The 57,671-nt window shown below is 32.2% G+C and carries 59 protein-coding genes and 1 other RNA gene (2 of these 60 only partly in view); 55 read left to right on the plus strand and 5 right to left on the minus strand.

Annotated features, from left to right (window positions below; all coding sequences use genetic code 11):
- The 22 genes from M1D64_RS06590 to M1D64_RS06695 all read left to right on the plus strand — a co-directional run.
- Positions 1-687, plus strand: the 3' portion of a protein-coding gene (locus M1D64_RS06590; protein ID WP_002483247.1) for an NAD(P)H-dependent glycerol-3-phosphate dehydrogenase. The gene continues 312 nt to the left of window position 1, outside the view; only the last 687 of its 999 coding nucleotides appear in the window; its start codon lies off the left edge, out of view; the stop codon is at positions 685-687.
- A 168-nt stretch (positions 688-855) separates the two neighbouring features.
- On the plus strand, positions 856-1,128 hold the full coding sequence (locus M1D64_RS06595) for an HU family DNA-binding protein (protein WP_002483248.1): 273 nt from the start codon (positions 856-858) through the stop codon (positions 1,126-1,128).
- A 453-nt stretch (positions 1,129-1,581) separates the two neighbouring features.
- On the plus strand, positions 1,582-2,154 hold the full coding sequence (locus M1D64_RS06600) for a hypothetical protein (RefSeq protein WP_002483249.1): 573 nt from the start codon (positions 1,582-1,584) through the stop codon (positions 2,152-2,154).
- Position 2,155: 1 nt separating this feature from the next.
- Positions 2,156-2,857 carry a demethylmenaquinone methyltransferase gene (locus M1D64_RS06605; protein ID WP_002483250.1) on the plus strand — a complete coding sequence of 234 codons (702 nt, stop codon included), beginning with the start codon at positions 2,156-2,158 and terminating at the stop codon, positions 2,855-2,857.
- Positions 2,858-2,883: 26 nt separating this feature from the next.
- Positions 2,884-3,837 (plus strand): polyprenyl synthetase family protein, encoded by a 954-nt coding sequence (locus tag M1D64_RS06610; protein ID WP_011303068.1) that lies wholly within the window; start codon positions 2,884-2,886, stop codon positions 3,835-3,837.
- Between the two features lie 146 nt (positions 3,838-3,983).
- Positions 3,984-4,433, plus strand: coding sequence for a nucleoside-diphosphate kinase (gene ndk / locus M1D64_RS06615; protein ID WP_002483252.1), 450 nt, complete (start codon positions 3,984-3,986; stop codon positions 4,431-4,433).
- A gap of 292 nt (positions 4,434-4,725) precedes the next feature.
- Positions 4,726-5,892 carry a chorismate synthase gene (gene aroC / locus M1D64_RS06620; RefSeq protein ID WP_002483253.1) on the plus strand — a complete coding sequence of 389 codons (1,167 nt, stop codon included), beginning with the start codon at positions 4,726-4,728 and terminating at the stop codon, positions 5,890-5,892.
- A gap of 39 nt (positions 5,893-5,931) precedes the next feature.
- Complete coding sequence (aroB, locus tag M1D64_RS06625) at positions 5,932-6,999, plus strand: 3-dehydroquinate synthase (protein WP_002483254.1); 1,068 nt, start codon at positions 5,932-5,934, stop codon at positions 6,997-6,999.
- Between the two features lie 11 nt (positions 7,000-7,010).
- A complete protein-coding gene (gene aroA, locus M1D64_RS06630; protein ID WP_002483255.1) occupies positions 7,011-8,309 on the plus strand; it encodes a 3-phosphoshikimate 1-carboxyvinyltransferase in 1,299 nt (432 codons plus the stop codon).
- A gap of 4 nt (positions 8,310-8,313) precedes the next feature.
- Positions 8,314-9,561: a tetratricopeptide repeat protein gene (locus M1D64_RS06635; protein ID WP_002483256.1), complete on the plus strand. Its 1,248-nt coding sequence runs from the start codon at positions 8,314-8,316 to the stop codon at positions 9,559-9,561.
- 20 nt (positions 9,562-9,581) lie between these two features.
- Positions 9,582-10,142, plus strand: coding sequence for a YpiB family protein (locus tag M1D64_RS06640; protein WP_011303072.1), 561 nt, complete (start codon positions 9,582-9,584; stop codon positions 10,140-10,142).
- A gap of 4 nt (positions 10,143-10,146) precedes the next feature.
- Positions 10,147-10,746, plus strand: a complete 600-nt coding sequence (locus tag M1D64_RS06645; protein ID WP_041080663.1) for a DUF1405 domain-containing protein — start codon at positions 10,147-10,149, stop codon at positions 10,744-10,746.
- Positions 10,747-10,785: 39 nt separating this feature from the next.
- Complete coding sequence (locus M1D64_RS06650; protein WP_011303074.1) at positions 10,786-11,481, plus strand: zinc metallopeptidase; 696 nt, start codon at positions 10,786-10,788, stop codon at positions 11,479-11,481.
- A gap of 273 nt (positions 11,482-11,754) precedes the next feature.
- A complete protein-coding gene (locus M1D64_RS06655) occupies positions 11,755-12,072 on the plus strand; it encodes a nucleotide pyrophosphohydrolase (protein ID WP_037538413.1) in 318 nt (105 codons plus the stop codon).
- 32 nt (positions 12,073-12,104) lie between these two features.
- A complete protein-coding gene (gene bshA / locus M1D64_RS06660) occupies positions 12,105-13,253 on the plus strand; it encodes an N-acetyl-alpha-D-glucosaminyl L-malate synthase BshA (protein WP_069821997.1) in 1,149 nt (382 codons plus the stop codon).
- The gene (locus tag M1D64_RS06665) at positions 13,246-14,445 is read left to right on the plus strand and encodes a CCA tRNA nucleotidyltransferase (RefSeq protein WP_002483262.1); all 1,200 of its coding nucleotides are present in this window, start codon (positions 13,246-13,248) and stop codon (positions 14,443-14,445) included. Before bshA ends, M1D64_RS06665 begins: the two co-directional genes overlap by 8 nt.
- Positions 14,438-15,409, plus strand: coding sequence for a biotin--[acetyl-CoA-carboxylase] ligase (locus M1D64_RS06670; protein WP_037538417.1), 972 nt, complete (start codon positions 14,438-14,440; stop codon positions 15,407-15,409). Before M1D64_RS06665 ends, M1D64_RS06670 begins: the two co-directional genes overlap by 8 nt.
- Before the next feature lie 26 nt (positions 15,410-15,435).
- A complete protein-coding gene (locus tag M1D64_RS06675) occupies positions 15,436-18,138 on the plus strand; it encodes a helicase C-terminal domain-containing protein (RefSeq protein ID WP_041080666.1) in 2,703 nt (900 codons plus the stop codon).
- A 91-nt stretch (positions 18,139-18,229) separates the two neighbouring features.
- On the plus strand, positions 18,230-19,522 hold the full coding sequence (asnS, locus tag M1D64_RS06680) for an asparagine--tRNA ligase (protein WP_002483265.1): 1,293 nt from the start codon (positions 18,230-18,232) through the stop codon (positions 19,520-19,522).
- A 92-nt stretch (positions 19,523-19,614) separates the two neighbouring features.
- The gene (locus M1D64_RS06685; protein WP_002483266.1) at positions 19,615-20,301 is read left to right on the plus strand and encodes a DnaD domain-containing protein; all 687 of its coding nucleotides are present in this window, start codon (positions 19,615-19,617) and stop codon (positions 20,299-20,301) included.
- Entirely contained in the window at positions 20,291-20,950 is a 660-nt protein-coding gene (nth, locus tag M1D64_RS06690) for an endonuclease III (RefSeq protein WP_011303081.1), read from the plus strand. Before M1D64_RS06685 ends, nth begins: the two co-directional genes overlap by 11 nt.
- A gap of 4 nt (positions 20,951-20,954) precedes the next feature.
- Positions 20,955-21,287, plus strand: coding sequence for a YpoC family protein (locus M1D64_RS06695; protein ID WP_002483268.1), 333 nt, complete (start codon positions 20,955-20,957; stop codon positions 21,285-21,287).
- A 446-nt stretch (positions 21,288-21,733) separates the two neighbouring features.
- On the opposite strand, the gene M1D64_RS06700 is transcribed toward M1D64_RS06695, so the two are convergent.
- Both M1D64_RS06700 and recU read right to left on the minus strand, forming a co-directional pair.
- On the minus strand, positions 21,734-23,908 hold the full coding sequence (locus M1D64_RS06700) for a transglycosylase domain-containing protein (RefSeq protein ID WP_041080668.1): 2,175 nt from the start codon (positions 23,906-23,908) through the stop codon (positions 21,734-21,736).
- On the minus strand, positions 23,905-24,531 hold the full coding sequence (gene recU / locus M1D64_RS06705; RefSeq protein ID WP_002483270.1) for a Holliday junction resolvase RecU: 627 nt from the start codon (positions 24,529-24,531) through the stop codon (positions 23,905-23,907). Before recU ends, M1D64_RS06700 begins: the two co-directional genes overlap by 4 nt.
- A gap of 248 nt (positions 24,532-24,779) precedes the next feature.
- Here recU and M1D64_RS06710 point away from each other — a divergent pair, with 248 nt between their 5' ends.
- The 10 genes from M1D64_RS06710 to M1D64_RS06755 all read left to right on the plus strand — a co-directional run bounded on the left by M1D64_RS06710 (position 24,780) and on the right by M1D64_RS06755 (position 35,533).
- Positions 24,780-25,118, plus strand: coding sequence for a DUF1798 family protein (locus M1D64_RS06710; RefSeq protein WP_002483271.1), 339 nt, complete (start codon positions 24,780-24,782; stop codon positions 25,116-25,118).
- The gene (locus M1D64_RS06715) at positions 25,115-25,681 is read left to right on the plus strand and encodes an SLOG family protein (RefSeq protein WP_002483272.1); all 567 of its coding nucleotides are present in this window, start codon (positions 25,115-25,117) and stop codon (positions 25,679-25,681) included. The genes M1D64_RS06710 and M1D64_RS06715 overlap by 4 nt, the downstream gene beginning before the upstream one ends.
- 11 nt (positions 25,682-25,692) lie before the next feature.
- Entirely contained in the window at positions 25,693-26,046 is a 354-nt protein-coding gene (gene gpsB, locus M1D64_RS06720) for a cell division regulator GpsB (protein WP_002483273.1), read from the plus strand.
- Positions 26,047-26,187: 141 nt separating this feature from the next.
- Positions 26,188-26,562, plus strand: an RNA gene (rnpB, locus tag M1D64_RS06725) — RNase P RNA component class B.
- Positions 26,563-26,724: 162 nt separating this feature from the next.
- Positions 26,725-27,858, plus strand: coding sequence for a THUMP domain-containing class I SAM-dependent RNA methyltransferase (locus tag M1D64_RS06730; protein WP_011303086.1), 1,134 nt, complete (start codon positions 26,725-26,727; stop codon positions 27,856-27,858).
- Positions 27,859-27,897: 39 nt separating this feature from the next.
- On the plus strand, positions 27,898-28,803 hold the full coding sequence (gene rarD, locus M1D64_RS06735; protein ID WP_048787387.1) for an EamA family transporter RarD: 906 nt from the start codon (positions 27,898-27,900) through the stop codon (positions 28,801-28,803).
- A 265-nt stretch (positions 28,804-29,068) separates the two neighbouring features.
- Positions 29,069-29,704 carry an SDR family oxidoreductase gene (locus M1D64_RS06740; protein WP_041080669.1) on the plus strand — a complete coding sequence of 212 codons (636 nt, stop codon included), beginning with the start codon at positions 29,069-29,071 and terminating at the stop codon, positions 29,702-29,704.
- A 393-nt stretch (positions 29,705-30,097) separates the two neighbouring features.
- Positions 30,098-30,742, plus strand: coding sequence for a peptidoglycan recognition protein family protein (locus M1D64_RS06745; RefSeq protein WP_037538424.1), 645 nt, complete (start codon positions 30,098-30,100; stop codon positions 30,740-30,742).
- Between the two features lie 448 nt (positions 30,743-31,190).
- Positions 31,191-34,631, plus strand: a complete 3,441-nt coding sequence (locus M1D64_RS06750) for a dynamin family protein (protein ID WP_002483278.1) — start codon at positions 31,191-31,193, stop codon at positions 34,629-34,631.
- A 20-nt stretch (positions 34,632-34,651) separates the two neighbouring features.
- A complete protein-coding gene (locus M1D64_RS06755) occupies positions 34,652-35,533 on the plus strand; it encodes a 5'-3' exonuclease (protein ID WP_480977429.1) in 882 nt (293 codons plus the stop codon).
- 274 nt (positions 35,534-35,807) lie between these two features.
- On the opposite strand, the gene M1D64_RS06760 is transcribed toward M1D64_RS06755, so the two are convergent.
- Positions 35,808-36,215 (minus strand): ribonuclease HI family protein, encoded by a 408-nt coding sequence (locus M1D64_RS06760; protein ID WP_002483280.1) that lies wholly within the window; start codon positions 36,213-36,215, stop codon positions 35,808-35,810.
- A 162-nt stretch (positions 36,216-36,377) separates the two neighbouring features.
- Between M1D64_RS06760 and M1D64_RS06765 the strand changes: the two genes are divergently transcribed.
- Positions 36,378-36,959: an RBBP9/YdeN family alpha/beta hydrolase gene (locus M1D64_RS06765; RefSeq protein ID WP_037538426.1), complete on the plus strand. Its 582-nt coding sequence runs from the start codon at positions 36,378-36,380 to the stop codon at positions 36,957-36,959.
- 15 nt (positions 36,960-36,974) lie between these two features.
- On the opposite strand, the gene M1D64_RS06770 is transcribed toward M1D64_RS06765, so the two are convergent.
- Complete coding sequence (locus tag M1D64_RS06770) at positions 36,975-37,679, minus strand: queuosine precursor transporter (RefSeq protein ID WP_002483282.1); 705 nt, start codon at positions 37,677-37,679, stop codon at positions 36,975-36,977.
- Between the two features lie 251 nt (positions 37,680-37,930).
- Between M1D64_RS06770 and M1D64_RS06775 the strand changes: the two genes are divergently transcribed.
- The 20 genes from M1D64_RS06775 to M1D64_RS06870 all read left to right on the plus strand — a co-directional run bounded on the left by M1D64_RS06775 (position 37,931) and on the right by M1D64_RS06870 (position 55,619).
- A complete protein-coding gene (locus M1D64_RS06775; RefSeq protein ID WP_011303093.1) occupies positions 37,931-38,125 on the plus strand; it encodes a zinc-finger domain-containing protein in 195 nt (64 codons plus the stop codon).
- A gap of 17 nt (positions 38,126-38,142) precedes the next feature.
- Positions 38,143-38,400: a NifU N-terminal domain-containing protein gene (locus M1D64_RS06780; RefSeq protein WP_002483283.1), complete on the plus strand. Its 258-nt coding sequence runs from the start codon at positions 38,143-38,145 to the stop codon at positions 38,398-38,400.
- Positions 38,401-38,415: 15 nt separating this feature from the next.
- On the plus strand, positions 38,416-39,534 hold the full coding sequence (locus M1D64_RS06785) for a conserved virulence factor C family protein (RefSeq protein WP_002483284.1): 1,119 nt from the start codon (positions 38,416-38,418) through the stop codon (positions 39,532-39,534).
- 37 nt (positions 39,535-39,571) lie between these two features.
- Entirely contained in the window at positions 39,572-40,006 is a 435-nt protein-coding gene (brxA, locus tag M1D64_RS06790; protein ID WP_002483285.1) for a bacilliredoxin BrxA, read from the plus strand.
- A gap of 291 nt (positions 40,007-40,297) precedes the next feature.
- Positions 40,298-41,254, plus strand: a complete 957-nt coding sequence (locus M1D64_RS06795) for a thymidylate synthase (RefSeq protein ID WP_011303096.1) — start codon at positions 40,298-40,300, stop codon at positions 41,252-41,254.
- A 94-nt stretch (positions 41,255-41,348) separates the two neighbouring features.
- Positions 41,349-41,834, plus strand: a complete 486-nt coding sequence (locus tag M1D64_RS06800) for a dihydrofolate reductase (protein WP_002483287.1) — start codon at positions 41,349-41,351, stop codon at positions 41,832-41,834.
- A gap of 10 nt (positions 41,835-41,844) precedes the next feature.
- Positions 41,845-42,684 (plus strand): DegV family protein, encoded by an 840-nt coding sequence (locus M1D64_RS06805; RefSeq protein WP_002483288.1) that lies wholly within the window; start codon positions 41,845-41,847, stop codon positions 42,682-42,684.
- A 130-nt stretch (positions 42,685-42,814) separates the two neighbouring features.
- Entirely contained in the window at positions 42,815-43,342 is a 528-nt protein-coding gene (msrA, locus tag M1D64_RS06810; RefSeq protein ID WP_041080673.1) for a peptide-methionine (S)-S-oxide reductase MsrA, read from the plus strand.
- On the plus strand, positions 43,335-43,763 hold the full coding sequence (msrB, locus tag M1D64_RS06815; RefSeq protein WP_002483290.1) for a peptide-methionine (R)-S-oxide reductase MsrB: 429 nt from the start codon (positions 43,335-43,337) through the stop codon (positions 43,761-43,763). The genes msrA and msrB overlap by 8 nt, the downstream gene beginning before the upstream one ends.
- Before the next feature lie 14 nt (positions 43,764-43,777).
- Entirely contained in the window at positions 43,778-44,278 is a 501-nt protein-coding gene (locus M1D64_RS06820) for a PTS sugar transporter subunit IIA (RefSeq protein ID WP_002483291.1), read from the plus strand.
- Positions 44,278-44,499 (plus strand): YozE family protein, encoded by a 222-nt coding sequence (locus M1D64_RS06825; RefSeq protein WP_002483292.1) that lies wholly within the window; start codon positions 44,278-44,280, stop codon positions 44,497-44,499. The genes M1D64_RS06820 and M1D64_RS06825 overlap by 1 nt, the downstream gene beginning before the upstream one ends.
- A 155-nt stretch (positions 44,500-44,654) precedes the next feature.
- Entirely contained in the window at positions 44,655-46,130 is a 1,476-nt protein-coding gene (locus tag M1D64_RS06830; protein ID WP_480977430.1) for a S41 family peptidase, read from the plus strand.
- A gap of 21 nt (positions 46,131-46,151) precedes the next feature.
- Positions 46,152-46,661, plus strand: a complete 510-nt coding sequence (locus tag M1D64_RS06835; protein WP_002483294.1) for a GNAT family N-acetyltransferase — start codon at positions 46,152-46,154, stop codon at positions 46,659-46,661.
- Positions 46,662-46,671: 10 nt separating this feature from the next.
- Complete coding sequence (locus M1D64_RS06840) at positions 46,672-47,748, plus strand: undecaprenyldiphospho-muramoylpentapeptide beta-N-acetylglucosaminyltransferase (protein WP_041080674.1); 1,077 nt, start codon at positions 46,672-46,674, stop codon at positions 47,746-47,748.
- Positions 47,749-47,760: 12 nt separating this feature from the next.
- Entirely contained in the window at positions 47,761-48,375 is a 615-nt protein-coding gene (locus M1D64_RS06845) for a phosphatase PAP2 family protein (protein ID WP_002483296.1), read from the plus strand.
- A 484-nt stretch (positions 48,376-48,859) separates the two neighbouring features.
- On the plus strand, positions 48,860-49,522 hold the full coding sequence (locus tag M1D64_RS06850) for a response regulator transcription factor (protein WP_041080676.1): 663 nt from the start codon (positions 48,860-48,862) through the stop codon (positions 49,520-49,522).
- A gap of 26 nt (positions 49,523-49,548) precedes the next feature.
- On the plus strand, positions 49,549-50,874 hold the full coding sequence (locus tag M1D64_RS06855) for a HAMP domain-containing sensor histidine kinase (RefSeq protein WP_370874425.1): 1,326 nt from the start codon (positions 49,549-49,551) through the stop codon (positions 50,872-50,874).
- Between the two features lie 199 nt (positions 50,875-51,073).
- Positions 51,074-53,875 (plus strand): 2-oxoglutarate dehydrogenase E1 component, encoded by a 2,802-nt coding sequence (locus M1D64_RS06860; protein WP_041080678.1) that lies wholly within the window; start codon positions 51,074-51,076, stop codon positions 53,873-53,875.
- A gap of 13 nt (positions 53,876-53,888) precedes the next feature.
- The gene (gene sucB, locus M1D64_RS06865; protein WP_326005800.1) at positions 53,889-55,163 is read left to right on the plus strand and encodes a dihydrolipoyllysine-residue succinyltransferase; all 1,275 of its coding nucleotides are present in this window, start codon (positions 53,889-53,891) and stop codon (positions 55,161-55,163) included.
- Between the two features lie 294 nt (positions 55,164-55,457).
- Positions 55,458-55,619 carry a hypothetical protein gene (locus M1D64_RS06870; RefSeq protein ID WP_228480997.1) on the plus strand — a complete coding sequence of 54 codons (162 nt, stop codon included), beginning with the start codon at positions 55,458-55,460 and terminating at the stop codon, positions 55,617-55,619.
- Between the two features lie 336 nt (positions 55,620-55,955).
- On the opposite strand, the gene M1D64_RS06875 is transcribed toward M1D64_RS06870, so the two are convergent.
- Positions 55,956-56,504 carry a helix-turn-helix domain-containing protein gene (locus M1D64_RS06875; protein ID WP_480977431.1) on the minus strand — a complete coding sequence of 183 codons (549 nt, stop codon included), beginning with the start codon at positions 56,502-56,504 and terminating at the stop codon, positions 55,956-55,958.
- A 111-nt stretch (positions 56,505-56,615) separates the two neighbouring features.
- On the opposite strand from M1D64_RS06875, the gene M1D64_RS06880 reads away from it, so the two are divergent.
- The gene (locus M1D64_RS06880; protein ID WP_228160924.1) at positions 56,616-57,203 is read left to right on the plus strand and encodes a LysE family translocator; all 588 of its coding nucleotides are present in this window, start codon (positions 56,616-56,618) and stop codon (positions 57,201-57,203) included.
- Between the two features lie 238 nt (positions 57,204-57,441).
- Positions 57,442-57,671 carry the 5' portion of a Gfo/Idh/MocA family oxidoreductase gene (locus tag M1D64_RS06885; protein ID WP_480977432.1) on the plus strand. Its footprint extends 226 nt past the window's final position, so the window shows 230 of its 456 coding nt (coding positions 1-230); its start codon is at positions 57,442-57,444; the stop codon falls past the right edge of the window.

Consider the following 57,671-nt stretch of genomic DNA (forward strand, 5'->3'; position numbering starts at 1 on the left):
GCTAAAGGTATTGAAAATGATACTTATAAACGCGTATCTGAAATGTTAGAAGATTCTATTTCACCTAAACATAATGCAGGAATTGGCGTACTATCAGGACCAAGTCATGCCGAAGAGGTAGTCATTAAACAACCTACAACAGTAGCAGCTTCTTCAAAATCAGAATCTGTACGGCAACTAACACAAGATTTATTTATGAATGATTATTTACGTGTTTACACAAATGAAGATCTCGTAGGTGTTGAACTCGGAGGCGCTCTAAAAAATATCATCGCTGTTGCAAGCGGTGTAATTTCAGGAATGGGCTTCGGAGATAATGCTAAAGCGGCATTGATGACTAGAGGTTTGGCTGAAATTAGTCGTTTAGGCGAAAAATTAGGTGCAGATCCTATTACTTTTCTTGGTTTAGGTGGTATTGGCGATTTAATTGTGACATGTACTTCAACACATTCCAGAAACTATACATTAGGCTATAAATTAGGTGAAGGAAAATCACTTGATACTGCTTTAAATGAAATGAATATGGTTGTGGAAGGTGTATATACAACAAAATCAGTTTACCATTTATCAAAAGAAGTCAATGTTGATATGCCAATAACAACCGCTCTATACAAAGTATTATTCGAAAATAGACCCGTAGATGAAAGCGTTAAAGATTTGATGGGACGAGGAAAGAAAGCAGAATAAAAGAGTATAATTACACTTTTTATAAAATATATAACAATTTGCTATCAAAATCCTATTATTTCAACGTTTTTTGCACATAAATCATTGCAGTAGCAGTAATCGTTGTGTTAAAGTCATACCATAATGATATTAAGTATCATTATAAACCCTAGGGGAGGTGAATTCATAATGAACAAGACAGATTTAATCAATGCTGTAGCAGAGCAAGCTGATTTAACTAAAAAAGAAGCTGGTTTAGCTGTAGATGCAGTATTCGAATCAATTCAATCATCACTTTCTAAAGGTGAAAAAGTACAATTAATTGGATTCGGTAACTTTGAAGTACGCGAACGCGCTGCTCGTAAAGGCCGTAACCCTCAAACTGGTAAAGAAATTGATATCCCTGCAAGCAAAGTTCCAGCATTCAAAGCTGGTAAAGCTTTAAAAGACGCAGTAAAATAATTCTTTACTAAAAGTGAAGCCCTTTTTAAGGGGCTTTTTCTTTTTTTATTAAGCTTTTAATTAAATACTTATCAATATAAACAAAAACTTTATGATATCATTTGTGTTAACTACAAACTATATATTCACAATGATTTAAGATACAATGAAACTAAAATTAATACATACGATGAAATAAATCACAGTTCAGACTAAGACAAGTACATTCGTTTTAGTCTGAATTATAATGTGAACAACTGGTGATTGAATTAAAACAGCTTTAAATCAGTCATTTCAAGCACTAGCCATTCTTTCCAAATTGAGAAGACGAAACTTTTTTAGCAAAATGATATAAGTAGTTCTTACGCTTTTTTTATATATAATGCACGATTATTGTTAACTATGGTTTTCGTTGATTTTATTTTTCTCTATATAATGTTAATATGTATATGGATAATAACGTGAGGTGTGAACATGGAAACGACATTAAACATATTAGAAACACAAATTACACAGCGACTTCGCGGTGTAAATCATTATGAATCAATCTATATAAATAAAACGTTGGCACAAATTCTTGATTCTTATGATATACCACAAGAAGCTAAATTAGCTTGCCTCACAATAGATACAGCAATGCGTCACTTAGACGAAGTTTCTACAACTTTATCGTCTAAAAAATCTATTTTAATAGGTGACTTGTTAAGTGCACATTTTTATACATTATTAGCAAATTTAAATGATCCAACTTATCAAAAAGAAATTAGTACAGCCATTGTAGAAGTAAATGAAATGAAATCTTCTATTCACCACGAAGCAATAGATATTAACGCTATTGGAGCATATATATTAAAAATAGAAAATACATTTCCACTAATTACAATAAAACGATTTATTCCAAATGCTGATACTTCTTTTATCAATGATAAATTAATAGCAAATTTAAGTGAAAATCACCCTTCATATTTAAGTAATTATTCTAAAGAAACGCTAGAATCATTTTTAGACCAACTAAAAACTGAAATTCATCCAAAAAGAGGTAATTAATATGGCAGATAATAAAGCAAAAAAAGAACAAGTACATGATGTTTTCCAAAATATTTCTGGTAAATACGATCGGCTGAATAACATCATAAGTTTCGAGCAACATAAAACATGGAGAAAGCGCGTAATGAAAGAAATGAATGTGAAGTCTGGATCTAAAGCATTAGATGTTTGTTGTGGAACAGCAGATTGGACAATCTCTTTAAGTAAAGCTGTAGGTCACACTGGAGAGGTCATCGGTGTAGATTTCAGTGAAAACATGTTAGAAGTTGGAAAACGCAAGACCAAAGATATGCATAATATTCAACTTGTTCATGGTGATGCAATGAATTTGCCATTTGAAGATAACGAATTTGATTATGTAACAATCGGTTTTGGTTTAAGAAATGTGCCTGATTATTTAGCAACATTGAAAGAATTAAATCGTGTACTTAAACCAGGTGGTATGATTGTTTGTCTTGAAACAAGTCAACCTACAACGCCAGTATTTAAACAATGTTACAAACTTTATTTTAAATTTGTGATGCCAATTTTTGGTAAAATTTTTGCAAAATCTAAAGATGAATATGAATGGTTACAACAATCAACATTTGATTTTCCAGATAAAGAAAAACTGAAAAGACTATTTAATCAAGCAGGTTTTAGTAATGTTAAAGTCCGTAGCTTTACAGGTGGCGTTGCAGCAATGCACCTTGGCTATAAATAAAAATGAATCAACCAAAGGTGATTAGCGTGTCAAAGTTAAATATAAATAGTGAAATAAAAAAAATAGAAAAACGATTAGAACAGTCAATTAAAAGTCACGATAAAGTACTCGAGGCTGCTTCACATCATTTATTTTCTTCTGGTGGTAAACGCGTTAGACCAGCTTTTGTAATTTTAAGTAGCCAATTCGGCAAAGAAATGAATGAAGATGTTTATCGTGTCGCAGTTACGCTTGAATTAATTCACATGGCTACTTTAGTCCATGATGATGTTATAGATAAAAGCGACAAACGTAGAGGCAGTTTGACGATTTCAAAAAAATGGGATCAAAACACAGCCATACTCACTGGTAATTTCTTACTCGCTCGTGGACTTGAACATATATCGAATATTGAAGCTAATCGTGTACACGCTGTTATTTCTCGCGCCATTGTAGAAGTATGCATGGGAGAACTATATCAGTTTCAGGATCAATTCAATGGACATCAGACAATAACAAACTACTTACGTCGAATTAATCGTAAAACAGCATTGCTCATTCAATTGTCTACAGAAGTAGGTGCAATCACCTCTGGAGCTGACGCAAAAACTGTACATAATCTAAAAATGATTGGCCACTATATAGGTATGAGTTTCCAAATTGTAGATGATATATTAGATTTTACTAGTACTGAGAAAAAACTAGGCAAACCAGTTGGAAGTGACTTGATGAATGGTCATTTAACTTTGCCTGTGCTTTTCGAAATGAGAAAAAATGAAACATTTAAACAACAAATCCAGCAATTAAATTCAGAAACGGATCATGAAACATTCGTTAAACTAATTGATCAAATTAGAAACTCTGATGTCATTGCGCAATCTCAAGCTGTAAGCGACAAATATCTTAATAAGGCTTTACATTTAATTGATGAATTAGATAACGAAGATTCAAAATCATTATTTAAAAAGTTAATTAAAAAAGTTGGTAAAAGAAATGTGTAACTTATGTGAAAAATATTGAAAGCGCTCTAATAACCTGTTAATATATGAATGTGATTCAAAACATATTTTTATTTTTAATACATATTTGTGTACATTAATTTATTAATCGTACACTGATACATAACAAACAGGGGGAAGCACACACAATGGAAAGAACATTTTTAATGATTAAACCAGATGCAGTACAAAGAAATTTGATAGGGGAAATTATTTCTCGCATTGAAAGGAAAGGTCTCAAATTAGTTGGTGGTAAATTTATGACTGTACCACAATCACTAGCTGAAGAGCATTATGCTGAACATACTGACAAACCGTTCTATAAACATTTAATTAGTTTTATAACATCTGCACCAGTATTTGCGATGGTTGTTGAAGGTGAAGATGCAGTACATGTAGCTCGTCATATTATAGGTAAAACAAACCCATCAGAAGCTACGCCAGGTACAATTAGAGGAGACCTTGGTTTAACAGTAGGAAGAAATATTATACATGGCTCAGATTCAGTTGAGTCAGCAAATAAAGAGATTAATCTTTGGTTTAAGGCTGATGAATTAAGTGAGTACTCAGAGTCTAGAGAATCTTGGTTATACGAATAATCATTAAAAATTGTAAATACCAATAATTAAACTGATTAGATCATTGTATCTAATCAGTTTTTTATATGTACAAAACAAATTTTCCACTCGTTTTACATGACTATAGTAATCAAGTACAGGATTTAATATAATTTAAATAACTCAAGTGTTACACTTGTAAAATAATAATATTAGAAGTCATTTTTATGAATATTCAGCAATTATTAATTTTCCTATTAATTTGAACTATTGAATATGATAAGATATAGAACATATATTAATTTAAAGTACTAAAGAACGGAGTGGGTAAAGTATGAGATATTTAACTTCTGGTGAGTCACATGGACCTCAACTAACGGTGATTATTGAAGGTGTGCCAGCTAATTTAGAAATTAATGTAGCTGATATAAATGAAGAAATGTTTAAAAGACAAGGTGGATATGGTCGTGGTCGCCGTATGCAAATTGAAAAAGATGCTGTTGAGATTGTTTCAGGTGTGAGAAATGGTTATACACTTGGAAGCCCAATTACACTGATTGTTACAAATGATGACTTCACACATTGGAAAAAAATAATGGGCGCAGACCCAATTAGCGAGGAAGATCAAGATAATATGAAACGTGTTATCACTAAACCTCGTCCTGGTCATGCAGATTTAATCGGTGGGATGAAATACAATCACAGAGATTTAAGAAATGTATTAGAACGCTCATCTGCACGTGAAACAGCAGCACGTGTTGCTGTAGGCGCCGTTTCAAAAATACTTTTGAAACAATTAGATATTAACTTTTATAGTAGAGTAGTAGAAATTGGTGGAGTTAAAGATGATTTAGAATATGACTTAGATACAATCAAATCAAATATCGATAAAAATGATGTGCGTGTCGTTAATGATGAAATCGCGCAAACGATGCGAGATAAAATCGATGCTGCTAAAAAAGCTGGTGATACAATCGGTGGCGTTGTACAAACAATCATTGAAGGTGTACCGATTGGAATTGGTAGCTATGTACATTATGATCGTAAACTAGACGGTCGAATTGCACAGGGTGTTGTAAGCATCAATGCGTTTAAAGGCGTTAGTTTTGGTGAAGGGTTTAAAGCAGCTGAAAAACCTGGAAGTGAAATTCAAGATGAGATATTATACGATACAACAAATGGGTATTATAGAGGCTCAAACCATTTAGGCGGCTTTGAAGGCGGCATGTCTAATGGAATGCCAATCGTTGTTAATGGTGTAATGAAACCTATTCCGACACTATACAAACCATTAAATTCAGTAGATATTAATACTAAAGAATCATTTAAAGCATCTATTGAGCGTTCTGATAGTTGTGCTGTACCTGCAGCCAGTGTTGTTGTTGAAAACGTAGTCGCATTTGAATTAGCAAAAGCATTGCTCGAAGAATTTCAATGTAATCATATTGAACAGCTTCAATCACAAATCAAAGAACGTCGTTTATTAAATATAGAATACTAAAATGTAACTAAAAAATTCACAGATTATTGAGGTGATTACATGAAACTAGAAACAACTTATAAATCTAATAATTATCCTATCATTGTAGAACACCAAGCAATAGACCATTTACATCAGTTTATCAAAGACTATGAAGATGTCGTACTTGTGGTCGATGAACATGTAAACCATGATTGGCACGAGTTGTTAGATTTTATCACTTCTGAAAATAATGCACATAAATTGATCATTCCTTCAGGAGAAACGACAAAAACCTTATCATTTTATGAAAAAACCATCGAATCATTATTAGCTAAACAATTAACGCGTGATACATGTCTCATTGCGATCGGTGGTGGTGCTACTGGTGATTTCACAGGTTTTCTTGCTGCGACTTTATTAAGAGGTGTTGATTTCATTCAAGTTCCAACAACTATTTTGGCACATGATTCAAGTGTGGGTGGCAAGGTAGGGATTAATTCTAAACATGGTAAAAATCTAATAGGCGCTTTTTATAGACCTAAAGCTGTTATTTATGACCTGAATTTTTTAGAAACATTACCTTACACTGAGATATTAAGTGGTTATGCAGAAGTTTATAAACATGCCTTACTAAACGATATAACGTCTGTAAATAATATTGAAGCACAGTATCCAAATGAACAAGCACTTGCTTCGTTAAAGGATATTGAATATTTTCTATATAAAGGTATAGAAACAAAGCTAAATATTATTGTTCAAGATGAAAAAGAATCTAATGTACGTAAATATCTAAATTTGGGGCATACTTTTGGACATGCTGTTGAATATCAATTTAAAATCCCACATGGTCACGCCGTCATGATAGGTATAATTTATCAATTTATAGTTTCTAATATCATATTAAATACACATTATGATATTTCACATTATATTCAGTATTTAAAATCACTAAACTATCCGTTAGAAGTCATTCAATCATTTGAATTTAATTCATTGTATGGATTAATGTTAAAAGATAAAAAAAATGATCAACAAGGTGTGCAAATGGTGCTTTTAAATGCTATTGGGGATCCTCAAGTCAAACACGTAGATAAAGCCACACTTTCACAAGCTTTTGAAATATTCACAACACATTTTGAAAAGTAGGTGCCTAAAAATTGTCAAATAGTAAATTAGTAGAAATTAACGGACCACTTGTTGGGGAAATCGAAGTACCTGGCGATAAATCAATGACACATAGAGCGATTATGTTAGGTTCGCTTGCAACTGGAAAATCAACCATTTATAAGCCGCTTCTAGGTGAAGATTGTCTTCGTACAGTCGAAATATTTAAACTTCTAGGCGTTCAAATTGAAGTCAATGAAGATAAAATCGAAATTGATTCACCTGGCTATAAGTATTTCAAAACACCACACCAAGTGTTATATACTGGGAATTCTGGTACAACGACGCGTTTAGTCGCCGGATTATTATGCGGACTCGGCATAGAAACAGTCTTATCTGGGGACGAATCTATTGGTAAACGCCCAATGGATAGAATTATGAAACCATTAAGATACATGAATGCAAATATTACTGGAATTAATGATAATTATACGCCACTGATTATTAAACCTGCTTCTATCAGCGGTATTACTTATGAAATGGAAGTAGCCAGCGCACAAGTTAAAAGTGCAATTCTTTTTGCAAGTCTTTTTGCTAATGAACCAACGAAAATTAAAGAATTTGATACAACACGAAATCATACAGAAACGATGTTTGAACATTTCAATATACCTATTGCTGTAAATAATGACATTATTGAAATGCCAAGTCTTGGTATCGAACATATTAAACCTGCTGATTTTCACGTACCAGGTGACATATCGTCCGCAGCATACTTTATTGTTGCTGGCTTGATTACGCCGGGCAGTGATATTACAATTCACAATGTTGGCATTAACCCTACACGTTCAGGTATCATAGAAATCGTGACACAAATGGAAGGGAATATCACATTATTTAATCAAACAGATAATCCAGAACCAACAGCATCAATTCGCGTGCAATATTCACCTAATATGAAACCTATTCATATTGATGGTGACCTTGTACCTAGAGCGATTGATGAGATTCCAATTGTAGCCTTACTTTGTACGCAAGCGAATGGTACAAGTATTGTAAAAGAAGCGGAAGAACTTAAAGTTAAAGAAACAAACCGCATTGATACGACCGCAAATATGCTTAATTTGTTAGGGTTTACATTGCAACCAACGAATGATGGTTTAATCATCCACCCATCTGCATTTGAACAAACGGCGACAGTTAACAGTTTCACTGATCATCGTATTGGAATGATGTTAGCCATCGCGTCATTGTTATCAAATGAAGCACTACCAATCGAGCAATTTGATGCTGTCAATGTTTCTTTCCCAGGTTTCTTACCAAAGTTAAAACAATTAGAAAAAGAGGGATAATAGTATGGAAGATATCTACAAACTCATAGACGATATCAACTTACAAAAATTAGATAACCTAGATACACGGGTAAATGATGCATTAAGTTCCCCTAAAGACGATGCATTATTTATTCTTGGTGAAACGTTATATAATTATGGTTTAATGCCTCAGGGCTTAGAAGTGTTCCGTACGCTTTACCACAAATATCCTGATGAAAGTGAACTATTAATCTATTTCATCGAAGGGTTAATGTCTGAGAACCATACTGATGAAGCCTTAGAGTATTTAAGTGAAGTGGAAATATCCACTGAAAGATTAATGTTAGAAGCTGATTTATATCAACAATTAAATATGCTTGAAGTTGCAATTAGTAAACTTGATGAAGCAATTGACATTGAACCAAATGATCCAATTATTCATTATGCATTAGCAGAATTATTATACTTTGACGGACAGTATTTAAGAGCTACGTCTGAATACGAAACTGTCCTTGAAACAGGCGAATATGAAGTGAATGGCGTGAATTTATTTTCACGTCTAGCTGACTGTAGTTTGCAAAGTGGGAATTATAGCGATGCTATCAAAATGTTTGATGAAATTAGTGAAGACGAGATGGACTCTGAAGACTATTTTAAAAAAGCAATTGCTTATGAAAAAAATGATCTTACGCAAGAGGCAATTAATTTAGTACAGACTTTATTATCTAAAGATCCTGATTTCTTACAAGCTTATTTTTATTTACAACAATTATATGAAAATGAACACAACCATGCAGATGCAATTGAAATTGGTAAAGAAGGTTTACGCTTAACACAATTTTATAAAGAATTGATGGTCTCTACAGGAACAATTCAAATAGAGCATGGCGATGCAAATGAAGGTGTCCAATTGCTTATTCAAGCATTAGAAGTAGATAATGCATACCAAGAACCTTTACTAATATTAAGTGATTTATATAGACAAGAAGAAGATTACGAATCACTCATAGGATTACTACAATATGTTGACGAAGAAGACTTGGATCCTGTCTTTATGTGGCATCTTGCCTATGCACTTGGCCAAGAAGAACGAGATAAAGAAGCGCAACACTTTTTCGAATTAGCGTATACGACGTTACAAACACAATCAGCATTTTTAAGTGATTACTATTATTATTTGATTGAAATTGGCCAAATTAAACAAGCCAAAATGATTTTAGACCAATTATTAGAATTAGAGCCTAGTAATGAAACTTGGCACGACGAAGCTGAAAGATTACAATCTTTCTAAATTAGGAAAGGTGGGTTCGAATGACTTATACCCTACAACAATCTAAAGCAGCTTTTATTGAATACCTTCTATTTCATTATCAGTTTAAATCTAGAATTAGTGTATGGGTATTGAATTTAATCAAGTCATCACCGAATTTATTGCAACAAATACACTTTGTAGATGCACGTATTCCAAATCATAACACACTAGAAATAGCTACAGAAAATACGGTAGAGCCTGCAATAAGATTTACACTAGACAATCAACAATTAATCAATAGCAATGAAATCTTTGAATTTATAGCAAATGATGCTTTGTCTTTTGATATAAAAGTATATTTTAGCGACACGCAAAAAAGAGATTATAAATTAGATAATTTATTGTTAACACAATTACTCAATTCACCTTATTATGCTGTATATATGCAAGATATATACAGCATTCCTTTATCGAAGCAAAGTGAGACTTCTATTATTTCTCATTTACAAGATAATATTGATTTAAGTTTACAATTACATGATAAAGCGTTGTTTTATCAATTATCACAAATCCTTAATACGTTTAAATTAAGAAATGTAAATACATCAACGAGGGACTGACGCTATGAATATAAAAACGTTATGGCATGCAATGATATATCATAAGGGTGTGCTTTACTTCTTACTTATTTGTAATTTACTAGGAACGGCATATGGTTATATATGGTACGGTAGTCAACTTAGTGTTACTGATATACAATTTAAGGCCTTTGTACCTGATAGTCCGACTGCATCACTGTTTCTATGTATTATCATTCTGGCCTATATATTCGGTAAACAAATACCCATTTTTGAGGCTTTGGCCTTTGTATCGCTTATTAAATACGGTGTTTGGGCAGTCATTATGAATATCATCATGTTTATACAATACGATGCAGTAACGATTACGGGTTGCATGCTTATACTATCGCATGGCGTAATGGCAGTTGAAGCATTCGTCTTTTATCCAAGGTTTAAAATATCTATTTCTGCATTTATTATTGCTATGATCTGGGTATTTCATAACGATATTATCGATTACGTTTTTATGCAGTATCCCTATTATGATTTTATCGCGAGTCATATTGAAGGTGTTGCTTATCTCGCTTTCTGGTTGAGTATTATTCCGTTAATTCTATATTTAAATTTAACTCGATTTGAAAAAGATAAAATATTTGACCACTAATGAAGGACACAGTAAAATGTTTATAAAGGAGTGAGGTTTTTGTCTTTTATCTATATGATTATATACTTTGTTATATTAATGGTACTGCCTCTTTGGGCGCAGCACAAAGTTAAATCTAATTATGAAAAATATTCACAAGTCAGATCTACAAGCGGAAAGACGGGTCAAGAAGTAGCTTTAGAAATACTTCATGCTAATGGCATTTACGATGTTGATGTTGTAGAAGGACAAGGTTTCTTAACGGACCATTACGATCCACGTAAGAAAGTACTTGTACTATCTCCAGCTAACTTTAGCAGACCTTCAGTCGCTGGTACTGCTATTGCTGCACACGAAGTTGGTCATGCAATTCAACATGCGCAGGGCTATTTCTTCTTGAGATTCAGAACTTCTTTAGTACCGCTTGCTAATATTGGTAGTTCAATCGGCTATTTAGCTGTATTTGCAGGTATTATTTTAACAAGCTTACAAAGTACTTTAGGTTCTACAGCACTATGGATTGGTATAGCATTTATGTCATTTGCAGTATTGTTCTCAATTGTCACATTACCAGTTGAATTCAATGCTAGTAGTAGAGCAATGAAACAAATTCAAAGTTTAGATATCGTAAATGAAAAAGAATATCGTCATGCTAAAAAAGTACTTACAGCTGCTGCAATGACTTATGTTGCATCAACTGCAGTTGCTTTAGCAGAACTTGCAAGATTTATTCTAATTGCTAGATCAAGTGATTAATATAATTGATTCCCAAACATCTTTGATGTTTGGGTTTTTTTATGTGCTAATTCTTAAATTTTCTCATAATCAAAATACGACCGTTGTAATACAATTATTGAGTTGCTTATGTATAGTACATTTTTCCTCATCTAGATACACAAGTATCCTACTGCTTTCTAAATATATTTTTTCACAATCAAGCATAAGCCTTAACTGTTGCAGGAATAATGCATGAAACATAAAATTAGTCTATACTATAAAAGAAACCGTTAGAAATGAGAGGCATATATTATGAAATCTATGAAAGAAATGCAAACCGAAGTAGATGACTATATTGGACAGTTTAAAACAGGATATTTTTCTCCATTAGCGAACCTAGCGCGCTTAACTGAAGAAGTCGGGGAACTTTCAAGAGAAATCAATCATGTATATGGTGAGAAAAAGAAAAAAGCTTCAGAAGATGATAATACAATTAAAGCAGAATTAGGAGATAACTTATTTGTCTTAATGTGTATTGCCAATTCTTTAGATATCGATTTAACTGAAAGCTTTGATGAGACGATGGAGAAATTTAATACACGTGACAAAAATCGTTTCGAACGAAAATAATTTTACATGAATGAGAAAGGATGTACCGCCTTATGAAAATAGGCATCACTTGTTATCCATCTATGGGTGGTTCAGGCATTATAGCTACAGAATTAGGTATCAAACTCGCTGAGCGTGGTCATGATATTCACTTTATTACATCTAATATACCGTTTAGAATAAGAAAGCCTTTACCAAATATGACGTTCCATCAAGTTGAAGTAAACCAATATGCTGTTTTTCAATATCCACCCTATGATATAACACTGAGTACAAAAATCGCTGAAGTCATCAATGAATATGACTTAGATGTGCTACATATGCATTATGCTGTGCCTCATGCTGTGTGTGGTATATTAGCAAAACATATGTCACAAAAAGATATAAAAATAATGACGACCTTACACGGTACTGATATTACAGTGCTCGGTTATGACCATTCTTTAAAAAATGCAATTAAATTCGGTATTGAGGGCAGCGATGTGGTGACGAGTGTAAGTCAATCACTTGCACAACAAACTTATGATATCATCGAAACTGATAAAGAGATTGTCCCTATATATAATTTTGTAAGAGAAAAAGAATTTCCTACCAAACTCAATACACCAACTTCAGAGGATGAACAACTAAAAGCTTGTTACGGTATCCATCCTGATGAAAAAGTACTGATTCATGTGTCCAATTTTAGATCAGTGAAACGTATCGATACGATTATTGATACATTTGCAAGAGTGCATAAAGCTATCCCTTCTAAATTAATCTTACTTGGCGATGGCCCTGAACTTATGGATATGAAAGAAAAAGCACGTCAACTTAATTTAGAAGATGCAGTGTTGTTTTTAGGTAAGCAAAATTGGGTGAGTCAATTCTATCAAATTTCAGACTTAGTTCTATTATTGAGTGAAAAAGAAAGCTTTGGATTAACATTGCTTGAAGCTATGAAATCTGGTGTGGTTCCAATTGGTTCAACTGCAGGTGGTATTAAAGAAGTAATTAAACATGAAGATACTGGATATATCGTTAATGTTGGAGACGATGAAGCTGCAAGTGCGTATTCGATTCAGTTACTAACTAATCCTGAACTATATCACGAAATGCAAACGCGAATGCTAGAAGATGTTGCAAACAGATTTTCATCTGATTTAATTGCAGATCAATATGAGTATTATTACAAAAAAATGTTAGAGGGTAACAATGACTAATTCTTTATTTGAAACAGCCAAACCAATTCTAGAAAAATTACAAGCTCATCATTTTCAAGCCTATTTTGTTGGTGGCTCTGTGCGTGACTATCTTATGAATAGACCCATTCATGATATCGATATTACAACGAGTGCAACGCCGGATGAAATTGAAACAGTATTTGATAAGACCATACCTATTGGGAGAGAACATGGCACAATTAATGTGATATACAAAGGCGAGCAGTATGAGGTTACAACTTTTCGTTCTGAGGGTGATTATGATGATCACCGTAGACCTAATGAGGTCTTTTTTGTTAGAAACTTATATGATGATGTACAGCGCAGAGATTTTACAATGAATGCAATTGCGATGGATATTAATTATCAAATCTTTGATTACTTTGAAGGACAGCAGGATATTAAACATCAACTCATTAGAACTGTTGGTAATCCTGATGAACGCTTTGATGAAGATGCATTAAGAATTATCAGAGGCTTACGTTTTCAATCACAATTTGGCTTTCACTTAGAAGAAGCTACTTTTACCGCGATGTTCAACCACATTGCAGATATTAAATATTTGGCAATTGAACGCATTGTTGTTGAATTAAAGAAACTAACAAATGGTGACTTTGTATCGAAAAGTTTTAATAATTTAAAGCATTTTATGGCTTTTAAATATATTCCATTTTTCAAACACTACGACATCACCAAATTCACATTACGTAATGCCATGCCTTTTACGACGTTTGTAGCGTTTTTAATATCTCAACAGCGTGAAATAGATGCGAATATTGCTGATTTAAAAGTGAGCAACAATGAAAAAAAACGTATTAAAACATTAGTTCAACTTATCGATCAAATAGATGAAGTACAAACAAAATCACAATTAAAATTATTTGTTTATGACTATGGAAAAAAAGATATACTAGAAGTATTAAGCTATTTAGATGAATTAAAACGAAATCGTATTACATCTATATCACCATTAATAGTTAACGACCAAACAGTTACTGAAGTTGCAAAACAATTACCGATGCTGTCAAGAAGTGAAATGGATATCAATGGGAAAGATATATTAGAAATAGCGAATAAAAAAAGCGGACCATGGCTCAAAGAAACCTTACGTGAAGTCGAATACGCTATAATATCAGGTGAAGTAGTCAATTTCAAACCTGAACTTAAAAAGTGGGTGAAAACACGTGTCTAAATATAGTAAAGCAGTTGTCTATATGTTATACCAATATGAATCTGAATACATTTCTGGCCAATTTATTGCTGAGCAACTTTCTATATCAAGAACAGCTGTAAAGAAAGTCATTGATCAATTAAAAGAAGAAGGGTGTCAGATAGAATCCATTAATCATAAAGGACATCACTTAATTCAATTACCAGATAAATGGTACAAAGGTATCGTTATGCCAACCATTCAATCTCAACATTTATTTGAACATGTTGACGTATTCGATCAAGTAGAGTCCACACAATTATTAGCGAAACAAAAATTAGTAGGCAATACAGATACGTTTTTAATCCTAAGTGATGAACAAACGAAAGGAAAAGGCCGTTTCAATAGACCGTGGGCTTCAGCCAAAGGAAAAGGGCTTTGGATGTCAATTGTTTTACGACCAGATGTACCTTTCGATATGATAACTAAGTTTAATTTATTTATGGCGCTTGGTATAAGAGATGCTATTCAACAATTTAGTAAAAGTGATGTTTCTGTAAAGTGGCCTAATGATATTTATATCAATAATCAAAAAGTCTGTGGCTTTTTAACCGAAATGGTTGCTAATAGTGACGGTATTGAAGCTGTTATATGTGGTATTGGCATTAATATGAATCAAGAACCAAGCGATTTTACTGGTGAATTAGCTCAAAAAGCAACCAGTATTAGAATACACAAGAAAGATAAAGTGAATCGTTATGATTTTTTAGAAGTGCTTATTTCACAAATCGAGTATCGATATAAACAATTTATTAAAGAACCATTTTCATCTATTCGTGATGAATACATAGCTACTTCAAATATATGGCACAAACAGTTAAGATTCACTGAAAATAATGTTCAATTTAAAGGTGAAGCCATTGATATAGATGATAATGGATTTTTAATTGTTTTAGATGAGAATAAACAACAACACCAATTGATGAGCGCTGATATTGAATTATAACTCAAATAATGAAAGGAGGAAGTAGAATGGCAAAACCTTGCTATGCTGTCGTAGATTTAGAAACTACAGGCAACCAATTAGATTATGATGAAATTATTCAAATAGGCATAACATTTGTGCGTGAAAATAAAATTATTGGAACGTATCACTCCATGATTAAAACAGATTTAGAAATTCCTCCTTTTATTCAAGCTTTAACTTCAATTGAAGAAGATATGTTAAATCAAGCACCGTATTTTCATGAAATTGCAGAAGATATATACAAACAAATAGATGGTTGTATATTTGTAGCGCATAATGTGGCGTTTGATTTAAATTTTATCAAGAAATCATTTAAACAATGCCATATCAATTATCGTCCAAAGAAAGTCATGGATACGTTAGAATTATTCAAAGTTGCTTTCCCAACGGATAAAAGCTATCAATTAAGCGAACTAGCTGAAGTACATGGGATTATCTTAAATAATGCCCATAGAGCTGATGAAGACGCTGCCACAACGGCACAACTGATGATTATTGCATTCGAAAAATTTGAATCTTTACCATTAGATACACTTAAGCAACTTTATTACCTAAGTAAAAATCTAAAATACGATTTACATGATATTATATTTGAAATGGTGCGAAATTATGATGAACAAACGCTTAGTGATCGATTTGATCAATTCGAACAAATCATATATAAAAAACAAATAGATTTTAAAGCACCAACCGTACAATTCGGTGGTAACTTAAAAGCACTATACACTTTAGTGACTAAAGAACTGGGGTTAACATATCGCCCTCAACAATTATATTTATCTGAAATTATATTGGAACAACTCATGCATAGTGAAAAAGCAATGATTGAAGCCCCTTTAGGAAGCGGTAAGTCATTTGCTTATCTACTTGCCTCACTGATGTATAATATCGAAACTGGCAAACATGTCATGATTTCTACAAATACAAAATTATTACAAAACCAATTATTAGAAAAGGATATTCCTGCGATTAAAAAAGCATTAGATTTCAAAATAAATGCGACGCTAATCAAAAGCAAACGTGACTACATCGCTTTAGGGTTAATAAGTCAAATACTTAAAGAAGAATCTAGTAATTATGAAGTTTGCATTTTGAAGATGCAATTACTGATTTGGATTACGGAAACAGACACGGGTGATATTCAGGAATTAGATTTAAAAGGCGGACAAAAAATGTATTTCGAACAAAAACTCGAAACCTATGTTCCAGTCCGTAATGATATACATTATTTTAATTTTATTAAGCGCAATGCACAAAACATTCAAATTGGTATCACAAACCATGCCCACTTAATTCACGCAGCTCACGATAACTCCATTTATCAATTATTTGATGATTGTATTATAGATGAAGCACATAGGCTGCCAGATTATGCTTTAAATCAAGTAACTAATGAATTGAGTTACGCAGATATTAAATATCAGTTAGGGTTGATTGGTAAGACTGAAAATGAAAAGTTACTAAAATCTATAGATCTACTTGAACAGCAACGTATTCTCGAAAAATTAGACATACCACCTATAGATGTTTTTGGCTTAAAAACGACTGTGAATGAGATACATGATTTGAATGAACAATTGTTTACAACGATGTATGATATTATTCAATCTTCTGAAATACAAGATGATGAAGTCCATAAACTTCATTTCGTATATCACTTTGATGTCACACCTATATTAAACGACTTACATGCCATTATTCACAAATTAAACATGACGTTAGAATTCTTTAATGGTATGAGCCATAAATCAATTAAATCAGTGAGAAAGCAATTTCTATATATTAATGATCGTTTTAAAGATATTGAACAAAGTCTTAAAAATAAACACACATGTTATTTATCTATCAAAAATTTAAATCAGAAATCTACTATAAGACTTAATGTTAAAGATTACGATGTTAAAGAAATCCTCACGAAGCAAGTGCTCGATAAATTCAAATCACTAACATTTATTTCAGGGACACTAACATTCAATCATTCCTTTGAGAACTTTAAACAATGGTTTAATAAAGATATTGAATTTAACACATATGAAATTGATACGACCGTAACATCACCGAATCAAACGACTGTCTTTATACCAAATGATGTATCATCTTATAATTATAAGAATATTAACGATTATGTAAGTTCCATTGTTAATTATGTAATTGAATACGTATCTGTTGTAGAATCCAAATGTCTGATCCTATTTACGAGTTATAAAATGATGCATATGGTTCAAGAATTAATAAATGAATTGCCTGAATTTGAAGATTATGTTGTATTAACACAACAACAGAACCAAAACTATAAGATTGTCCAACAATTTAATAGTTTTAATAAAGCCATATTGTTAGGTACAGGTACATTTTTTGAAGGCTTCGATTTTCAGTCAAATGGCATTAAATGTGTCATGATTGCTAAATTACCGTTTATGAACCAAAATAATACTAAATATTGGTTGATGGAGTCTGAGTTTACTTCTACATTCAAAGAATATGTGTTACCTGATGCTGTGACACGCTTTAGACAAGGGCTAGGTAGATTAATTCGTAGTGAAAATGATAAAGGCATTATCGTATCTTTTGATGACCGTTTAATTCGTAGTAATTACAAACAGTTTTTTGAACAATCATTAGAACAATATCGTCAGAAAAAAGGGGATATTAAGCAATTTTCTATACTCCTTAAAAAATTAAAAAAAGAAAACGCTAAGAAACCATAAACATAGCACAAGCAACTAGAACTTATATATGGATTTTGTTAAAATATATAAGGATAAAAAAAGTAGAATACACTATTATAGGAGACTGGTTATGAATACAACGATAAAAGAAGCAAAACAGTATATTGGCCAAGAAGTTACAATCGGTGCTTGGTTAACGAATAAACGTTCAAGTGGTAAGATTGCTTTCTTACAATTAAGAGATGGCACAGGATTTATCCAGGGTGTTGTTGCTAAAGCTGAAGTAGATGAAGAGATATTCCAAAAAGCAAAAGAAATTACACAAGAGTCATCATTATATGTGACAGGTGTAATTAGCGAAGATAATCGTTCTGATATCGGTTACGAAATGCAAGTTAAATCAATAGAAGTAATATCTGAAGCACATGATTATCCAATTACGCCTAAAAATCATGGTACAGAATTTTTAATGGATCATCGTCATCTATGGTTACGTTCAAAAAAACAACATGCGGTTATGAAAATCAGAAATGAAATTATTCGTGCCACATACGAATTCTTTAATGATAACGGATTTACAAAAATTGATCCGCCTATCTTAACAGCAAGTGCACCAGAAGGTACAAGTGAATTATTCCATACAAAATACTTTGACCAAGATGCTTTCTTATCTCAAAGTGGCCAACTATATATGGAAGCCGCTGCAATGGCACACGGAAGAGTATTCTCATTTGGTCCTACATTCCGTGCAGAAAAATCTAAAACACGTCGTCACTTAATTGAATTCTGGATGATAGAACCAGAAATGGCATTTTGTGAACACGCACAAAGTTTAGAAGTACAAGAACAATATGTCACTCATGTTGTTAAATCAGTATTGAATCATTGCAAATTAGAACTAAAAGCGCTAGACAGAGATACATCTAAATTAGAAAAAGTAACAACACCATTCCCACGTATAACTTACGCTGATGCTGTTATTTTCTTAAAAGAACAAGGTTTTGATGATATAGAGTGGGGTGAAGATTTCGGTGCACCACACGAAACAGCGATTGCTAATCACTATGATTTACCGGTGTTCATCACGAATTATCCAACTAAAATCAAACCATTCTATATGCAGCCTAATCCAGAAAATGAGGACACTGTTTTATGTGCAGACTTAATTGCACCAGAAGGTTATGGTGAAATTATAGGTGGTTCTGAACGTATTAATGATCTTGAATTACTTAAAGAACGACTAAGTCAATTCGAATTAGATGCTGAAAGTTATAGTTATTATTTAGATTTACGTCGTTATGGTAGTGTGCCACATAGTGGCTTTGGCTTAGGTTTAGAAAGAACTGTAGCTTGGTTATCAGGCGTTGAACACGTTCGTGAAACAGCACCATTCCCACGCTTATTAAACCGTTTATACCCATAATTTATTTTAGAATATGTGTCAAAAACGTCCAGTCTAGTTATCAATGGCTGGACGTTTTTATAACATGAATATAGAACAGGAGGTATCTATCTTTGAATAGTGAACAACTTAAAATACGGCCCGTCATTATTAGACGTGAACTGTTAGATCATTATAACCAACTTGGGATAAATGAAGCTGAATTGGTTATATTAATTAAGCTATTACATGCCTCTGAATCTTCAAACAAACAACCTTCTATTGAATCCTTGCAGCAAGGGACGACATTCGGCTCTAGAGAAGTCACAACTATCATCCAAAGTTTAATACAACATGATTTACTTGAATTAAAGGTTGAGAAAGATGAAGAAGGTAAATTTACTGAATATATGAACCTCAACCAATTCTATGTGAAATTAAGTGAGATAATGGAACAAGTAAATATTAAAGTAGAAGAAGAGAATACGGAAGTTGAATTTAATGTTTTATTTCAACAAATTGAACAAGCCTTTGGTAGACCGTTATCTCCGTTTGAAATCGAAACGTTAAACCAATGGTTAGATATTGATAAACATGAATTAAGTGTCATTCAAGCTGCTCTAGATGAAGCGACGAGCCAGAATAAGTTAAGTTTTAAATATATCGATCGTATTTTATTAAATTGGAAAAAAAATAATGTAAAAACAATTGAAGATTCTAAAAAAATTAGTCGCCAATTCAATCAACCTAAAATGAAGCATACAATTAAAAAAGTGCCTAAATTCGACTGGCTGAACGGGGAGAATCCAAATGATAAGTAATAAAAAAGCATTAGAAATGGTTGATGTCATAGCAAATATGTTTCCAAATGCTGAATGTGAGCTCAAACATGACAATCCTTTCGAATTAACGATTGCTGTGTTATTATCAGCTCAAACGACGGATGTTTCTGTTAATAAATTAACAAAAGATTTATTTCAAAAATACAAAACACCTGAAGATTACTTAAATGTAGATATTTCTGAATTAGAAAATGATTTGCGTACCATTGGTCTATATAGAAACAAAGCGAAAAATATTCAAAAATTATGTCGTTCTTTGTTGGATCAATTTGATGGTGAAATTCCACATACGCATGCTGAATTAGAAAGTTTGGCTGGCGTAGGTAGAAAAACCGCTAATGTAGTTATGAGTGTTGCTTTTGGCGAACCATCTTTAGCAGTTGATACACACGTTGAAAGAATATCTAAACGTTTAGGCATTTGTAGATGGAAAGATAACGTGAGACAAGTTGAAGATAAGTTATGCCACGTTGTACCAAGAGAGCGCTGGAATAAAACACATCACCAACTTATATTCTTTGGTCGTTATCACTGTCTTGCTAGAAGTCCAAAGTGTGATGTTTGTCCGTTATTTAATGATTGTAGAGAAGGTCAAAAACGCTATAAAGCCAATTTGAAAGAGGCGTAATTTTATGATTACAAAAGAAGACTTTACTGAATTAGAAGCTCAAATTGATCAATATGCGAAATCAAAGCAATTGAAATCATCAGAAGCTAAATTAAAATTAGATGACTATTTTGCTTTAATCGAACAATATTTTAAACAGATTAATCATATCCAAACTATAAATTTTTCAGATTTAGATGCATACCCTGTAGTGCCAATGAATTTTGAAGAACGTTATCATTATATGATTGCTAGAAAATATCATTTTATGGGCTACAGTCAAATGAAAACTTTAAAATCTGAACTTATAAAAATGAATGCTTCTTATCAAATTAGAAGCAAAAACCGAAAATTATAGTTACTTTGTTCATATTGCTCGATTTGTAGATAATTTAAGGCATAAGGCACTCTATTTTAAAACTATGTTATAGTCATTTTAAAATGAGGTGTCTTATTTTTGAATATGAACACACATTTTTCACTAATTTTGTAACGAATGCATACAGCTAGAAAAATAGTATAAATAAGATTCTCTAGACTTCGAGACATACCACAATTCTGCTATGCGCAGCCGAGATCATAAACTTCTAAATATAAAGCGTACGCATCCATATATGATGGATGCGTACGCTTTTTTATAATTGCTATTTGTAATATAAGTACTTATTGCAAATGCAGTTATTTAATTAAGTGATTGCTATCAAAAAATGAATACTTAGTGTTATTTAAAGATATCCTTATTTTCAAAAAAATACCCGGTAGCCAAATGAAATGGCATACCGGGTATGAGTGTAGCTAAATGAATTAACGTGCTGCACTTTGTTGGTTACTTGAGTTGTTTGTATTACTAGTTGAATTATTATTACTTGAATTAGAAGATGATGAACTGTTACTGCTACCACCTTGACCCTGAGGTTTATTACTAGTGGTATTATCATCTGGTTTACCTTTAACAGATAAATCATCTTTTGAGTCTCCAGAAACTGAATCTGGTTTAGAGAAATCTTTGCCATCTTTTGGTGAAATACTTTCCATGACATCTTCTAATAAGTATTGTGGGTATTCTTGTTCTTCATGGCCTATAAATGAGTTTGTACCGCCTTGTTTAACTTCATTGAATCCCATCCATACTGACATACTGTATTTAGGTGTGAAACCATTAATCCAAACATCTTTCGCTGCATCGTCTGGCAGATTATATTGTTGATAAGTTTGTTCACCATAAGTACCTGTACCAGTTTTGGCTGCTAGATTAACGCCAGATACACCATGACCGTATGCAGAACCATATGCTTCAAATGTACCTTTAAGTACTTCTGCTAACATATATGATGTTGAGTCTTTCATAGCTTTTTTACTAGTATGATCGTATTCAACCGTTTCGCCATCTTGTTTGACAACTTTTTTAATAGAGTGGGCATTGTTATATTCACCACCATTAGCAATTGCAGCAAATGCAGAAGCTAATTGAGTAGGAGAGAATTCAGATGCTGAACCACCTAATACTTCAGATGGACCAATGTCTCCTTCATAATCTAACCCAACTTTTTTAGCAAAATCTTTTGGTGCATCGTTTCCGGCATTTTCTTTAGTTGATTGCCATGCTTTAAGTGCTGGAATATTAAAACTTTCACGTAATGCATCATAAAGTTTTACCGTACCGTGGCTCTTAGTATCATAGTTTCTAAATGTTACACCATCTACTTGATAAGATTCTTCATCTTGAATCGCATGGTTCGTTGCCCATGACATATTTTCAATTGCAGGACCATACGCTAAGAATGGTTTCAGTGAAGAACCAGTAGGGTGGGCATCAGTTGCTAAGTTTCTATCTACAATATCTTTATAATTTCTACCACCAGATATTGCGACAAGGCCACCATTTTCACTATCTACAATAGAAGAACCAACTTGTTGGTCTTCATTTTTATAATAGCTACCATTATTCACTCGATCTTGTAATGTTTGTTGAACATCTTTGTCCATATTCGTATAAATCTTAACGCCGCTATTTAATACAGAACCTAAATCTTCATCTTTAAATTCTTTATTATTCATAAGTTCAGATTTCACAAAGTTTACATATGAATCGTATGCCTCGTTTGAATTATCTTCACTTACTTCGCGATCTTCAGATGAACGTTGGACCAGATTGTCTTGTAAAGAAGTATTTTGTGCTTCTTCTTTTTGTTTCTTAGTAATTCTATTATGATATTCCATTAAATAAAGTACTGTATCTTTACGAGACTCAGCTTCTTTAGGATGATCATAAATGTTATAAGTATTTGGTACTTGTGGTAAACCAGCAAGATAAGCAGATTCCGCTAAATTCAAGTCTTTCAAATCTTTATTGAAATAATATTTAGCAGCAGCTTTCACGCCGTATACACCATCAGAGTAGTAAATTTTATTTAAGTACATCTCAAAAATTTCATCTTTACTATACTCTTGTTCTAATCTGTAGGACAAGTAAGCTTCTTGAGCTTTACGTGCAATTGATTTTTGATCTGTTAAGAATGAACGTTTAACTACTTGTTGTGTTAATGTTGATGCACCTTGTGAACCAAAGCCACCAGTGACGTTCTTAGCTACAGCACCAAAGAGACGTTTGTAATCAAGTGCTCCATGATCATAGAATCGATTATCCTCAGTAGCTAAAACAGCTTCTTTCATTGTCTTAGGTACTTCGTCTAAATCGACATGCTCTCGTCGTTGCCCATTATCGATTGTTTTAACTAAATCGCCATCTTTATCATAAATCTTAGCTGGCACGGGATCTTTTAATTTTGCTTCATTAAATGCAGGAGATTTCCAAGCATAATATGCAAACAACAAGATTCCTATTAAAGCTAGAACGATAAAGGCTATAATTAGAAACCCAAATATCTTAATAATCGTTCGTTTTATATTCCTATTCTTTTTTTGCTCGGACTTTCCATTCTTATTATTAGATTGAGAAGTCCTCTTTTTCTCCGTCATACGCGGTCCTCACTTTCATCTAATATCAACTTATCAACTGTTTTGAGATAATTCAATCGTGGTTGATACTGATAAGGAATATAGTAACCATTTTTTCTTATTTCTTCAACCGTTACCGACTTTTTAATCTCTTGAATGTGTCTCTCCCAAAACTTTTTGAAATTTGCATATGGGAGCAAATACACTTCATCGAGCGATTTAAAGCGAATTAATAAAAATACAATCCCTTGTTGTTGATAACATGCTTCCATATGTCGAACTTGATGTTCATGCATATTATTTAAAGGGAATGATGTTTTATTTTTTGTTTCTTTTGCTTCAAAATCTAAATAACGACCATGATAAATACCATTATAGTCTGTTGTCGACGGCGTTCTAAAATAAGCCTCATTTATTACTGCCTTACTTCTCATAGGATAATGAACATTCACTATCTGTATCGGGGTAGGCTTCTTATGTATTACAGCAATACCTCGATTTAAATAATAATCATTCGACAGTTCGATATCTTTTTCAAGTGACATACCTCTGCCACCATAATCAATTTTACTCGTTTGTCCCTTATGAGTTCGTCCGACCTGAGACTTATTTCTATTAAATGGCTTTCCATTTGGATAATTCATTTATTTTCACCACTTTAGTTTGGTCATCCAAAACCTGTTTCATTATACATGACTTTAGCAAATTTTTCCAAACTATGAAATATGAACCAATGTATTTATAAATACATCACATACATTTTAACGTGCTTTGCTCAATTAAACAATATTTGAAACAAAATAAAATAGTTAATCATATAAATGTTAAACGACACTTTAAAAATGACGAAGTAGATCATTTATGGTAAATTTGTGAAGTAGGGGGAATCCTCATGCAACAACTATTAATGCAATTATTAAATGATGTTTTGAAAATGGTAGAAAAATACGAGACTGCCAAATCAACTGGCGAAGATTACGATTTTTATGTTGAGGTTGTACCATTCACAAATGATATTGATCAACAACTTAAAAAGCTAGTTACATATGAGCAACAAGTAATTCAATTACAATATATGAATAAACAAAAATTCGATTTACTTATTTCAAATATTGAATCTTTATCTGTTGAATGTCACTTTAAACGTACGAGCAGAAAATTATTTAATGAAAAAGTAAAGGCTGTTCAATATGATTTAAGCTACATACAAAGAAATGAGCAATTTTTATGATTAAAACTGTATATGTTACTGGATATAAGTCGTTTGAACTTAATATTTTTAAAGATGATGCACCTGAAGTTTCCTATTTAAAAAAATTTATTGAACATAAATTAAAACAGTTGATTGAAGAAGGCTTAGAATGGGTATTGATACAAGGACAGATGGGTATAGAGCTATGGACAGCAGAGGTCGTGTTAGCGTTGAAAGCAACCTATCCAGATTTAAAATTAGGAATTATCACACCGTTTTATGGTCATATTGATAGATGGAACGAACAAAATCAAGCAAAATATAATCACATTGCGCATCATGCTGATTTTGTTGATAGCGTATTCCATTCTTCATATGAAGGGCCTCATCAATTTAAACAAACCGATCAATTTATGTTAGCACATTCTGATACAACGCTTTTGATTTATGATGAGGAACAAGAAGCTAGTCCAAAGTTCTTTAAGCAGATGTTAGTTGATTTTATGGAAAAAACAAATTATACTTGTGATATTGTGACGTTCGATGAGTTAACTGAATTCATCAACGACTTGCAGTGGTCTCAAGAGCAAAGTTTCGAATGAGGTGGAGAAAAATGTCAGAAGTTTCATTAAAATTATCAGCAAAAGATATTTATGAAAAAGATTTTGAAAAAACTATGACGCGTGGTTATAGAAGGGAAGAAGTAGATGCTTTCTTAGACGACATCATAGCTGATTATCAAAAAATGGCAGATTTAGATAATGAAGTAGTTAAACTTTCAGAAGAAAACAACAAATTAAAAAAAGAACTTGAAGAGTTAAGATTACGTGTAGCAACATCGAGACCACAAGAAAATAAAAACTTCTCTTCAAACAACAATGCTACAACTAAGAATAATAGTAGTAACAACAATGTTGATATATTAAAAAGAATATCCAACCTAGAAAAAGCTGTTTTCGGTAAATAATCAACTATTATCACATAGAGAATATGATGATGACCGTAGATATAGCAGCATCTACATAAAGATAAGTTTTGAATTCGTTCAAAACTTATCTTATTTTTTATTTGTTTAGGCTATAAAATAATGATATACTTCTAAAGATGGTGTTTCGGGTAATCGCTATAGCGATATAGAGGAAAGTCCATGCTCACACAATCTGAGATGATTGTAGTGTTCGTGCTTGATGAAACAATAAGTCAAGGCATTAAGTTGACGGCAACGAAATAACCTAAGTCCTTAGATAAGGTTAGATTAGTTTGAAAGTGCCACAGTGACGGAGCTTTTGCAGAAATGCAAAAGGTGGAACGCGGTAAACCCCTCGAGTGAGCAATCCAAATTAGGTAGGAGCACTTATTTAACGGAATTCAACGTATATATAAGACATACTTTTAAAAGTATGTAGACAGATGGTTACCACCTGCGTACGAGTGTTTCTAGTACACGTTAGCAGTACAATGGTACAAAACATGGCTTACAGAAATATCATCACTAGACCCAAGCTCTCCCAAATCGGAGAGCTTTTTTCATTGCTATAATCTATTAAAAACCTACGTTCCATACACATCTTTAGGCAATGTCATATCTATTTAAAATAACTTTTGATAAAATAAAAGCAAATCATTATAAAGAAGGAGCAAAACAATGTATCAATTACTAGCAGTATGCCCAATGGGATTAGAAGCAGTTGTAGCTAAGGAAATTCAGGAATTAGGTTACGACACAACTGTTGAAAATGGTAGAATCTTTTTTGAAGGCGACGAAACTGCCATTGTTAAATGTAATTTATGGTTACGCACAGCAGATAGAATCAAAATTGTTGTTGGCCAATTTAAAGCCACAACCTTTGATGAATTATTTGAAAAAACAAAGGCACTACCTTGGGAAACGCTCATTGAACAAGATGGTAATTTCCCAGTACAAGGTCGAAGTGTTAAATCTACATTATTTAGTGTACCTGATTGCCAAGCCATCGTGAAAAAAGCAATCGTTGAGCGTTTGAGACGTGCATATCAAGCAAGTGGCTGGTTAAATGAAACGGGCGCTAAATATCCAATTGAAGTAGCCATTTTAAAAGATAATGCACTTTTAACTATAGATACTTCTGGTTCAGGTTTAAATAAACGTGGTTATCGTTTAGCGCAAGGTGAAGCTCCTATCAAAGAAACACTTGCTGCTAGCCTTATCCGTTTAGCGAACTGGACAGGTGACACACCTTTAGTGGATCCATTTTGTGGTTCTGGTACGATAGCAATTGAAGCATGTTTAATCGCTCAAAATATTGCGCCTGGATTTAACCGTGATTTCGTTTCTGAGAATTGGGATATTATGCCAGATCGTTTATATGATGAAATGAGAGATGAAGCTGATCAACAAGCGAATTATGACCGTAAATTAGAAATTTATGCATCTGATATCGATCCTGAAATGATAGAAATAGCACGAAGGAATGCTGAAGAAGTTGGATTAGCCGACATCATTCAGTTTAGTGTTAAAGATGTTAATACACTTACCATTGATGAAGATAAACCTATGGCTTTAATAGGCAATCCACCTTATGGTGAACGTATCGGGGATAGAGATAAAGTAGAAGAAATGTACCGATACATCGGAGAACTTATGCAACAACATTCACAACTATCTACATATATTCTTACAAGTAGTACAGAATTCGAATTTTTAGTAAATAAAAAAGCGACTAAACGTAGAAAACTATTTAATGGTTATATTGAATGTACATATTACCAATATTGGGGAGACAAAAAGCCTCGTTCTTAGTTTTTAGTGCAATTAGTATTTTGGAAAGCGGTGACTCAATTGAATACAGAATTTAAAAAAGGCTTTTTCTTTGCGTTCGGAGCATATATTCTTTGGGGTATACTCCCTATATATTGGGAATTAATTAGTGATATTGGTGCATTTGAAATATTAGCATTTAGAATTGTATTATCGATGGTGTTTATGTTATTCATCTTAATCATAACGAAAAATACGGCTCCATTTAAACGGGATATTAAACAACTTTTTACAAATCCTATCCAACTTATTGCTATCATTGCAGCGGGTTATGTTATTACAATAAATTGGGGTACTTTTATATGGGCCGTTACAAATGGACATGTACTTCAGTCAAGTTTAGGTTATTATATCAATCCACTGGTCAGTATTTTGTTGGCGCTTATATTTTTAAAAGAACGTTTTAATAAGCTTGAATGGATAGCCATAGGCCTAGCGGTTATCGGAGTACTCTATATGACGTTGAAAATGGGCGTCTTCCCAGGCATTTCATTGTTACTTGCAGGTTCTTTTGGTGTCTATGGATTAATTAAAAAAATAGTCCCTATCGATGCAATAAGTAGCATTACAATTGAATGTATTGTTACTGCTCCCGCTGGATTCATTTATTTATGGTATATTTGGCAAAATGGTGGTTTATCTTTTGGGATGAATAGTTCTTCATTTTGGTTAATCTTCTCAGGTGCGGTTACAGCTGTACCACTTATTTTGTTCTCGGCAGGTGCAAGACGTATTCCTTTATCTTTAACTGGTTTTATTCAGTACATAGGACCAACTTTAATGTTTATACTAGGAATATTTTTATTCAAAGAACCATTTGATATTGATCAATTAATCACATTTGTATTTATATGGATTGGTATTATTATATATAGTATTTCTCAATATTTTAAAATTAAGAAAGATAAAAATCCGATCATTCATTAGCCTTACTAAAAGTCTCTGTTCGTCGTTGCGAATAAGAGGCTTTTTTAATACCTTAAAATCTAAGCGTATACAATCGAATTCATTGATTACGTTTAAGTAGTTAGAAATAGGATAACTATAATATTGTGAGTACTATGAAGTGTCATTAAACAGAAAATGTGAACTTTCAAGCATTTATAATTATAATATAAACGAACCTAAAAATATCTTATAAACAATATGGACAACATATCTCGTATTACAATAAAAGAAATGGAGTGATTAAATGACTAAAGTATTAATATTGGGAGCTAATGGTGCTGTTTCTAAAGCGGCGATCAATTCATTTTTAGAAAACACTTCCTATACTTTGCGCTTATTTTTAAGAGATGCAAATCGATTACCTGATTACGCTTCTGATCGTATACGCGTTAGAGAAGGTGACGCAACAAATTTTGAAGATGTAAATCGTGCTATGGAAGACGTTGATATCGTTTTAGCTTCGTTATCTGGTGAATTAGATAAAGAAGCACAGACCATTGTAGATGCAATGAATGTAAATAATGTCAAAAGACTTATTTTCGTTACTTCCATTGGTATATATAATGAAGTACCAGGGAATTTCGGATTATGGGTACAAGATCAAATTAGTGATTATTTAGTAATTTATAGGAAAGCAGCCGATATCATTGAACAATCTGATTTAGATTACACTATTTTTAGACCTGCCTGGTTAACACATACGAACGAAATCGATTATGAAATCACCAAAAAAGATGAACCTTTTAAAGGGACAGAAGTTTCTAGAAAGAGTGTGGCAGCCATTGCAGTACAAATTGCTAAAGATCCAGCCCTTTATTCAAGAGATAATATAGGGATTAATAAACCCAATACTGATTTTGACAAACCTAGATGGAAGTAGAATAAGTCAATTTTAAAATAATTATGATTCAAGCTAAAGCACATGCATAATTACTAATAACTTAATAAATTGATAAAAAAGACTGAGACATAAATTAATGTTTCAGTTTTTTTATGTTTAAACCATCCTTAGCGCATGATTATAATTTTAAATATTAACTTATTGAAGTCGTAGCATTTTCACTGCTACTTCAACATCTTTAAATTCACTAATTTGTCGAATTCCATGCAAGTCCAGATTATTGCAACGACAGAGCGCATGAATACACATAATTTTATATCTAGCGTTTTCAAGGTGGAATAATACACTTGTAGTCATGGTTTTTTGGAGTATTATAATTATTGTATTGTACAATATTTTTTTATTTCAAAAAATCGAAAGGATTTTTATTCTATGTTAAAAATATTTTTGCTGTTTGTCTCCCTAATTTTAACGTCAGTTATTTTCGCTCCTGCTACTTATGCCACAAGTCCGTTATTAAATTTTAATGAGTCTCATTCTACTGTGATGACACAAACTACTAAAATAAATGATACATTACTAAATGCGAATCAGCCTTCCCAAAATAAAGATACTTCAACACTTATTAATTACCCCGATGTCAATCAATATATAATTCAAAATAATATAAATCACTCAAACGTGATAAAGGACAGTAGAATGAATACACTTCCTAAATTGCCATATAAATATGGTACTTATAAAGGTGTTGTCATTCATGAAGTAGGCGAAGATAATCGAACGCTACAACAATGGGTTGATCGGATGTATGACACATATAAAATTGCCTTTGTACATGCATTTGTAGATAACAAAGAAATTCATCCGTGGCTTGCTGCATATATGTTAAAACAAAATGGTTTGACCCCTAGCTTTGCAGATAAGAATAAGTGGATAGGTACAATCATTAGTCATAATGCAGTAAGACAGTATTGGGGAGGTACGACACATGTTGATCCTATCGCTTATTATGGGAAATGGGGATATGATATGCAACAATTTTTCGAACTAGTGACCTATCATTATAATCATATGTAAGTTATGCCTAGTCATTCATTTGCACTAAATTATTTCATAATAAAATACAGTGGATAATTAAGATACTTAAAAAAGGTGTTATTTATAGTTCAACAAAATAGCCTTTTCTTATATAGCTATGATATCCAATGTTAAAAGCAGGGTGCATAAACAAATGCCCCCTGTTGTTTTGAGATGTAAAGTGAATATATTTAAAATATGGTGTAGTTAGCATGACAATAAATAATTTTGTAATGCCATAAATTGAATATGGTGCATAAAAATATAGACTGTCACTTTAAGTAATTATTTATTCAATGACTAATGCTAATTAACTTCAAAAAAGTTCTAAGTTGTTTGATAAAATTTGCAATGAAACAATTTAATTTCAAATACTTACTTTAGACATGCAATCATTTGTTATACAATAAGGATTAATTACATATAAGTAATAAAGGGGATACGAAAGATGTCTAATACTGAGCAACTCGATATTTTATATAAATTAAAAAAAGAAGTAGAAAAATCTAAAAACGATAGACTGGTTCACATTATCAATCAGGTTATTAAAAAGATGTTTTTAGAACAATATACAGCGACATTTGTTGGTCACTTCTCGGCTGGTAAATCCACATTAATCAATTTGTTATTAGAAGAAAGTATTTTACCAAGCTCACCTGTACCAACTACTAGTAATACCGCAATTGTATCTGTTGCTGAACAACCTGGTATCATTGCTAATTTAAGCCATCAACAATACACAATCTTAAATAACTACGATGAAGTGAAACAAATGAATCGCGAGAATTTCGATGTAGAATCTGTTGAAATTAAATTTCCATCAACTAAGTTTAATAAAGGCTTCACATTACAAGATACACCTGGGGTAGATTCAAATGTTGCAACGCACCAATCTAGCACTGAAGAATTTATGTATACAAGTAATATATTATTTTATACTGTAGATTATAATCACGTACAATCATCATTAAACTTTCAGTTTATGAAACAACTTAATCAAGCAGGTGTACCAGTCGTATTTGTGATAAATCAGATAGATAAGCATAATGAAGAAGAAATTAGTTTCGAAACATTTAAGCGTCGTGTAGATAAATCCATCAATGAGTGGGAAATCGACCTAGATCAAACATTTTACGTTTCAAAATATGAACATGAGCATAATGAAATCACGTCACTTTCTAATTATTTAATAGAGAAAGATACGCATCGTGAATCTATAGCTGCTTATGTAGAACGCATTGTTAAATTTATTACTAACGAACAATTATCTTATGTACAATATGAAATTCAGGATTTACTAGATAAGTTAGATATTAATGAAGCGGATTTTGATCAAGCTTATCTTAATTTCAAACAACATCAAGTAGTTAGTGAAGAAGCCAAACTGCTAAACAATCCTGAAGAATTATATGATTTTTTAAAGCAAAAGAGAAAAGCAATCATCGATAATGCTTATATCATGACGCATGACACAAGAGAAAAAATCAGAATATACTTAGAAAGTCGCACAAAAGATTTTAGTGTTGGCGGATTATTTAATAAAAAGAAAAAGACAGAAGAAGAACAACAACGACGATTAACTACAGTCTTAGAACACTTACAAGATAAAGTTAATCAAGAAATACGACAACCATTAAGAGAAGATATGTCATTTTTAACGAGATTCATCAATTCATCTGATATAAATGATGAGATTTTAAATCAACATTACACTATCCCTTCATCATTGATTAACGATTTATATCAAATGCAAATAACGATTAGTAATCAATATGTATTAACTTTCTGCGACGATTTGATGAAAGCACTTAAACAACATATTGCTAAAGCATCAGATCCATTATTTAAAAAAGCTATAAGCCATGCGCAAGCTAATGATATTGGTACAGAACAAGCAGATGATTACAATGATTATGAGAAGTTTATAGAAATGCGTAGCTTAAGAGAGTCATTAGAAACACAAAACTATATGCATTACTATATTCACATGGACGATTCTCTTGATAAATTGATAGATAGAAAAGAAATTACTTTCACACCGAAAAACAACAAAACTAATCTAAAGAAACAAACAAAATCTGATGTAAGTAAACAGCAGAAGCATTCCAATAATACTCAAAATATTAAAAATGCCTTGAATACCATAAAAGATGTACCATTATTCGAACAAACAAAATCAGATATAGAAGAAACGCTTAAGAGATTAGATAAGAAAATAATAAAAATTGGTGTTTTTGGCACATTTAGTGCAGGTAAAAGTAGTTTAATCAATGCACTCTTAGGAGATGCATACTTAGTGAGTTCGCCCAACCCAACGACAGCTGCAATGACCGAATTAACTTATGGTCATGAAAGCCAAATCACATTAAAATCCTCTAAACAATTATTAGAAGAATTAAATCATGTGTTTGAAGTAGAAAATAAAACATTTAAAACAATTGAAGATTTTCTATCTAAAAACACGAATAAATTGAAAGCAACATTAGAGAAAAATAAGTTAGCTTTTGTGAACGCTGTTGAAAAGCATTACGATATGTACCAAGACATGCTCAAAGATGGGCAAACACATACGATTGCACAAGATGAAATTAAAAAGTGGAGTGCAGAGGATGAATATGCAACGTTTGTTAATACAGTTCATCTAAATATACCTTTAGAATGGTTGAAAGATAAAATTATAGTAGATTCATTAGGTTTACATTCAAATAATCAGCGTCATACGAATGAGACAGAAAAAGTACTAACTTCTTCCGATTTAATACTCTATGTTAGTTATTTTAATCATTCATTTACGGAAAATGATAAACGTTTTATTGAACATATGAAAGAAATGAATCAATTGAACGAAAATCAGGCCTTTAAAATGATTGTCAATGCTACTGATTTAGCAGAAACGGAAGAGGATTTAAATGCTGTTATTGAGTATGTCGGTGATGCTTTAAGTCAAGTCAATATGGATTCAGATATTTTTGCAGTATCAAGTAGAGAAGCACTGAAATCAGGCAATGAGGGTATCAAACGCCTTCAAGACAGTATTCAGCACTTTACTCAAATCGAATCCAAAGATATCTTACAGCAACAAATGTTAAATCAATTAAAAAATATTTCTGAAGCTTATGAGCAAATGATTGAAGAATTTAACAATAATAAAAAACAAATTGAACAAAGAAAACAAAAGCTACAAGAATATAAAAATTCTTCAATTTTCAACAATAATATATTACAAATTGCTGAACAACGCACATCAAATGAAGTAGAAGATCAACTATACCATTTAAATGAACGATTAAAACTACAATTACAAGACGAGGTTAAATCTATTTACAATGGACAAATGACAAAAAATAGTAATTTTAATGATGAAAAACGTCAATCAACCAAAATTTACTTAGATCAGATTCACCAACGTCTATATTTAGAACAGTCCCTTTTAGTAGAACGTATCAAGAAGTATTTTCATGAACAAGTATATGCAGAGATTGCACCATTAAAACAAAAGCTTGAACAAGTACATGTATTTATACAACCTGAGTTTAGTCAAGAAATGATTGAACTTGATGACCCTTATTTAAAAATTGATTTAGAAACCATGCTCAATGCTTTACCAAAAGGTTTAACTAAGAAAACGATTTTGCAACCTAAATCTCAAAGTGCGATTCAAGAACAAATCACACACGAAACCATAGCACTTTTAGCACCTTGTATTGCAAATTTAAGACAAGCAATGAGCGACATTGTCTCTACAATGGATTACAATGCTGAAACTAAATTCAAAACATTAGAAAAAGAAGCGCATCATCAAATTCAAGAACTATTAGCATTTGAAATGGACGACGCTCTTATTAAACAATTACAAGAAACAAACGAAAAATTAAAAGCATTATTGTAAAAATAGAAAGAGGACACAATATGACCAAAAAAATATTACTAATAGACGGCATGGCTTTATTATTTCGCCACTTCTTTGCAACAAGTTTGCATAAACAATTTATGAGAAATTCATCAGGTATACCTACAAATGGTGTTCAAGGATTTGTTCGCCATGTGTTTACCGCTATCAATGAAATACAGCCTTCTCATGTCGCAGTGTGCTGGGATATGGGTAAATCAACATTTAGAAATGATATGTTTGATGGATATAAACAAAATAGACCTACACCACCAGAAGAATTGATTCCACAATTTGACTATGTCAAAGAAGTTTCTAATCAATTTGGATTTGTAAATATTGGCGTTCAAAATTATGAAGCTGATGATGTTATCGGTACACTTGCACAACAATATTCTGATCAAAATCAAGTTTATGTCGTAACAGGTGATAAAGATATTTTGCAATGTATTAATCCTAATGTAGAAATATGGCTAACTAAAAAAGGCTTTAATATTTATAACCGTTATACTTTAGATCGTTTTCAAAGTGAATACGGGTTGAATCCTTTACAATTAATCGATGTCAAAGCATTTATGGGAGACACAGCTGATGGTTATCCAGGTGTGAAAGGGATTGGTGAAAAAACAGCAATTAAACTCATTCAAAATCACGGGTCTGTAGAATCTGTTTTAAATGCATTAGATCAATTAACACCAGGTCAAAGAACTAAAATCGAAGCTAATATCGATAACCTTAAATTGTCAAAAACATTAGCAGAAATTCATACCAAAGTGCCTCTAAATACAGTCGATTTGCTGGATAAGATGCAATTTGGAACAGAACTTACTAAAATTCTTAATATATGTAAAGAACATGAGTTGTATGTTTCTGGTAAATATCTATCCACACATTTCAGTTAAATTCATAATTTAACTATCATAACAATGTGAATAATGTAGTAGGCAAGACACAGGAAAAGATTTTGATAGAAAATGTTTTTTTGCACCAAATGATTAAAGCTGGCTAATTTAAAAATTTACAAACCTAACTCATTTTTTGAATCGACAAATAAGATGATAAAGTGCAAGATTATACAGTTATTTCTTTATTTAAAAACGAGACTGAGGCAACTATTAATGTCTCAGTCTCGTTTTTCGATTCATAACCGCTTCTTTGTAGTAGCTTTAGATAGCGTTATGATTTTTTGTTATGTTTGGTTATTTGATATAAACTTTGTTTTGCATGATGATTCGCTTCTTTATTTTGGTTTCTCGGTACCCAACGAACAAAGAGTAATTCAAATTTTTGTTCTAATTTTATAATTTCATTATAGTAAGATTTGAATTTTTCATTTTTTACATTCCCTCTATTAAAACTATCTTCGATAAGTTTAGAATCCGTATATACAAGGCCAGTTGTTATATTATGTGCTATAGCACATTCCAACGCGAACTGAAACGATGCCCATTCAGCACTATGGTTATCCATTTGACCCAATGATTTCGTGTAATGAAATCGTTCTTCTTCTGTGATAATGACAACTGCACTGGCACTTTCACCAGGGTTGCCAGCTGTAGCAGCATCAAAATATATTTTCGCCATTCATATCATCCTTATAACTATATTTACATTTATACTACCAAACAAATGGTACTTGTTCTATATAAGTGAAACGATACTAATCGGATATTTAGACATTTTGACGTAAGGTGATGTATAATAAATAACATACTATAAAGGTCGGAATTAAAGGAGGCTGTTATATTGAAAAATATGTTCATCATACATGGTTACCAAGCTAGCACCGAAAGTCATTGGTTTGAATGGTTAGCAACACAGATGAAATCCTATGATTATCATACTGAAATCGTGTATTTACCAAATACTAATGACCCCGATTTAGATGCTTGGGACAGCGCAATTCAACATAGTTTAAATCATAAACTCGATAAAGATTCTATCATTGTTGCTCATAGCCTGGGTGTGGTTACCGTTTTAAATTATTTATCAAAAGTAGAGGTATTTAGTAATATAAAAGGGCTGTTTTTAATTTCAGGTTTCAATGAACCTTTACACAATCTCCCTGAATTGAATCAATTTATCAATCAAACACAAGTACAATTTGAAAATATTAATGCGCAACATATCATGACCATAGGTGGAGATAATGACCCAATTGTCGACATAAATGCAACAAACCGATTATCTCAACAATTAAATACAGAAACAGTCGAACTGCATCATAATGGACACTTCCAAGATTGCGATGGTTATCTTACTTTTGATTTTCTTAAAAATCAAATCACTGCTAGTTTAAATAATAAAAACTCTGAAATTGGCATTTAACCAATTTCAGAGTTTTTAATAACCTTCATCTAATTTACTAATTTTTCCTTTACGATACATGGATTTCGCCCAGTAACCAAATGGTACATTAAATATCGTTGAGATTACTTTCAATAGATACGTAGTAATAAAAATTTCAAATACTGCTGCATTTGGCATTGAACCATAAAATGCAATGGTTACAAATAAAGCAGTGTCGATTATGTTACTTATGATCGTACTACCATATGCTCTAATGATAAATGTTTTATCTGAGCTAAACACTTTTTTTATTAACGAGAAGAGTAGTACATCTAAATGTTGTCCGATTATATAGGCAACCACTGATCCCAATGCAATTCTTGGCACAAGATTAAATATTGATTCCAACGCACCTTGCGAAGTATCAATAGATGATGGTGTAAAATGCAGCGACATTTGCATTACGATAATCATAACAAGTGTTGAACTAAAGCCAATCCAGACTGCACGCTTTGCAACTTTTCTACCATAAATATCATTTAAAATATCTGTGGCAAGATATATAGAAGCAAACATTACATTACCTAATGTTGCTGAAATAGTAAATATGTCGATTGTTTTAAGAACTTGGATATTAGCAAGTACAGTTCCAATTGCAATCCATGCGATTAATCCCTGTTTCCCAAACAAGCGATACATAGCTACTAATAATAAAAAGGTAACTAAAAATGTTAGTACACCAAATATTTCGTTAAACAATTTAAATTCCTCCTAAATTTTGATAATGCGGGAGTTTAGAAACCGCAAAATAAACAACTAAGTAATTTTATCAGAAAAAATTAAAAATACAAGTGTGTTTATTCATATCGTACATAAAAAGTTGAATATCTATTTTCATAAATTTAAAGATTAAACAATCCTAGTTACAAATGATATAATGTCTTCAAGTGTCAAAACATTATAAAATGAATCAATCGATAGAAATATGATATTTTAAGTAATATAGGAGCGTGACAAACATTCTTACTTATTCTGAAAAAGAAGCTATGGCTTCAATAGATGATTTAATGAACACTTATTGCAAATCATGTTTACTCAAACATCATATAAGAAAGTCAGAAGGTAAAACACAAGCACATCATTTTTGTATAAATGAATGTTCAATCGGCAAAGAAATTAAACAATTAGGAAATGAGTTACAATAATTAGGAGGCATTTTATTATGGATATTTTAGAAGTATCACAAACACCAAACCCAAATACAATGAAAATCGTTTTACAATTATCAGGTGAAGATTACAAACCGAATACCTTTACTGCAGTAAAAGATAATCAACCTGAGTTTATTAACGATATTTTACAAATCGAAGGAATAAAATCTATTTTCCAAGCAATGAATTTTATCTCCGTAGATAAAAAGGCGGACTATGAGTGGGAAACACTATTACCTGAAGTAACTAAAACCTTAGAAGAAATATAAAAAGGAGTTTTCTGAATGGAAATTGTACGTGTCGAACCAACGCCCAGTCCCAACACAATGAAAATTGTTTTGAATGAGAAAAGAAAAGATAATAAGTCAAATACGTATACAACTATTCTTGATAATCAGCCCAAGTTTATCAATGATGTATTAGCAGTTGATGGTGTGAAATCTATATTTTACGTTATGGATTTTTTAGCTGTAGATAAAAAGCCCAAATATGATTGGGAAGTTTTATTACCTAAAGTAACAGCAACATTAAGCGACGAATCTGAATCTATTGTTACACCAGCACCAGATGAACACTTTGGCGAAGTTAGGGCAGAAGTACTTGAGTTCAAAGGGATCCCATACCAGGTTAAACTTACTTCTAGTACTGAAGAAAAACGTAAGCAATTACCTGAAGTGTATATTGATAGTATGCTTGCAGCTCAAAAAGATGATGACAATATCGTTTTCCAACGTAAATGGGAAGACTTAGGTATACGTTATGGTGAATTAGATGATATTATGTCTGAAGTCACTGAAGAAATCCTAGCACTTTATCCTGAAAAAGATTTAAACCATCTTGTAGAAAATGCTTTAAATACAGATGTCGTTATTCCTGAAAAAAAATACCAACATGTGACGCTTGAGACTTATCAAGCAACTGATGATTGGAAAGAACGCTTAAGAATGTTAAAAGCTTTCCCAACACCAACAGAAAGAGATTTCCCATTATTAGGTGATGCTGTTAGTGAAGAAGAGAAAACACCATTAAGACGTGAAGCGATCGTGTTGCTTGGTATGATAGAAGATAAAGCAGTATTACCTTATTTATTTAAAGGATTACATGATAAAAGTCCAGCAGTCAGAAGAACAGCTGGTGATTGTTTAAGCGATTTAGGATTCAAACAAGCTTTGCCTGAAATGGAAAAAGCATTAGATGATCCCCATAAAATAGTAAGATGGCGAGCTGCTATGTTTATATTTGATGAAGGCGGTCCTGAACAACTTGATGCACTTCGCACACATGAAAATGACCCTGCATATGAAGTTAAACTTCAAATAGAAATGGCAATAGCAAGAATTGAAAATGGTGATGAAGCATTAGGTTCTGTGTGGAAACAAATTGCTAATAGAAATAAATCGTAATAATTTGATGATATGAATTTATAAAGGAGTGTTTTAAATGAATGCATATGAAGCATACATGAATGAACTTGCAACTCAAATGCGTAGTGAATTAACTGGACGTGATTTCAAAAGTTTAGAAACCGCAGATGAAGTATCTAACTTTATGACAAATGTGGGTAGTGACGATACAACATTTGTTGTTATTAATTCAACATGTGGTTGTGCAGCTGGTTTAGCAAGACCAGCGGCTGTTACAGTTGTAGAACAAAATGATAAAAAACCTACAAATAAAGTAACAGTATTCGCAGGTCAAGATAAAGAAGCTACTGCAACAATGCGTGATTATATCCAACAGGTTCCATCTAGTCCATCCTATGCGCTTTTCAAAGGACAAGAATTGAAACATTTTATACCTCGTGAACACATTGAAGGTAGAGATATTCAAGATATTTGTATGGACATTAAAGACGCATTTGACGATTACTGCTAAATGGTTCGTATGGTTATATAAATATCGCTTTTAAATCGTATTGAATAACATAGCGTAAAAATTCATTAAATGGTCATTATGCCAACTTACTGTGTCTAAACAAGCCAATAAGATATAGTAAGTTGGCATTTATTCCATAAAAATAAGTACTAACGCGTATAACGTTTACAAAAAATGATGTATAATTTACTCAAAGTACATTATTTTTACATAATTAATGTTAAATCCTTTAACTTATAACAATTATCCAATAAGATACAAATAAAATTAATTTTGGAAGGAGTGGATTAAATGTTAAATGCTTTTGATCAAGCGTATCATCAATTATGTGAAGAAATTTTAGAAATCGGTAAACAAAAGAATGATCGCACAAATACTGGAACCATCTCAAAATTTGGTCACCAACTGAGGTTTGATTTATCAAAAGGCTTCCCATTACTAACAACTAAAAAAGTATCATTTAAATTAATTGCTACAGAGCTCTTATGGTTTATCAAAGGAGATACAAATATTAAGTATTTACTTCAATATAATAACAACATTTGGAATGAGTGGGCATTCGAAAAATTTGTTCAATCCAAAGACTATAACGGACCCGACATGACTGATTTTGGCCATAGGGCACAAAAAGACGAGTCCTTTAACCTAATCTATAAAGACGAAATGAACCAATTTAAAAAACGTATTTTAAATGATGATGATTTTGCTAAAAAATATGGTGATTTAGGTAATGTTTATGGTAAACAATGGCGTGATTGGGAAGATAAATATGGTAATCATTATGATCAATTAAAAACGGTGATCAATCAAATTAAAACGAATCCTAATTCAAGACGTCATATCGTATCTGCATGGAATCCAACAGAAATTGATACAATGGCGTTACCACCTTGTCATACAATGTTTCAGTTTTATGTTCAAGATGGCAAATTAAGTTGTCAATTATACCAAAGAAGTGCAGACATCTTTTTAGGGGTTCCTTTTAACATCGCAAGTTATAGTTTATTAACTCACCTCATCGCGAAAGAATGTGGCCTTGAAGTTGGAGAATTTGTACACACCTTTGGCGATGCACATATATACTCTAATCATATCGAAGCTATTGAGACACAATTAGCACGAGAAAGCTATAATCCACCAACACTTAATATCAATTCAGATGCCTCTATTTTTGATATTGATTACGAGGATTTAGAAATTGTTGATTATGAATCACATCCAGCGATTAAAGCACCCATCGCAGTTTAAATGAGAAGTGACTTAAAAACATCAATAATTTATTATATAATGCACTTTGTGTTTCATATTAAACTGTTTTCATTTCAATATTAGGAGGAACATTATGACACTTTCAATACTTGTAGCCCATGATCAACAACGGGTTATTGGCGTAAATAACCAATTGCCTTGGCATTTACCTAGTGATTTAAAGCACGTTAAGTCGTTAACTACTGGAAATACGCTTGTCATGGGTCGTGCAACATTTGAATCTATCGGGAAACCTCTTCCTAATAGAAGAAATGTTGTGTTAACTAGAAATAAATCATTTAAACCAGAGGGTGTGGATGTTATCCATTCTTTCGAAGAAATCTACAACTTACCTGGCCATGTTTTTATATTTGGTGGCCAGTCCTTATTTGAAGAAATGATAGATAAGGTTGATGATATGTATATTACTGTTATTGAAGATAAATATAACGGTGATACTTTTTTCCCACCATATACATTTAAAGACTGGGAAGTCGCATCATCAAATAAAGGTGTATTGGATGAAAAAAATACGATTCCTCATACCTTTTTACATTTAATCCGTAAGGGAACTTCATAGGAGGAAATTTATGATAAAAAAGAAAATTGTTACTGATTCAACATCTGATTTATCACATGAATATTTAAATGAAAATAATATTCATGTGATACCTCTTAATTTAACAATTGATGGTGAATCCTACATTGACCAAATAGATATATCGTCGGAAGAATATATTCAAAAACTGGAAGAAAATGCTGATACTAAAACAAGTCAACCTGCTATCGGTAAGTTCATTGAATTATACGATGAACTAGGCGAAGATGGTTCTGAAATCATAAGCATTCATATGACATCAGGTTTAAGTGGAACTTATCAGACTGCACTGCAAGCTAGCGAAATGACTGATAGTAAAGTTACTGTCATTGATTCTAAGTCTATTTCTTTTGGTTTAGGTTACCAAGTGCAACACATTGTTGATTGGAATAATACTGGACTATCAACAAATGAAATCGTTGAAAACATTGTTGAACTACAAAAAAACATTAAACTTTATGTTGTTATAGGACAATTAAACCAATTAATTAAAGGCGGACGTATTAGCAAAACGAAAGGTTTAATTGGTAATATGATGAAAATCAAACCAATCGGAACACTCGAAGACGGAAAGATTGAATTAATTCATAATTCTCGAACTCAAAATGCAAGTGTTCAGTTCCTCAAAAAAGAAGTGAGCGCGTTTATCGGTGATAAAAATGTAAAATCTATCGGTATTGCACATGCAAATATTATTGAATTCGTAGACAAAGTAAAAAAACATTTTTCAGAAGAGTTCAACTTTACAAAATTCGACACGAACGTTACAACACCTATCATTTCAACACATACAGGACAAGGTGCTATCGGTTTAGTCGTATTACGATCATAAAGTACTACTTCAAAGCGCGCTATGACTATACTCAAAATGAAATTGGTCTTATTTAATATATAAACAGTTTCATAGCAAATCGCTTAAAATAATGGTAACTTTATGACAAAATAGATATAGGAGGTATATTATGGCTTATGCGACATTAGCAGGAGGATGTTTTTGGTGTTTAGTTAAACCATTCACTTCATATCCTGGTATCGAAAATGTTATTTCTGGTTATAGTGGTGGACATACAGATAACCCAACTTATGAAAGTGTAAGTACAAATCAAACTGGGCATGTCGAGGCAGTCCAAATTACTTATAACTCAGAAATTACTTCCTTCGAAAATATATTAGACGTTTATTTCAAAACGTTTGATCCTACTGATAACGGTGGTCAATTTTTTGATCGTGGAGAACATTATGAGCCTGCTATTTTTTATCATGATGAAAATCAGAAAAAAGCAGCCGAAGCTAAAATTCAACAATTAAATGAACAAGGTATCTTTAACAAACCTGTCATTACACCCATTAAACCATATAAAAACTTTTATCCAGCTGAAACTTATCATCAGGATTACTATAAAAAGAATCCATTGCATTATGAACAGTATCAACGTGGATCAGGTCGGAAAAATTTTATAGAAAAGCATTGGGGGAAACAAAATGATTAAAAAGAATAAAAATGATTTAAATGAAATGGAGTATTTAGTTACACAAGAAAATGGTACAGAACCGCCATTTCAAAACGAATACTGGAACCACTTTGAAAAAGGTATTTACGTTGATAAAATTTCAGGTAAACCATTATTCACTTCTGAAGAAAAATTCGAATCAGATTGTGGTTGGCCAAGTTTTTCTAAGGCATTAGCCGATGAAGAAATCGTTGAATTAGTCGACAAAACATTTGGCATGGTGCGCACTGAAGTACGTTCTGAAGATGCAAATAGCCATTTAGGTCACGTATTCAATGACGGACCAAAAGAAAGCGGCGGTCTGAGATATTGCATTAATTCAGCAGCTGTACAATTTATACCATATGAAAAATTAGAAGAACTAGGATATGGAGATTTAATACCACATTTTGAAAAATAAGGAGCGAACATATTATGTTTAAAAAATTATTTGGTAAAGGCAAAGAGGTCAATAAAGAAAGCGCGATTTATGCACCAATCACTGGGGAATATGTAAAAATCGAAGATATACCAGATCCAGTATTTGCTCAAAAAATGATGGGTGAAGGCTTTGGTATAAATCCAACAGAAGGTGAAGTTGTTTCACCAATCGATGGTAAGGTAGATAATGTTTTCCCAACGAAACATGCTATTGGATTAAAAGCTGAAAATGGCCTAGAATTACTTGTTCATATTGGTCTTGATACCGTGCAATTAGATGGTGAAGGCTTTGACATTCTAGTTGAAAGTGGCGACGTTGTTAACGTTGGAGACCCATTATTAAAATTTGATTTAGACTATATAAAAGAAAATGCAAAATCAGTTGTTTCACCAATTATTATCACAAATTCTGACAACACAGCATCTATTTCAGTGGCTGATGTAACAACTGTGACTAAAGGTGAAACTAAAATTGTTGATGTGACAATGAACTAATGAAAGACCATTCATTTTATCATTTTGCCCTTACAGCACGTGGGCGTAAAGATGAAAAAGGTGAATTAGCAGAAGAAATATTTGATGATTTATCTTTTCCAAAACATGAAAAAGACTTTCATATACTGTCAGATTATATAGAAACACAAGGGCATTATACTATTTCATTATCCGTTTTTGATGATTTATACGAGGAATATACCGAATGGTTAAAATTTTAATTACTTTAACATTTGAGTAGCACGATTAAAATATATTAAAATAATAAGGTATCATTTGTTGCTGGGATTAATCTAAATGATTCAATCCCAGCTCATTTTATTTGTAATGATTTTTTACAATATTAATTTTTTACATATGTATTGGAAGTGATTAAATGTCAGAAAGTAAAGACACAACTGAAGTGAATCAAGAAGTAAATGAAAAAGCATCATCGCAATCAACAAAGAAACAAATAAATTTCAAACGTAGTCACTTTATTATTATATTAATAGTTACAATACTTGTAACTGCTGTGATTGCAGTATTTGCAACGATTGGGATCAGTCATTGGACAAGTGGTTTAAATAGTAATCAACGTGCTGAGATGAAAAAAGTAGAGCAAGTTTATCAAACACTAGATGATGAATACTATAAAGATACTAGTTCAGAAGAGCTGGGGACAGCAGCGATTGATGGTATGGTAAAAAAATTGGATGACCCTTATTCAGACTATATGACCAAAAAAGAAACTAAATCATTTAATGAAGATGTATCAGGTGATTTTGTAGGTATTGGGGCTGAAATGCAAAAGAAAGGGAATCAAATTCAAATTACAAGCCCTATGAAACAATCACCTGCTGAAAAGGCCGGAATTCAGCCTAAAGATGTGGTTACTAAAGTGAATGGTAAATCGATTAAAGGACAGCCTTTAGAAGCAATTGTTAAAAAAGTTAGAGGAAAACAAGGTACAAAAGTAACACTAACCATTGAACGCGGTGGACAAGCTCACGACATCACAATAAAACGAGATAAAATTCATGTCAAAAGTGTTGAATACCAAAAACATGGCGATGTCGGTGTCTTTACTATCAATAAATTCCAAAATAGTACATCAGGCGAATTAAAATCTGCCATCATTAAAGCACACAAAGATGGCATCCGTAAAATTGTATTGGATTTACGTAATAATCCTGGAGGCTTATTAGATGAAGCTGTTAAAATGGCAAACATTTTCATTGATAAAAATGAAACAGTTGTTCAATTAGAAAAAGGCAAACATAAAGAAGCAATTAAGGCTTCAAATGATGCCTCAAAAGAAGCCAAAGATATGGATGTTTCTATTTTAGTAAATAAAGGCTCAGCTAGTGCTTCAGAAGTTTTCACAGGTGCTATGAAAGATTATAATAAAGCCAAAGTTTATGGTTCAAAAACATTTGGTAAAGGCATTGTGCAGACTACACGAGAATTTGAAGATGGTTCATTATTAAAATTCACTAATATGAAATGGTTAACGCCAAAATCTCATTATATTCATGGAAAAGGCATTACTCCTGATAAGAAAATAGAAGAACCTGCATATCAATCATTAAATGTTATCCCAAGCAATAAAACATATCAGTTGGGTGACGATGATAAAAATGTTAAAACAATGAAGGTGGGATTGAATGCATTAGGCTATCATATTAATAATCAGTCTACTGAATTTGATAGCGAACTAGAGGATGCACTCAAATCCTTCCAAAAGAAAAAAAATTTAGATGTAAATGGCACATTTAACAAGTCAACGAATGAAAAATTCACACAGCAACTTGTTGAAAAAGCAAACAAAGAAGACACCGTATTAAATGAGCTTTTAAAAAAACTAAATTAATTTAAGAGGAGTCATCGGTTTATGATTAGAAAAGCAAATAAAAATGATTTATCTAGTATTTTAAACATTGTAGAAGAAGCTAAAACTATTATGAAGCAAGACAACAACAATCAATGGGATGAACATTATCCTTTAGAAGAACATTTTGAAGAAGATATTGAAAAAGACACACTTTTTGTTCTAGAAGAAAATTCTATTATTTATGCTTTTATAGTTGTCGACCAACAGCAATCAGAATGGTATGATGAATTAGAATGGCCAATTGACAGAAAAGGTGCCTATGTTATTCATAGATTGGCAGGATCATCTGAATATAAAGGTACTGCAACGCAACTATTTGATTTTGCAGTTAATTTAGCACTGGATCATAATATTCATGTGTTATTAACCGATACATTTGCTTTAAATAAGCGCGCACAAGGACTGTTTACTAAATTTGGCTTTAGCAAAGTAGGCGAAGCAAAAATTGATTATCATCCTTTTAATAAAGGTGAACCATTTTATGCCTATTATAAAAATTTAGAAGAATAGAGGTTATATTATGACGAAAATCGCATTTACCGGTGGAGGTACAGTTGGACATGTTTCCGTAAACCTAAGTTTGATTCCAACTGCAATAGAAGAAGGATACGATACCTTTTATATCGGATCAAAAAATGGGATTGAACGTGAAATGATTGAATCTCAATTACCTTCAATTAAATACCACTCTATATCTAGTGGTAAATTAAGAAGGTATATTTCTTGGGATAATATTAAAGATATATTTAAGGTGTTAAAAGGTGTATTAGATGCTAGAAGTGTGCTAAAAAAAGAAAAGCCTGATTTACTATTTTCTAAAGGGGGATTTGTTTCAGTACCAGTCGTTATTGCTGCAAAATCTTTAAAAATCCCTACGATTATACATGAATCTGATTTAACACCTGGTTTAGCAAATAAAATCTCATTAAAATTCGCTAAAAAAATATATACTACCTTTGAAGATACATTAAATTATTTACCTAAAGATAAAGCAAATTTTGTTGGTGCAACAGTGAGAGAAGACTTAAAAACTGGAGATAAACATAGAGGTTATCAACTGACAGAATTTAATAATGATAAAAAAGTATTATTAGTCATGGGTGGCAGTCTAGGCAGTAAAAAATTGAATGACATTATAAGACAAAATCTCGAGACACTTCAAGAGTCTTACCAAGTCATTCATTTAACTGGAAAAGGGCTATTAGACAATTCATATGTTGGCACTAAAGATTACATTCAATTTGAATTTGTTAAAGATGATTTAACGGATTTACTTGCTATTACAGATACAGTGATTAGTCGTGCTGGTTCTAACGCTATCTATGAATTTTTAGCGCTACGCATTCCAATGTTATTAATTCCTTTAGGTTTAGATCAATCACGTGGCGACCAAATTGACAATGCTAAACATTTTGAATCAAAAGGATTTGGTAAAACAATTCTCGAAGATACATTAACTGAAAATGAATTAAAAACACAATTGAGAGAAATTGAAACCAATCGCGATGATATCATTAAACAAATGCAAACATATAAAGAAAGCTTTACGCGTCAGGATTTATTCCAAAAGATAATAAACGATGCTTTAAGCGAATAGGAGGTACATGCAATGAGTCGTTGGAAAAGAATATCATTACTCATTATTTTTACGTTAATATTTGGCATCATTGCATTCTTCCACGAATCAAGACTGGGAAAGTGGATTGATAATGAAGTATATGAGTTCATTTATTCTTCTGAAAGTTTCATCACCACAACGATATTTCTCGGTGTAACCAAAGTTGGAGAAGTTTGGGCAATGGTTTGTTTATCTCTGTTGCTCGTTGCTTATTTAATGTTAAAACGTTTAAATATTGAGGCTTTATTTTTCGCAATTGCAATGAGTTTATCGAGTACATTAAACCCATTACTTAAAAATATCTTTGATAGAGAACGTCCAACGCTACTTCGACTTATTGAGATCTCAGGATTTAGTTTCCCGAGTGGTCATGCGATGGGTTCTACAGCATTCTTTGGAAGTACGATATATATCGCCAATCGAGTTATGAAGGGTAAATCTAAAGCCTTTATGATTGGTCTCTCAGCTTTATTTATCATTATGATATCGTCATCAAGAGTTTATCTTGGTGTACACTATCCTACAGATATTATAGCAGGTATTATTGGTGGCGCATTCTGTGTCGTATTATCAACATTAATATTACGCCATAAATTGCAAGTATAATTCCATTCAATTCAACTTATGTGCATCCATAGTGTCTGATGTAACTTATAATTTATTTAAAAACACAGTAAAAAAGCAGTTAGGTGAATAAATTCATCTAACTGCTTTTATGTGTCAAAATTTATTATAAAAACCGATTTCACAATGTAAAACCGGTTTTTATATTCACGTTGTCTCGCAACGTTAGTCTTTTACGGGCATATAAAAGGGGATATTTTTGAAAATGAACAATCCAAATAAGAACGAAATATGTGGGGGGGAATGTCTTATTTTTGGTATTGATAATCATTTTCAATTACATTATACAACACTGAGAATGATTGTCAATTGAATTCGAATAATTTTTTCAAATTTTATGAAATACCTATATATTACAATAAAAGTGATTAAAATCATGAAGTATTTTAAAAACATTTTGAAATTTTTATGCAATAACTTTCTACAAACAAGCATTTATTATAATATATAATTTGAGGTGCTACATATGACAAAAATCTTAATAGTAGAAGACGAGCAAAACCTTGCGCGTTTTATAGAGCTTGAACTTGAACATGAAAATTATGACGTAGATATTGAATATGATGGGAAGCCTGGTTTAGAAAAAGCATTATCAAATACTTATGATTTAATTCTTTTAGACTTAATGCTTCCAAATATAAATGGTTTAGAAATTTGTCGTCAGATTCGTCAAAATCAAACTACACCTATCATTATCATCACTGCTAAAAGTGATACTTACGATAAGGTGGCTGGTTTGGATTACGGTGCGGATGATTATATCGTTAAACCGTTTGATATAGAAGAATTATTAGCAAGAATCAGAGCTATGTTACGAAGACAACCAAAAAAGAATCTAATCGATATCAAAGGCATCATTATAGATAAAGATGCTTTTAAAGTCACTGTGGATGGACAACCACTTGATTTAACAAAAACAGAATATGATTTGTTATTTTTACTAGCTGAAAACAGAAACCACGTTCTGCAAAGGGAACAAATCATTACGGACGTATGGGGATACGATACAGAAGTAGAAACAAATGTAGTAGATGTTTACATTCGATATTTAAGAAACAAATTAAAACCCTTTGGTAAAGATAAGTGTATCGAAACAGTACGCGGTGTAGGGTACGTAGTAAGACAATGAAACAACGTAAACTTAAAACTAAATGGATGTTGATTACTACGACGATTACGTTTTTAACCATTTTTCTTTTTAGCATCATAATCATTTTCTTCCTCAGTAATTCATTAAGACATAATGAAGTAGATGAGGCTGAACGTAGTTCAGAAGATATAGTTAAATTATTTGAATCTAAACAAATTGAACACGTCACACCACTTGATTTAAATGCATCCTTAGGTAATTTTCAAAAAGTCATGTTATTTAATGAAGATGGTCACAAATTAATGGAAACATCAAATGATAACTCCATTACGTTTTCTCCGAATATCGCACCGACAAATGTAAATCGTATAGCAGTTAAAAGTGATCACAAAAAAGATTATCTCATCATCACAGATCATATTGAGTCACCAAAATTTAATGGTTACAGTGTGATAGTGCATTCTTTAGAAGACTATAAAGCACTTGTAAACTCTTTATATTTTATCGCTCTAATATTTGGTGTGATAGCAACGTTTATAACTGCAATTATTAGTTATTTCTTTTCTTCGCAAATTACAAAACCGTTAATATTGATGTCGAATAAGATGCAACAAATTCGGAGAGATGGTTTCCAAGAAAAAGTAGAATTAAGTACAAATTACGAAGAAACAGACAACTTAATTGTGACATTTAATGAGATGATGCTCCAATTGGAAGAATCTTTTAATCAACAGCGACAATTTGTCGAAGATGCGTCACATGAATTACGTACTCCCTTACAGATCATTCAAGGCCATCTTAATCTCATCAATCGCTGGGGTAAAAAAGATGCTGCTATATTAGAAGAGTCTTTAGATATTTCATTAGAAGAAATGACAAGAATTACAAAACTTGTAGAAGAACTATTATTACTTACAAAAGACAATAATAACAGTAGAGACGGTGAAATTGAAAATGTTGAGATAAATCAAGAGATTGCATCTCGAATTAAATCTTTATCACAATTGCACAGTGATTATACATTTGAATTCGATGCGTTTCCTAAACCATTAAACATAAGAATTGATCGTTATCAATTTGAACAAATGCTGATCATCTTTATTGATAATGCTATGAAATATGATCAGATAAATAAATACATTCAGATACAAACAAAGTTGAGAAACAAACAAATTTCTATTGAAATTACTGATCACGGTGTGGGTATACCTAAAGAAGATATAGAATTTATTTTTGATAGATTTTATAGAGTTGATAAATCACGTTCTCGCAAATTAGGTGGTAATGGATTGGGATTATCTATCGCTAAAAAAATCATAGAACTAAATAATGGTACTATACATGTCGATAGTGAAGTTGGTAAATATACAACGTTTAAGATTACTTTTTAACATTCAAAACTAATTGGTGCAAAATGTTTTTTCTAACAACATATATGTCACCCTATTATATATAAAACTTATGAGCAGAACCAAAGTAAAAAAGGTTCTGCTTTTTTAGTAATAAGTGCGCTATTGGTACTTTAATTTGTATATAATAAGTGCTATTATTGATTTGTAAGCGTTTCAACTATTTTGTGGAGGGTGTAATATGAGCAACGAAAGTCAGGTTTCCGAGGCACCTGTAAATTTCGGAGCAAATCTTGGATATGTTTTAGACTTATATGACATATATCTAGACGATCCTAGTGCAGTTCCAGAAGATTTACAAGTCCTATTTAGTACAATTAAAAACGGTGAAGCAAACATCGCAACAAACACAGAAGGTCAATCAAATGTGACTAAAGGAGATAGCACAATCAAACGTGTTATGCGCCTAATCGATAACATTCGTCAATATGGGCATTTATTGGCAGATATTTATCCTGTAAACCGACCTCAAAGAGAAAACGTACCGAAATTAAACATCGAAGACTTCAACTTAGATCAAGAAACATTAGAATCTATTTCAGCAGGTATTGTGTCTGAACATTTTAAAGACATATACGATAATGCTTATGAAGCGATTGTGCGTATGGAAAAACGCTACAAAGGTCCTATCGCTTTTGAATATACGCACATTAACAATAATCGTGAACGTGTATGGTTAAAACGCAGAATTGAAACTCCATACAAAGCAACATTGAATGACAATCAAAAAATTGAATTATTTAAAAATTTAGCTCATGTTGAAGGTTTTGAAAAGTATCTTCATAAAAACTTCGTAGGCGCAAAACGTTTTTCTATTGAAGGTGTAGATACTTTAGTACCAATGCTTCAACAGACATTAAGAATTGCGAGCGATGAAGGCATACAAAATATTCAAATAGGTATGGCACACCGTGGTAGATTAAATGTATTAACCCACGTATTAGAAAAGCCTTATGAAATGATGATTTCTGAATTTATGCACACAGATCCTATGAAATTCTTACCTGAAGACGGTAGCCTACAATTAACTTCAGGATGGACTGGAGACGTTAAATATCATCTTGGTGGTGTTAAAACTACGCAATCTTACGGTAGTGAACAACGCATTTCATTAGCAAATAACCCAAGTCATTTGGAAATCGTCGCACCAGTAGTATTAGGTAAGACTCGTGCAAATCAAGATACAACAGATAAACCAGGTGCAGTTACTACTGAATTTAAAAAATCAATGCCGATTTTAATACATGGTGATGCTGCCTACCCAGGTCAAGGTATTAACTTTGAAGCAATGAATTTAGGTAATCTAGAAGGTTATTCAACAGGTGGTTCACTTCACATCATTACTAATAACCGCATTGGTTTTACGACTGAACCTGAAGATGGCCGTTCAACAACATATTCTTCAGATGTTGCTAAAGGTTATGATGTGCCAATCATGCATGTCAATGCAGATAACGTTGAAGCTACAATCGAAGCAATAGAAATTGCAATGGCATTTAGAAAAGAATTTAACAAAGACGTCGTGATTGACTTAGTCGGCTATCGTCGTTACGGTCATAATGAAATGGACGAACCATCCATCACAAACCCACTACAATATCATGAAATACGTAAGCATGAGTCTGTTGATATCCTATACGGTAAACAACTCGTAAATGAAAACATTATCTCTGAAGATCAAATGAATCAAATTTTTGATGATGTTCAAAATACATTACGTGCAGCTCATGACAAAATCGATAAAAACGATAAAATGGATAATCCAGATATGCAAAAACCAGATAGTCTGGCAGAACCAATCCAAACTAAAGATGAAGAAGTAAGCTATGAACAACTTAAAGAAATCAACGATGCAATGCTATCGTACCCATCAGATTTCAATGTACTGAAAAAACTTAACAAAGTATTAGAAAAACGTAGAGAACCATTTGAAAGTGAAGACGGATTAGTTGATTGGGCTCAAGCAGAACAATTAGCATTTGCTACAATAACTCAAAATGGTACACCTATACGCTTAACTGGCCAAGACAGTGAACGTGGTACATTTAGTCATCGTCATGCTGTATTACATGACCCAGACACAGGCGCACAATATGTTCCATTACACAATGTGCCTGACCAAAAAGCAACGTTTGAAGTGCGTAATTCACCATTGTCTGAAGCCGCAGTAGTGGGCTTTGAATATGGTTATAATGTTCAAAATAAATCATGTATGACAATTTGGGAAGCCCAATATGGTGACTTTTCAAATATGGCTCAAATGATTTTTGATAATTTCTTATTTAGTTCTCGTGCCAAATGGGGCGAACGTTCTGGGCTAACACTATTCTTACCACATTCATTTGAAGGACAAGGTCCTGAACACTCATCAGCACGTTTAGAGAGATTTTTACAACTTGCCGGTGAAAATAATTCAACAATTGTTAATTTATCTAGCTCTAGTAACTATTTCCATTTATTACGTGCACAAGCTGCTAACTTAGGTACACAATCTATGAGACCTTTAGTTGTGATGTCGCCTAAGAGTTTATTACGTAATAAAACAGTTGCAGATCCTATCAGCAAATTCACTTCAGGTAAATTCGAACCTATTTTACCAGAAGCACATGATAAAGCATCTGTTAAAAAAGTTATTTTAGCATCAGGAAAAATGTTTATTGATTTAAAAGAGTATCTGACAAAAAATCCAAATGAGTCAATTTTACTTGTAGCAGTAGAGAGATTGTATCCTTTCCCTGCAGATGAAATCGATGCATTGTTAAGCGAGTTACCTAATTTAGAACATGCAGCTTGGGTACAAGAAGAACCTAAAAATCAAGGGGCTTGGTCATTCGTATATCCTTATCTAAAAGAGTTAACAACAGACAAATACGATTTGAGTTATCATGGTCGTATACAACGTTCAGCGCCAGCTGAAGGTGACGGTGAAATTCACAAACTCGTACAAAATATGATAATAGAACAAAGTACAAACATTAACTAGGGGGAAGTTAAGCATGCCAGAGGTAAAAGTTCCAGAATTAGCAGAATCCATAACAGAAGGTACCATTGCAGAATGGTTAAAACAAGTCGGTGATAGCGTTGATAAAGGCGAAGCTATCGTTGAATTAGAAACGGACAAAGTTAACGTTGAAGTCGTTTCAGAAGAAGCTGGTGTACTTCAAGAATTATTAGCAAATGAAGGCGATACGGTTGAAGTAGGCCAAGCTATTGCAGTTGTAGGTGAAGGCAGTGGTAATAACACTTCAGAAGCACCTGCGAAACAAGAAGCACCTAAACAAGAAACTGAAACATCTACAGACGACAAATCAGCGCAACCAGCTGAATCAACTAGCAATGATGCAGATGATAAATCACAAGATAATAACCAACGCGTTAATGCAACACCATCTGCACGTAAATACGCACGCGAAAAAGGTATTGATTTATCTGAAATAGCTGCAGCTTCAAATGATGTAGTTAGAAAAGAACATGTTGATCAAAGCCAAACTCAAACAAGCACTCAACAACAAGCACAACCGGCTCCTAAAGAAGAAATGAAAAAACCAACACAACAAAATCCATCAAAACCTGTAATCAGAGAAAAAATGTCTCGTCGTAAGAAAACAGCAGCGAAAAAATTATTAGAAGTTTCTAATAACACAGCTATGTTAACTACATTTAATGAAATTGACATGACAAATGTTATGGATTTACGTAAACGTAAAAAAGAACAATTTATTAAAGATCACGACGGTACTAAACTTGGTTTCATGTCATTCTTCACAAAAGCTGCAGTTGCTGCATTGAAGAAATATCCTGAAGTCAATGCTGAAATTGATGGAGACGATATGATTACTAAACAATATTATGATATTGGAGTTGCCGTATCTACAGAAGATGGTTTACTTGTACCTTTCGTCAGAGATTGCGATAAGAAAAACTTTGCTGAAATCGAAGATGAAATTGGCAACTTAGCGAAGAAAGCACGCGACAAAAAACTTGGTTTAGACGACATGGTTAATGGATCATTCACGATTACCAACGGCGGTATCTTTGGTTCAATGATGTCTACACCAATTATCAATGGTAGCCAAGCTGCAATTCTAGGTATGCACTCAATTATTACGCGTCCAATTGCTATCGATGCAGATACAATTGAAAATCGCCCAATGATGTATATTGCATTAAGCTATGATCATAGAATTATCGATGGTAAAGAAGCAGTAGGATTCTTAAAAACAATCAAAGAATTAATTGAAAACCCAGAAGATTTACTATTAGAATCTTAATCCACAACACAAAATAGTTTACTAACACTAATACAGCGGCGTTTAACGTCGTTGTATTTTTTATGTATTTATGCATTTTTGAAATACACACGGGATCTCTCCTAAATTATGAGTCCTTTGATTTACTAGCTTGTATTTTGTGACAAAAAACAGGCATATTACAACAGTTATGAAATAAAATCAAACACTTAGCAAAAAATAAATCGCTTACATTATAAAATGATATAATATATTTGATATAAATAATTAAGTAGAGAAGATGGAATGATTTTGAAAAAATTATTATTCGCAACTTTGGCTACAAGCGATCCTTTAGGTGGATCTATTGATAGTCTCCTAGGTGCTATGGCTAGTTCAGCCTTAGACATAAGTAAGGGTGTTTATATAAATATGAAATCTGTAAAAAATGCCGCTGGTAATTACGTGTTTCAAGGTACTAATTGGGGTTATCAATAAAAAAGAGGTGATTTTATGACTCTTAAAAATTCATTGAGGTTCGGTATAATTATGGCATTAGTTATGTGTACAATGTTTTATATTTTCCCGATGCCTGAAACATTAGTAGGGAGAATAGTACTTTGTCTGATAATAGTTGGTGTTGGTTTATTACTATCGTATTTTATATTAGGAAAAGAGAATATGAAAAAGAAATGATTTTTAATCGTTTAATAAATTAAATATCAGCATTATAAACACGTCGATATGAGAATCATTAATCTTAAGAGTACATTTTTATATTCTATAAAACAAAGGCCTCGATTCCACATTTTAGTGGTGTCGATGCCTTTATTATTAATAATGTATAACCATATTTATACGAATCGTTGCATCATGGTTATTAGCATAATTGTGAAACATATTCGCATTAAACTTTATTGATTCATTTTCTTTAATGATAAATTGCTCATCTGCTAATGTTAGCGTCAATGTGCCATCAAATACGGTTATGTATTCCATAGTGCCAGATCCATGTGGTTCGCCGCTCATAGTCCCTCCAGGCTCAATAAGCACCATATAGCTTTCGAATTTTTTCTCAATATCAAATTTAAAATACGGATAAATTTGATATTTATTATCTTCTGATGCTAAAGGTTGAATATCATTCAAAGTGATCTTTCTAATGATTTCATCATTTTCTTGAGTAAGCTCAGTAAATGACACTTTTAGACCATTAGCTATTTTCCAAAGTGTCGTAATGGATGGTATAGATTCTTTACGTTCAATTTGTCCTAGCATCGTTTTACTTACTTCAGTAAGATACGATAAATGTTCCAGTGAATATCCATTTTGTTTTCTATAGAGTTTTAAATTTTCAGCAATAATATTATTGATTTCTTTCATTCTTTAAACACCTCTATTTACAATATAACGTACATAAAGTATACTTTAAAGTAAAAACGCTATAACGCATTTAAAAACTTTATAACGTTTTTCACGATAGGGGGGAGTGCGTTGTTACTACTCAACATGCTGATTTATGCTGTTGTAGCAAGCTTTACACCAGGTCCAAACAATATTATGGCCTTGTTTTTCTCGCAAAATTTAACCTTTAAAAAAGCATTTCGTTTTTCATTAGGTGTTGGATTTGGTTTTTTAGCTTTACTGTGTTTATCCAACATTTTTAATGAATCACTCAATACAGTTTTTCCTAAAATTGAAATATACATGAAAATTTTTGCTTTTATTTATCTTTTATATTTAGCTTATAAAGTATTAATAAGTTCAATCGGTGGGCCAAAAAAATCCTTTGATGAAAAATATAGTAATATAAAATATGCAATGATACTTCAATTTATTAATCCAAAAGGTGTAATTTATGCATTAACAGTTATCTCAACTTTTGTGACACCTAATTATTCCACTTGGATAGTGCAATTGAATTTAGTAATTTTATTGGCTTTTATTGGCTTTCTAGGTACTTTAAGTTGGGCTGCAATAGGTACGCTCTTAAAAGAATGGATTACCAAACATGAATTACTATTTAATATTATTATGTCATGCCTGTTAATTTATGTAGCTTTTAGCATTGTTCTACATTAATTTACGGAAACTGAGATGTGTAATGCATTTGCTTTCATCACATCTCCTTAAATTGTTAGTCTTTTATCACCACAATAAATACCATTCTAATTACAGGTGACAGATATCGTCATAATGCTTTTAAGCATCATGACGTTAAATGTCGCTGATAATATTTTCTTGAACTACAACCATAAGATGTTTTAAATCTTCTGTAGAAATTAGAATAATCACTAAAACCACTCATGCATTAGATTTAATGCAACTTTTATGTGGAAAAATTGCATCAATCAAAGGCACTGTTTCTCAGTTACTGGACTACGATATTGAAGTAGAAGATACTGCCTCTGCACATATCAAGTTTGAAAACAAAGCAAATGGTATGTTCTTTGCTACAAATGCGAATTTCGGAAATTCAAGTGTTGAATTACAGATTATCTTTGAAAATGAAAAATTTACAATCAAAGATAATATACTTACTCGTGTTAA

This window comes from Staphylococcus sp. Z5-21, from assembly GCF_056529615.1.

Excerpts from the sequence above, each read along its gene's own strand:
- M1D64_RS06595 (WP_002483248.1), top strand. The coding sequence starts at position 856 with ATGAACAAGACAGATTTAATCAATGCTGTAGCAGAGCAAGCTGATTTA.
- M1D64_RS06600 (WP_002483249.1), top strand. The coding sequence starts at position 1,582 with ATGGAAACGACATTAAACATATTAGAAACACAAATTACACAGCGACTT.
- M1D64_RS06605 (WP_002483250.1), top strand. The coding sequence starts at position 2,156 with ATGGCAGATAATAAAGCAAAAAAAGAACAAGTACATGATGTTTTCCAA.
- ndk (WP_002483252.1), top strand. The coding sequence starts at position 3,984 with ATGGAAAGAACATTTTTAATGATTAAACCAGATGCAGTACAAAGAAAT.
- aroC (WP_002483253.1), top strand. The coding sequence starts at position 4,726 with ATGAGATATTTAACTTCTGGTGAGTCACATGGACCTCAACTAACGGTG.
- aroB (WP_002483254.1), top strand. The coding sequence starts at position 5,932 with ATGAAACTAGAAACAACTTATAAATCTAATAATTATCCTATCATTGTA.
- M1D64_RS06635 (WP_002483256.1), top strand. The coding sequence starts at position 8,314 with ATGGAAGATATCTACAAACTCATAGACGATATCAACTTACAAAAATTA.
- M1D64_RS06640 (WP_011303072.1), top strand. The coding sequence starts at position 9,582 with ATGACTTATACCCTACAACAATCTAAAGCAGCTTTTATTGAATACCTT.
- M1D64_RS06645 (WP_041080663.1), top strand. The coding sequence starts at position 10,147 with ATGAATATAAAAACGTTATGGCATGCAATGATATATCATAAGGGTGTG.
- M1D64_RS06655 (WP_037538413.1), top strand. The coding sequence starts at position 11,755 with ATGAAATCTATGAAAGAAATGCAAACCGAAGTAGATGACTATATTGGA.
- bshA (WP_069821997.1), top strand. The coding sequence starts at position 12,105 with ATGAAAATAGGCATCACTTGTTATCCATCTATGGGTGGTTCAGGCATT.
- M1D64_RS06665 (WP_002483262.1), top strand. The coding sequence starts at position 13,246 with ATGACTAATTCTTTATTTGAAACAGCCAAACCAATTCTAGAAAAATTA.
- M1D64_RS06675 (WP_041080666.1), top strand. The coding sequence starts at position 15,436 with ATGGCAAAACCTTGCTATGCTGTCGTAGATTTAGAAACTACAGGCAAC.
- asnS (WP_002483265.1), top strand. The coding sequence starts at position 18,230 with ATGAATACAACGATAAAAGAAGCAAAACAGTATATTGGCCAAGAAGTT.
- nth (WP_011303081.1), top strand. The coding sequence starts at position 20,291 with ATGATAAGTAATAAAAAAGCATTAGAAATGGTTGATGTCATAGCAAAT.
- M1D64_RS06695 (WP_002483268.1), top strand. The coding sequence starts at position 20,955 with ATGATTACAAAAGAAGACTTTACTGAATTAGAAGCTCAAATTGATCAA.
- M1D64_RS06700 (WP_041080668.1), bottom strand. The coding sequence starts at position 23,908 with ATGACGGAGAAAAAGAGGACTTCTCAATCTAATAATAAGAATGGAAAG.
- recU (WP_002483270.1), bottom strand. The coding sequence starts at position 24,531 with ATGAATTATCCAAATGGAAAGCCATTTAATAGAAATAAGTCTCAGGTC.
- M1D64_RS06710 (WP_002483271.1), top strand. The coding sequence starts at position 24,780 with ATGCAACAACTATTAATGCAATTATTAAATGATGTTTTGAAAATGGTA.
- M1D64_RS06715 (WP_002483272.1), top strand. The coding sequence starts at position 25,115 with ATGATTAAAACTGTATATGTTACTGGATATAAGTCGTTTGAACTTAAT.
- gpsB (WP_002483273.1), top strand. The coding sequence starts at position 25,693 with ATGTCAGAAGTTTCATTAAAATTATCAGCAAAAGATATTTATGAAAAA.
- M1D64_RS06730 (WP_011303086.1), top strand. The coding sequence starts at position 26,725 with ATGTATCAATTACTAGCAGTATGCCCAATGGGATTAGAAGCAGTTGTA.
- M1D64_RS06740 (WP_041080669.1), top strand. The coding sequence starts at position 29,069 with ATGACTAAAGTATTAATATTGGGAGCTAATGGTGCTGTTTCTAAAGCG.
- M1D64_RS06745 (WP_037538424.1), top strand. The coding sequence starts at position 30,098 with ATGTTAAAAATATTTTTGCTGTTTGTCTCCCTAATTTTAACGTCAGTT.
- M1D64_RS06750 (WP_002483278.1), top strand. The coding sequence starts at position 31,191 with ATGTCTAATACTGAGCAACTCGATATTTTATATAAATTAAAAAAAGAA.
- M1D64_RS06755 (WP_480977429.1), top strand. The coding sequence starts at position 34,652 with ATGACCAAAAAAATATTACTAATAGACGGCATGGCTTTATTATTTCGC.
- M1D64_RS06760 (WP_002483280.1), bottom strand. The coding sequence starts at position 36,215 with ATGGCGAAAATATATTTTGATGCTGCTACAGCTGGCAACCCTGGTGAA.
- M1D64_RS06780 (WP_002483283.1), top strand. The coding sequence starts at position 38,143 with ATGGATATTTTAGAAGTATCACAAACACCAAACCCAAATACAATGAAA.
- M1D64_RS06785 (WP_002483284.1), top strand. The coding sequence starts at position 38,416 with ATGGAAATTGTACGTGTCGAACCAACGCCCAGTCCCAACACAATGAAA.
- brxA (WP_002483285.1), top strand. The coding sequence starts at position 39,572 with ATGAATGCATATGAAGCATACATGAATGAACTTGCAACTCAAATGCGT.
- M1D64_RS06795 (WP_011303096.1), top strand. The coding sequence starts at position 40,298 with ATGTTAAATGCTTTTGATCAAGCGTATCATCAATTATGTGAAGAAATT.
- M1D64_RS06800 (WP_002483287.1), top strand. The coding sequence starts at position 41,349 with ATGACACTTTCAATACTTGTAGCCCATGATCAACAACGGGTTATTGGC.
- M1D64_RS06805 (WP_002483288.1), top strand. The coding sequence starts at position 41,845 with ATGATAAAAAAGAAAATTGTTACTGATTCAACATCTGATTTATCACAT.
- msrA (WP_041080673.1), top strand. The coding sequence starts at position 42,815 with ATGGCTTATGCGACATTAGCAGGAGGATGTTTTTGGTGTTTAGTTAAA.
- msrB (WP_002483290.1), top strand. The coding sequence starts at position 43,335 with ATGATTAAAAAGAATAAAAATGATTTAAATGAAATGGAGTATTTAGTT.
- M1D64_RS06820 (WP_002483291.1), top strand. The coding sequence starts at position 43,778 with ATGTTTAAAAAATTATTTGGTAAAGGCAAAGAGGTCAATAAAGAAAGC.
- M1D64_RS06825 (WP_002483292.1), top strand. The coding sequence starts at position 44,278 with ATGAAAGACCATTCATTTTATCATTTTGCCCTTACAGCACGTGGGCGT.
- M1D64_RS06830 (WP_480977430.1), top strand. The coding sequence starts at position 44,655 with ATGTCAGAAAGTAAAGACACAACTGAAGTGAATCAAGAAGTAAATGAA.
- M1D64_RS06835 (WP_002483294.1), top strand. The coding sequence starts at position 46,152 with ATGATTAGAAAAGCAAATAAAAATGATTTATCTAGTATTTTAAACATT.
- M1D64_RS06840 (WP_041080674.1), top strand. The coding sequence starts at position 46,672 with ATGACGAAAATCGCATTTACCGGTGGAGGTACAGTTGGACATGTTTCC.
- M1D64_RS06845 (WP_002483296.1), top strand. The coding sequence starts at position 47,761 with ATGAGTCGTTGGAAAAGAATATCATTACTCATTATTTTTACGTTAATA.
- M1D64_RS06850 (WP_041080676.1), top strand. The coding sequence starts at position 48,860 with ATGACAAAAATCTTAATAGTAGAAGACGAGCAAAACCTTGCGCGTTTT.
- M1D64_RS06855 (WP_370874425.1), top strand. The coding sequence starts at position 49,549 with ATGTTGATTACTACGACGATTACGTTTTTAACCATTTTTCTTTTTAGC.
- M1D64_RS06860 (WP_041080678.1), top strand. The coding sequence starts at position 51,074 with ATGAGCAACGAAAGTCAGGTTTCCGAGGCACCTGTAAATTTCGGAGCA.
- sucB (WP_326005800.1), top strand. The coding sequence starts at position 53,889 with ATGCCAGAGGTAAAAGTTCCAGAATTAGCAGAATCCATAACAGAAGGT.
- M1D64_RS06875 (WP_480977431.1), bottom strand. The coding sequence starts at position 56,504 with ATGAAAGAAATCAATAATATTATTGCTGAAAATTTAAAACTCTATAGA.